The sequence below is a fragment of the Ruegeria sp. F11 genome, assembly GCF_056533855.1.
Window position 1 is genome coordinate 334,436 of record NZ_JBQFOW010000001.1, and the last position, 55,878, is coordinate 390,313.

Here is a 55,878-nt window from a genome sequence, read left to right on the forward strand (position 1 = left end):
GGGTTTTTTGCGTTCAGGGTTTGCGGATTTCCCGCGCGAGCGCGCAAAACGCTTCAAGCGGGACCTGCTCGGCCCGTTCCGTGGGTTTGATCCCTGCGGTGGTCAGCCGGTCTTCGATATCCGGGGCCACGCCTTTCAGCGAGGCGCGCAGCATTTTGCGGCGCTGGTTGAAGGCGGCAGCGACGACGCGTGACAGGGTATCGGCGTCGGCTGGGTAGCGGGGTTCGGGCAGGGCGGTCAGGTGTACGACCGCGCTGGAGACCTTGGGCGGTGGCGTGAAAGCTCCGGGCGGCAAGGACATGGCGATGCTGGCATCTGCGCGCCATTGGGCCAGAATTGCCAGACGCCCATAGGCCTTGCTGCCGGGCTGGGCGACGATGCGTTCAGCGACCTCGCGCTGGAACATCAGAGTCAGGCTTTGCCAGAAGGGCGGCCATTCGGGTGGGGTCAGCCAACGCACCAGCAGCTCGGTCCCCACGTTGTAGGGCAGGTTGGCCGCGATGCGGATCGGTGGGGTCAAGAGCGCCAGCGGGTCGATTTCAAGCGCGTCTCCGTTGATCACCTCGAGCCTGCCTGGGTATGCGGCGGCGATCTCGTTCAGGGCGGCGATGCAGCGGGTGTCTTTTTCCACCGCGACGACCTTGCGTGCGCCCTCGGACAGCAACCCCCGGGTCAGGCCACCGGGGCCGGGGCCGATCTCGAGCACGTCACATTCGGTCAGGTCCCCGGCCTGCCGGGCGATCTTGGCGGTCAAGTTGAGGTCCAGCAGAAAGTTCTGCCCCAGCGATTTGCGGGCAGACAACTGGTGGGCGGCGATGACTTCGCGCAGCGGAGGGAGGGTGTCGATGGCGCTCATGCCGTTATCGTGGCGTGGGTTGGGGGCGGTGCGCCAGAGGTTTTTTGCCTCCGGCGGGGATATTTTCAGACAGGTGAAGCATCAGCGGGTTTGGGCCATGCGGTGGGCGAGTTTCAGGGCCTCGATCAGGCTGGTCGGGTTGGCGATGCCTTGGCCCGCTATGTCGAGCGCGGTACCGTGGTCGGGTGAGGTGCGGATGAAGGGCAGGCCAAGGGTCACGTTCACGCCGCGGTCGAAATCCAGGGTTTTGATCGGGATCAGGGCCTGATCGTGATACATGGCGATGGCCGCGTCATAGCGGGCGCGGGCGGCGGCGTGGAACATGGTGTCGGCGGGATGCGGGCCGGTGACGGTGTAGCCATCGGGCTGCAGGTCGGCCAGCAGCGGGGCGATCCAGTCCAGTTCCTCGGTCCCCATTTTGCCGCCTTCACCGGCGTGCGGGTTCAGCCCGGCCACGGCGAGGCGCGGGTGGGGGATGCCGAACTGGCGGCGCAGGCCGTCGGCGGTGATGGCAATGGTGTCCAGCAGCAGGTCTGGAGTCAATTGGCGGGGCACGTCTGACAGGGCGATGTGGATCGTAGCGGGGACAACGCGCAACTGTTCGCTGGCTAGCATCATCACCACGCGGTTTTGGCCAGCGAGGGCGGCCAGAAACTCGGTATGTCCGGGATAGGAGAACCCGGCCCCGTCGATCAGAACTTTCTTATGGATCGGAGCCGTGCACAGGGCCGATGCAGCCCCAGACTGTACTAGCGCGACGCCGGTTTCGATGGCTTCGATCACTGAGGCCGCGTTTTCCGTGGCGGGTTGGCCCGGTGTGTTCTGCACCGGAAACGCCTTATGCAGAACGGGCAGGGCCGAAGCGCAGGCCGCGATGGCCTGCGAGGCATCGCTGATTTGTTGGGTTGGTGTGCCTGTGGGAAGGTGGGACACGTCTCCGATATAGAAAAACGAGCAGGTGCCGCGCAGGGCCTCCCACGCTTTTGCTGCGATCTCGGGGCCGATACCGGCGGGATCACCGCAGCTTAGCGCGATGGGGGCGGTCATTGCTCGATGATGGTGGCGTCGGCCCGCAGCTGTTCCAGCAGGCTTTCGGAAAACGCCTGCAGCCGCTGCTGGGTCAGGGCATTGGCCACATCCTCGCGCGAGGTTTCCTCGCCCAGATCGCGGGTCCGGTTGCAGAGCATCAGGAACATCAGCGTCTGCCCGTTGTTGCGGGTCAGGGCTGTCGAGACCTCATTCCGGTCCAGTTTGGCCAGTTCAAGCGCCACGTCGCGGGGGATTTCCGAGGGGCTGGCGGTAATCCGCTCCAGTACGTCGGCGGGCTGGTCCTTGGCGATGCCGTAGAGGTCATCGCAGGTGTCGACTTCTTCCCGCAGCCGCGCGGCCGAGGCGAGGCCGTCGGCGCTGCGACCGCCGGGCAGGTAATAGATGGCATAGTCGATTTCAGAGAAACGCGGCGCGCCGGTCGACACTTCACGCAGGCCGCGCATCTGGAACAGCGCCACAGCGTTCGGCAGGCTGAGTGGATCGGTGATCTCTCCGTCCTTCAGGCCCAGGATCACCGGCTGCAGTGCGGGCGGTAGGCTCGAGATGTTCAGCCAGTCCAGCCGACCGCCATCGTTGCGGGTTGCTGCGGCGGAATACTGGGTTGCGGCAGCGGCAAAGGCATCGAACCCTTCCAATTGCGAGATTTCTTCGGCCAGAAGCTCGGTTTGTGCCACCGTCTGCGGGTTCACCGGTATGATGACCTCGGACAGCAGGACCTGCAGCCCGCCGCCGCCGGTTTGCCCAAGTGCGCGGTTGATTTCGTCTTGCGTCGGTCGGGCCTGTGACAGGAAGCGGGCGCTGATATAGTCGCGCCAGGAAAGCTGATCGGCTACAAAATCGCGGACCGTTTCGGGATCGACACCCTGATCGGCCAGAAGTTGCAGGAACTGCTCGGTCGAAAGCTGCCCTCGGGACGCAAATTCATCTATCCCGACCTGCACATCCTCGGCGGCGGTTTGGATACCAGCCTCGCGCATGGCCTGTTTGCGCAGGCGATCGTCGATCAGGGCCTGACGCACCTCGGCCTCGGTCCCGCCGGGTGCGCCCAGAGCGTTCAGGAACTGCTGGCGCTGTTCCAGCTCGTACCATGTGACGATGTCCTGATTTACTCGGATCGCCGGTGAAAATAGGCTTTGTGCTGTCACCTGAGATGTGACACCTGCGACCAGCGCCGTAGCCAGAACCGGCGCGATCACTTTGCGCTGGCGTGAACGAAGAAACCTGAAGATACCTGATATCAACTGCATGTTCTCTTGTATGTCTTACCACCGCCTTCAAGGGCGTATCCTGTTAGCGACAGGGTAAAGCCGAATTCTGTCGAAGGCTCAATAGTCGATGTTGAAGTAAAGCGCCGACTGACAGACATGTTAACCTGAACGCATTCGTTCTGATAGGTCACATCCAGCCCCAGACGAAGGGGTTCGGACTCGCTCAGATCATAACGGGCGAGGCCCCCGGTCCGCCAGTTTTGATCCACCTGATAGCTGCCCAGCAGCAGCAGTTCGGAGATCTCTTCGTTCAGGTTCTCAGCCGGGTCGGGCTCCTGCCAGATATAGCTGCCGACCAATCTGGCTCCTTCCTGTTGCCAACCGCCGCGCAGTTCTGCTTTGGCAAAGCTGAAATCGCCGTTTAGCAGACCGCGGCCTGCCAAAGACCAGCCGTTGGCGGTTTTGATCTGCCCCGCCAGCAGCACATCGGACGACGTGCCCTGCAATCCCGAGGTCAGGTTGAAGTTCGGGTCCGCGTCCGCCCGAAAGACCTGACCGACCGTCGCCAACGCCTGCCAGCCGCCTGCTGCGTACCGGGCCCAGTTCACGCCCAGGACGGCGGTGGTGCCATCCTCGCGCTGGTCCTCTGCCGGGAAGCGGGACAGGGATAGCAGGTTGCCCTGATCGAATTCCTGAAAGGTGCTTTCGTCGTTGGGCACATCGGTGTTCGAGACATGGGTCCACCCGACCTGCGCGATCGGTTCGAGAAACTGGGTCGCCCCGGATTTTTCGCGTCGGGTCATCGGGTAGCGCAGGGTCAGGGCCGCGCGTGGGGTGGATCGGGTGACCTGATCGGGAAACTGGCTGTCGTTGTGGATGTCGAACGTATCTACCGAGGCTCCGAACTGGGCATCCGCCCGCAGACCGGACGCAAAGGTCCAACTGCGCAGCCACTCGGCGTCGAATGTGGCCCGCGCAATGTCGCGGCCAATGATATCGGTATCGCTGGTGCGTTCATGGGCATGACCGATAAAGGCGAGGCGAACTTCGCCGCCCACCGCATTGGGGAAGAAGCGTTTTTCGTAGTTCAGATCGAAGATACGGGACGGTATTTCGTCCTGATCCTCACTGTCGCGCAGGGTCTCGTAGTGGATGAAGCTTGTTCTGAATGCAGTGTCCCGTTTGATCCGTTCCAGCGCGATTTCACTGCGCAAACGGTCAAAATCGGGCAGCCCGTAGTCAGCAAGATACGCGTCATCTGAGGTTGTGCGCAGGTTGAAAGACAGGCGGTAGTCGTTCTTCAGGTTGAAAGAGCCGTTTGCAAACAGATACCCGCGATCCTGATCCGGCTGGATGTCGTCGCGGGTGAATGCGCCCTCGATCTGAATACGACCGTTCACAAAAGCCTGGCGGTAGCGGTAGCCCAGCGTCTTGGTTCTGGATGACACGTAAGGTGTCAGCGTCAGGTCCCTGTGATCGCCAATCTTGAAGAAGTACGGAACCTGAACCCCGGTTCCCAGTTGCGAGGTGCTGCGGATCGACGGAACCAGAAACCCGGTCGCGCGGTCCAGCGTCGGGTCCGGCAGGCGCAGATAAGGGAAGTAGAACACCGGCAGGTCCAGAACCCGCAATTGCGCACCTTCAAAATAAAGCTGGCGTTCCAATTGGTCATGCGTGACTTTGCGCGCCCTGATCTGCCAGAGCGGCGGCCGTCCGTTCTCGCACACATGGCAGGACGTGGCCGAGACCTTGCTGAACTGAGTATACCGTCCCGCCGCCCGTTTCGCCTGGACTGAGGCGATTTGAACCTGCTGATCGAACACCATCCGCGCGCCAATAAGCAAGCCGTTCTGGATGCCGCTGTCCAACTCACCCGAATCCGCCAGCAGGGTCGATTGCCCGCCCTGATCAATTCGGATGGGGCCTTCGAGAACAAGCTCTCCGGTTTCCTGATCGTAGACTACGCGCTGAGCGGACAGTTTGGTGTCGCCCTGAAATGCCTCGACATTGCCTTCGGCCACCAGCTTGCGGTCATTGGTGATGAAAACACGGTCGGCGACCAGCAGGGCGGGCTGGTCCTGTTCCTGCTGGGCCTCAGCCGGGGCCGTCTGGGCACCAAGGCTAGCGGGGACGGACAAGGCCATTGCGCTTGTCAGCAACAGGGGAAGAATGTGCCGCATCAGCCATCCTCCGCATGTAAAAGCAGGCCGAGTGACAGCAGAATTGCGGCAAAGGGCGGGGCCCAGGCTGCGACGTAGATGGGCAATTGTCCGTTTTCCCCAAGGATTTGCGCAAAGTTGCGCACGAAGTAGATGGCGAAGCCCAGCAACACCGCCGTCAGCACCGCGATGCCGGTGCCACCAAAACGCACATGCCGCATGGTGAAGGCGGCCCCGATCAGGACCATCGAAACCAGAAAGATCGGACGGGCAAGCTGAACCTGCAGCCAGACCTCATACTGCTTGGTCGAAAACCCGGCTTCGCGCAGGTCTTTGATCAATTGCGGAAGATCGTAGACCGAGACCGAGTTCTTCTGACCCAACGTGTCCAGAATGCGGTCGCGCGTCAGCGATGTCGGCAGGTCTAGCCGTTCGTGCTGGGCCGAATTGAACTCGGGGTTCTGGCCTTCTTCCAGATTCCAGACCTTGGCATTGGTCAGCACCCATTTGCCGTCGTCAAGCTGGGCCCGGTCGGCGATGATCTGCTGGGTTGGCTTGCCGTCGCGGGCGAAGGTGATGATGGTCACGTCGTCCAGCCCAAGACTGTCCCCGTTCGAGGTCCCTCGTGCGTGGATCACCGCCTGACCGTTTTCGGCGCTTTGCCGCAGCCAGAGCCCCTCGCTGCTGATCGACAGGGCGGAACTGCCGTTGTTGCGATAGGAATCCGAAAGGCGCTGGAACTCTTCCGACGTGGCGGCGGCGATCGGGTTCAGCAGCGCCACGGCAAACGCGCCGATGGCTAAGGCCAACAGCACCGGCGCGACCAGCGCGCGGATGCCCGACCGCCCGATGGCGCGCGTCACCACAAGTTCGGAGCTGCGTGCCAGACCGACGAACAGCGCGATGGTCGCCAGGATCACCAGCAGGGGCAGCATCTCGCTGATCGCGGCGGGGGTGTTAAGCAGGCTCAGTTGCAGCAATTGCCCGAAGGACAGGTCGACATCGTCGAACCGGCGGACCTGTTCAATCAGGTCGATCAGAATCATCAAGGTCAGGAAAATGCCGCCGATGACGAAGAAGCTTTGCAGAAAGCGGCGGGCGAAGTAGCGGTCAAGGATCACGGGAATGCCCCCGTGGGGCTTGGAAAACGGGGGTTCAGGCCAAAATCGTCCCCGCATCTGAATATGCGCGACGGCGCGTGCCTGCCGTTTCGTGCCACGTCTTTTCCCCCGGACCTGCCAGTTATTTTTGCGCGACCTTACTGCAAATACGGACGGGGGAAAACTGCTATCTGGTCAAGCCGCGCGGTGCGGGCTAGGTCTTGGGGAACAGAATTTCAGGAGTTTGCAATGAGCAGTCTGGTATCAATCCGTTTTCAGGCCTTTGACGTTGACGCTATGGCGCAGGCCGCCGGGCGTGTGGCGGTCATCATCCCGTCCGAGGGCAAGATGGGCCCCGCCGCCCGCCGTGCCAATCGTCTGACCAAGGGGGCCGTCGCCCGGCTGGTCGAAAGCGAAAAGTTTGGCAAGGCCAAGACCGGCGACGTGATCTCGCTGGCGTGGCCTGCGGGGATGGAGGCCGAAGCGCTCGACATTCTGGTCCTTCCGCGCCGCCCTGAACCGGCCGAGGCGCGCAAGGCCGGGGCTTCGCTGGCCAAGTTGGCGGGCGGCAAGGACATGCTGGTGATGGCGGGCAATCAGATCCGGACCGAGGATCTGGCGATGGGCGTCGCGCTGCGCAGCTATGACTTCGATGTGCACAAGACCAAGGACAGCGAAGACCCGGGAACGGTCACGATCAGCCATTCGAAACATGACGAGGCCGAAGCCGCCTTTGCCCCGCTCTATGCAGTGGCCGACGGTGTGCGCATGACCCGCGACCTGACCAACGAGCCTGCAAATGTGCTGACCACCACCGAATTCGCCGACCGTCTGGACGAGATGAAATCGCTGGGGCTTGAGGTCGAGGTTCTGGAAGAAGACAAGCTGGCCGAGTTGGGCATGCGGACGCTGCTGAGCGTCGGGCAGGGCTCGGACAGCCCGTCGAAAGTGGTCGTGATGCAGTGGAAGGGCGGCGACAAGGACGATGCGCCACTGGCTTTGATCGGGAAGGGCGTTGTGTTCGATACCGGCGGCATCTCGCTGAAACCGGCGGGTGGCATGGAAGACATGACCATGGATATGGGCGGCGCAGGCGTCGTTGCGGGTACCATGCGTGCGCTGGCTAAACGCAAGGCCAAGGCCAATGTCGTGGGGCTGGTTGGGCTGGTCGAGAACATGCCCTCGGGCAACGCCACCCGTCCCGGCGATGTGGTAAAGTCGATGAAGGGCGACACGGTCGAGATCATCAACACCGACGCCGAGGGCCGCTTGGTTCTGTGCGATGTGATGTGGTACGCGCAGGACCGGTTCGAGCCGGTCGGCATGATCGATCTGGCAACGCTCACCGGCGCGATCATCATTGGTCTGGGCCATGAGAATGCCGGTGTCTTCTCGAACAACGATACCTTCTGCGATGCCTTCCTGAAATCGGCCAAAGCCGAGGATGAAGGCGCGTGGCGAATGCCGTTGGGCGATGCTTACGACAAGCTGCTCAAATCCCGGATTGCGGATATGAAGAACGTGGGCGGACGGCCTGCGGGTTCGATCACGGCGGCGCAGTTCCTGCAGCGGTTCGTGAAAGAGGAAACGCCGTGGATTCACCTCGATATCGCGGGCGTGGCCTCGGTGTCTGCCGAGACCTCCTATGCGCCCAAAGGCGCGACAGGCTGGGGCGTGCGCGCGCTGAGCCGCTTTGTGCAGGACAATTTCGAGTAAACCCATGGGGGCCGTCTATTTCTACCACCTGACCCGTCAGCCGCTGGAGCACACCTTGCCCGTGTTGCTGGACAAGGCCCGTCAGGCCGGGTGGAAAATCGCCGTGCGAGGCACTGATCCGGCGCGGATGGACTGGCTGGACGAAAAGCTGTGGCTGGGGCCCGAGGACGGGTTCCTGCCGCATGGTCGGGCTGGCAGCCCGCATGATGCGGCGCAGCCGATCCTGCTGACCACCGGGCCCGACGCCGCCAATGACCCGGCATGCGTGATGGCCGTTGATGGCGCGCCGGTCGAGCCGGACGAAGTGGCGGCGCTGGAACGGGTCTGCATCCTGTTCGACGGCAATGACGACGAGGCCAAACAGCACGCGCGGGACCAATGGAAGGCGCTGACCGGCGCGGGCTGTTCGGCGCAATACTGGTCCGAGGAATCGGGCCGGTGGGAGAAAAAAGCCGAGGCCTAGGGGACGGTCGGGCAGATCAACAGGAGAGTTCAGGATGGAAATGAAGCCGCTGGGCCGCACGGGTATTTCTGTGTCAGACCTTTGCCTTGGCACCATGACGTTCGGGTCGCAAACGTCCGAGGATGAGGCGCATCGCCAGATGGATTTAGCGCTGGACGCGGGCGTCAATTTCGTCGACGCCGCCGAGATGTACCCGGTGAACCCGGTGGCCAGAGAAACCGTTGGGCGCACCGAAGAGATTCTGGGCACCTGGAACGCGGCCAACCCCTCGCGCCGTGGCGATTATGTGCTGGCCACCAAACATTCCGGCGCAGGGATGAACCATATCCGCGACGGCGCGCCGATAACCGCGCAGACGATTCCCGGCGCGATCGAAGGCTCGTTGCGGCGATTGCAGACCGGCTATATCGACCTCTATCAGTTTCACTGGCCCAATCGTGGCAGTTACATGTTTCGCCAGAACTGGAATTACTCCCCCTCCGGGCACAACACGAACGAGGTTCTGGACAATATGCAGGGCTGTCTGGAGGCTCTGCAGGCGCAGGTGGACAAGGGCAATATTCGTGCCTTCGGCCTGTCGAACGAAAGCGCCTGGGGCACCGCGCAATGGCTGCGTCTGGCCGAGCAGATGGGTACGCCGCGTGTGGCCTCGGTTCAGAACGAGTATTCCCTGCTATGTCGGCATTTCGACACGGATATGGCTGAACTGAGCGTGCACGAGGATGTTGGCCTGATGGCCTTTTCACCGCTTGGAGCAGGGTTTCTGACCGGTAAATATCAGGGTGGGGTCGTGCCCGATGCCTCTCGCATGTCGCTGAACCCCGAGATGGGCGGGCGCAAGTCCGAGCGGGTGTTTGATGCGGTAGCGGCCTATCTTGAGATTGCCGCGCGGCATGGACTGGACCCGGTGCATATGGCGTTGTCGTGGTGTCGGACGCGGCCCTTCATGATGTCGGCGATCTTTGGGGCGACCTCGGTGGCGCAGTTGGAGCATATTCTGGCCGGGCGTGATCTGGAGCTGTCGCCTGAGGTATTGGCCGAGATTGGGCAGGCCCACCGGGCGCATCCGATGCCGTATTAGGGGGCTCTGCCCCCGTCGCGCGTGCCGCGCGCCTCCCCCGGGATATTTTTGGACAGATGAAGAGGGATCCGGTCAGTGATGGGTGGGTTGGGTACGCTCTTGTCTGAGGTCGCGGGCCGAGAGGCCGTGGGCGGTGCGGAAGGCACGGGCGAAGCTGGACTGCGAGGCGAACCCTGTGGCCAGCGCGACATCCCTCAGCGGCAGGTCTGTGTCTGTGACCAGACGTCGGGCCTCGGCCAGTCGGAGTTGCAGGTAGTGGTCCTGCGGTGTGGTGTTCAGGCGCAGGCGGAACTGTTGCTGCAGGGTGCGGGGGCTTGTGCCCAGCGTGTCGGCGATGTCGGCGAGGGTTAGGGGCTCGTCAAGCGAGGCTTCCATCAGCGCATTTGCTTTGGCGGTCAGGGCTGTGTGGCGATGTGGCGCGCCTGTTCTGCTTTGCGGTTTTGATGGTTCGGATGGGCCATCATAGAGGAACAGACCCGAGACGCGGGCGGCGAAGCCCGCACCGTGGCGGGCCGCGATGATCTGTAGCATCATGTCAACTGCGGGGATTGCACCGCCTGAGGTCATGCGATTGCCCGAGATCGTGAACCGGTCGGGGCGCACGTCGATGTTTGGGAAGCGGTCGGCGAAGTTTTCCAGATCCTCCCAGTGGGTGGTGGCGGCGTAGCCGTCGAGCAGGCCCGCCTCAGCCAGCAGCCAAGGGCCACCGTCAATTCCGGCCATTGCGGCCCCGGTGCCCGCAATCCGGCGCAGCCCGGCGAGCAGGCTGGGGGTGGCGTGGCGGGCCAGTTGGAACCCGGCGACCACGATCATCAGATCGCAGGTCTGCAGGCGGGCCAGCGGGATGCCGGGAACGCAGAGCGCGCTGGTCAGCATCGCAGGCTCCGCCGTGGCGGTCACGTAGTCCCAGTCAAACGCGGGGCGGACTGCCAGACGGTTGGCCGCGCGCATCGGATCAACGGCGGAAGCGAAGCAGAGCGTGTTGCAGTCATCCAGGACCAGCACGGCCGTTTTTAGGGCGCGATGTTCGGGTTGGAGAATATTTTTTGCGGATTTCATCAAGTCTGATTCGCATTCTGGCAAGTGTTTCCCCAAGGCTGCGCCAGACTCGGGCGCGAACGCAAATCGATAGCCGGGGAGAAGTCTGGGGAAAACCCTACGAACAAGCCGGTATAAGCTGGGGAAAACGCCATGCCTCTGGAAATGAACCGCGACGTCTTTATCACCTGCGCCGTCACCGGCTCGGGCGGGACGCAGGATCGCAGCCCGCATGTGCCGCGCTCGCCTGCGCAGGTTGCCGAAAGTGCGATTGCCGCCGCCAAGGCGGGGGCGGCGGTGGTGCACTGCCATGTCCGCGACCCCGAGACCGGCGCGCCAAGCCGCCGGTTGGACCTGTACCGCGAGGTGACGGAGCGGATACGCGAGGCGGATGTGGATGTTGTGCTGAACCTGACGGCAGGGATGGGTGGCGACATCGTTTTTGGCGGGGTCGAGAACCCATTCCCGGTGGCTGACGGGACGGACATGATCGGCGCCTCGGAGCGCGTGGCGCATATTGCCGAGTGTTTACCCGAGATTTGCACCCTGGACTGCGGCACAATGAATTTCGCCGAGGCGGATTACGTCATGACCAACACCCCCGGTGCGCTGCGGGCAATGGGGCAGATGATGACCGATATGGGCGTGAAGCCTGAGATTGAGGCGTTTGACACCGGCCATCTGTGGTTTGCCAAGCAGTTGGTGAAGGAAGGGTTTCTGGAACCCAACGCTCTGGTACAACTGTGCATGGGTGTGCCATGGGGCGCGCCGGATGATCTGAATACCTTCATGGCGATGGTGAACAACGTGCCCGATGACTGGACCTTCAGCGCGTTTTCCCTTGGGCGGCACCAGATGGCCTATGTGGCAGCCACCGTTTTGGCAGGGGGCAATGTGCGCGTGGGGCTGGAGGACAACCTGTGGCTGGACAAGGGCGTATTGGCCGAGAACTGGCAGTTGGTGGAACGCGCCGGGACGATCATTGAGAATATGGGGGCACGGGTGATCGGGCCCGAGGCCGTGCGCGAGAAGTTGGGGTTGGTGAAGCGGGCACAGGTGGCGCCGTGAGAGGACGCTGGAAATTGGGGGCCAGCCCCCAAACCCCCGGGATATTTTTGGCCAGATGAAGAGGCGGATTGTGCGTGAGGGGCAACGGGTGAAAACAGCGGCGATCGTTGGGGGTGGCGTTATTGGCGGTGGGTGGGCCGCTCGGTTCCTTCTGAACGGCTGGGATGTGCGGGTGTTTGATCCGGACCCGGAGGCCGAGCGGAAGATTGGGGAGGTTTTGGACAATGCGCGGCGGTCTCTGCCGGGGTTGAGCGATGTGCCTTTGCCGGTCGAGGGGGCGTTGAGTTTTCATGGCGACATGAGTGAAGCCGTTGAGGGGGCGGTCTGGATTCAAGAGAGTGTGCCGGAGCGGCTGGAGCTGAAACAGGAGGTCTACAAGGGGTTGCAGGAAGCGTGCGATCCGGGGGCGATCATTGGGTCTTCGACCAGTGGGTTTAAGCCCTCGGAACTGCAGGAGGGCGCGCTGCGGCCCGAGCAGATCGTGGTGACACATCCGTTCAACCCGGTTTATCTGTTGCCGCTGGTTGAAATGGTGCCGACGGGGAAGAACGCGCCTGAACTGGTTGCGAGGGCGAAAGACCTGCTTGGTTCGGTCGGCTTCTTTCCGCTGCATGTCCGCAAGGAAATTGATGCCCATATCGCCGACCGGTTCCTCGAAGCCGTCTGGCGTGAGGCTTTGTGGCTGGTCAAGGACGGCATTGCCACGACCGAAGAAGTGGATGAGGCGATCCGCATGGGCTTCGGCATCCGCTGGGCCCAGATGGGTCTGTTCGAAACCTACCGCGTGGCCGGGGGCGAGGCCGGGATGCGGCATTTCATGGCGCAGTTCGGGCCCGCTCTGAAATGGCCCTGGACCAAGCTGATGGATGTGCCCGAGTTCACCGATGAGTTGGTCGATATGATTGCCGATCAGTCGGACGCGCAGTCTGGGATGCACTCGATCCGGGACCTGGAGCGCATCCGTGATAACAACCTTGTCGGTATGATGCGGGCGCTCAAGGCGCAGAATTATGGGGCCGGGGCAGTGTTGAACCAGCATGATGCGCTACTGAAACCGGGGGCGCTGCCGACGTTGGATCAGGCGGATCTGAGCCAGCCGATCCTGACCCTGTCGCGTGCGGTGCCGCTGGACTGGACCGACTACAATGGTCACATGAACGAGACCAAGTACCTTGAGGCTTTTGCCGCCGCCACGGATCGGTTCATGGAGATCATCGGGTGTGACGCGGACTATATCGCCTCGGGCGGCAGCTATTTCACGGCTGAGAACCACATTCGCTATGTGGATGAAGCCCATGCAGGTGCAAGGATACAGGTGCGTACCCAGATGCTGCTGGGGCAGGGCAAGAAGCTGCACGTGTTCCACAGCATGTACGAAGGCGACAAGCTGCTCGCTACGGGCGAGAGCTTTCTGCTGCATGTCAGCCTGGAGACCCGACGCCCCAGCCCGCCGTCACCGCAGATCGAGGCGGCGATGGCGCGCATCGCAGAGGCGCAGGCTGATCTGCCATACCCCGAAGGCGCGGGGGCTGCGATCCGGAAGCCGGTTTAACCCTGATTGGGGCCGCGAATTTGGCGGATTGTGCTGCGCACAGCCTGCCAGTTTTTGGCCTCTTCAGTGTTTCCGGCGGCCTCGCATTCGCGCATTTTCTGGGCGGCTTCCGCCTCGGCCCGGTCGCCATGCGCCGTATACAGCGCACGCGCATATTGAGCGGTTTGTAGTGGGTCCATTCCAGTCATCCTCCGTGTTGTCGCGGAATGTCTGATGGTTCGCGCAGGTCAACTATACAGCAGGCGTGTGCATTTCATACCCCAAGTGTCAGGATGAGAGGTCAACCGCCTCGGCCCGCAACCGTTTCAGGTGCTCGGGGAAATGGCGGGCGGTCATGTCAGCCTCGCGGATCAGGGTGTCGAAATGGCGGGCGAACAGCTCGATCCGGTCGCGGTCGCGGAAGGCCATATAGTGGCTGCCTGCGTAGAATACGCAAAGCAGCGGCCCGAAGATCGTGACGGGGGCCGAGTATAGCCGCTTGGCATCGAACAGATAGATGCGCAGCCGGGGGTATAGCTGTTCGCAGATATCCAGCAGGTGGTCGATCTGTTCCAGGCGCACCTCTAACGGCAGGCCGTCATAGTATCCGACCCCATGCGCGAAGCTGCGGATTTCGAACAACGGCATGGCGATTTCGTAGTCCGACTGCGCGCCGCGCATCCAAGCCAGACGGTCGGAGGATGCCCCGATCGCCTGATCTGCGGTCCGGCCTAGATGCGGGGCGTATTCCCATTCCAGAACGGCGCGGGTTTTCAGCATATCGGGCAGGGTCGCTGGCACATAGCGGATCTTGTAGCCCGCAGCCTGCTGGTGCCATTCGAAGATACGTTCATCGACCAATGCGCGGGGGGCCTCGGTCATGGTCAGGGAACTGGCCAGCAATTCGGCGGCGCTTTCAGGGCGGTCCGACAGGCTGAGCAGCCAGTCCGCCGAAACCCCCAGCGACGAGGCGCAACTGCCTACCACATGGGCATTGGGCAGGCGCGCGCCTTCATCGGTCAGAAGCTGCGAAACGGTCGAACGGTCGACGCCGATGTTGCGGGCGAGGGCGCTTTGGCTGACGTTGCGCTCCTCCATCGCGCGGGCAAGGCGCAGACGAAACTGCGCAGCGCGGTCGCGTTTGTCGATTTTGTCATCCATGTGATGATAAATATCATGATTGATTAGTTTTGTTAATCATATTCAGAATGTGCAGCGGCCGGGCCCGTATGTAACGCTTTTGTGAGAACAAGAAGAATGGGGTCGGGAATGGAAACGCGACGAAGATCTGTCGTGAAAGCAATCGTGTGGAATGTGATGGGCCTGGCGGTCATGACGCTGGTCGGCCTGATCGCAACAGGCTCAGCCGCTGTTGGCGGAGCCGTCGCGCTGGTCAACACGGCCATCGGATTGACGATGTATGTCATCTACGAACGCATCTGGGCGGGGATATCGTGGGGGCGGCATGGCTGAACCGACAACGCCCAGATCGCCCGAATGGGGAACCTTTGCGTTGATAGTGGCCTGCTATGGCGCGTGGCTGGCGGTGGTGTTCTGGCTGGCGTCGTGGTCCGTGTGGCTGGCTATTCCTGCCATGGGTCTGGTCGCGGCGCTGCATTCCTCGCTGACGCATGAGGCGCTGCATGGGCATCCGTTTCGGCAAAAGTGGCTGAACGAGGCGCTGATGGCGCTGCCGCTGACCCTGTTCATTCCGTTCAACCGATTCCGGGACCTGCATCTGGCGCATCATCTGGATGCGAACCTGACCGATCCCTACGACGACCCCGAGTCGAACTATCTGGACCCGCAGGTCTGGGCCGGGCTGAGCGCGTGGCAGAGGCAGCTTTACACCGCAAACAACACGCTTCTGGGCCGCATCGTTCTGGGTCCGGCTGTCGGACAGGCGGCTTTCCTGCGGGACGAAGGGCGCGGTGCGATGCGTGGGGACCCTGCCGTTTTGCTGGCATGGGGTTTGCATGTGCCGGGGGTTGCGGTCGTTCTTTGGATCGTCTCTCACTCGGCGATGCCGGTCTGGGCCTACGTCCTGTCCGCCTATATCGGCCTGGGTCTGGTCAAAATCCGCACCTTTCTTGAACACCGCGCGCATGAGAAGTCGCGCGCCCGGACAGTGATTGTCGAAGATCGGGGCCCCTTGGCTTTTCTGTTTCTGAACAACAATCTGCACGTCGTTCACCACATGAACCCGACCGTGCCGTGGTATCGGCTGCCCACACTCTACAAGGCGGGAAAAGACAGGTATCTGGCCTGTAACGAGGCCTATGTGTACCGATCCTACGCCCAGATCTTCCGCGAATACCTTTGGCGGGCGAAAGACCCGGTGGCGCATCCGCTCTGGCCAAAACCGTAAATTGAGGACAGAAGGGAATTCATGAGTTTATGGATTCCCGTCACCATCGCAGCCGCCTCGTTCCAGACGGTGCGGTTCATGCTGCAGAAATCGCTTAGCAGCGTGAAGCTGTCGGCCGCCGGCGCGACTTTTGCGCGTTTTGCCTATTCCATGCCGTTGGCAGTGCTGGGACTGTTGGTGGTGCTGTGGGGGACAGGGGCCGAGTTGCCGCCGCTGACCGTACGGTTCTGGATGTTTGTGGCGATAGGCGGCACGGCGCAGATTCTGGCGACGATCTGCGTTGTTGCCCTGTTCAAGCAGCGCAACTTTGCCGTTGGGATCACGTTCAAGAAAACCGAGGTTATTCAGACGGCTATCGTGGGTTTCCTCATCCTTGGCGATGAGGTTTCCATAGGTGCGCTGGGGGCGATTCTGTTGGGCCTGATGGCCGTGCTGCTGCTGTCGAAAACACCGGGTGGTGACGGGGCTTGGTGGCGGCACCTGACCAATCGGGCGTCTCAATTGGGGTTGGGCTCGGGCGTGCTGTTTGCCTTTTCGGCGGTCAGTTATCGGGGGGCTTCGCTGGAATTTGGCGAAATAAACGCCTGGTTCCGGGCGCTGATCACACTGGCGGCGGTTGTCACGTTTCAGTTCCTCAGCATGTGGCTGTGGCTGCTCTGGCGCGACCGGGCCGAACTGCGCGCGGTGTGGGAGACGCGCGCGACCGGTATATTCGTCGGCCTCACTAGCCTCGGTGGGTCGTTTTGCTGGTTTCTGGCCTTCACCCTGCAGAACGCGGCTTATGTGAAGGCGCTGGGGCAAGTCGAGCTGATCCTGAGCCTCGGCGCCTCGATCCTGTTTTTCCGCGAGACCATCACCCGGCGTGAAATCGCCGGGATGGCCTTGCTTGGACTATCGATTCTGGTACTGGTGCTGGCGATTTAAGGCGTTTTGCGCATTTCGATTCAAATCAAACGCAAAGTGCCCTAGCCAGCGCGCCGTTCGTCAAAGCTGAGCGCGATGAAGCTGGGCATGTGATCCCCCATGCCGACGACGGCCCGGCCGTTGTCGTCTTTACGGCCCCGACCGCGCCCCTTAGGTTCGCGATCCTTCTTGGTGTCCTTTTTGCCCTCGGCCTCTTTGACCTTTTTCTCGGGTTTCGGCTTTTCGGCCTTGGGCTCTTCCTTCACCGGATTGTCGAGGCGCGGGATATTCTTCTGGATCAATTTTTCAATCGCATCCAGCGCCTTTTCGTCGCGACCCGAGCAGATCGTGATCGCCTTACCCTCGCGCCCCGCGCGACCGGTGCGGCCGATGCGGTGTACGTAATCCTCGGGGTGGCCGGGGACGTCGAAATTGAACACATGGCTGACCGAGGGCACGTCCAGCCCGCGCGCGGCTACATCCGAGGCCACCAGCAAGCGCAATGAGCCGTCGCGGAACCCATCCAGCGTTTTCATCCGCTGCGACTGATCCAGATCGCCATGAATGGCGGCGGCGTTATAGCCGTATTTCTTCAGCGACTTGGCGCAGATATCTACATCGGTCTTACGGTTGCAGAAGATGATCGCGTTGGTGCAGGCGTCGCCCTCGGCATCGATCAGCGCGCGCAGGGTCTTGCGCTTGGCGCTGGCCTCACGGTCGCGACGGCCGCCTTTGAACATGACCACACCCTGTTCGATGGTCTCGGACGCGGTGGCCTGACGGGCAACTTCGACGCGCTCGGGGGCGGACAAGAAGGTGTCGGTGATCCGCTCGATTTCTTTGGCCATGGTGGCCGAGAAGAACAGGGTCTGGCGCGTGAATGGCGTCAGCGAGAAGATGCGTTCGATATCGGGGATAAAGCCCATATCCAGCATCCGGTCGGCTTCGTCCACAACCATGATTTGAACGCCGGTCAGCAGCAGCTTGCCGCGTTCGAAATGGTCCAGCAGACGGCCCGGCGTGGCGATCAGCACGTCGACACCCCGGTCGATCAGCGCGTCTTGTTCCTTGAAGCTGACGCCGCCGATCAACAGCGCCTTGGTCAGTTTCAGGTGTTTGGAATAGGTGTCGAAGTTTTCGGCCACCTGTGCAGCCAGTTCCCGCGTCGGGCACAGCACCAGCGACCGTGGCATCCGCGCACGCGCCCGGCCACGGGCCAGCAGCGTGATCATCGGCAGCGTGAAGCTGGCGGTTTTACCCGTCCCGGTCTGGGCGATGCCCAGCACGTCGCGCCCTTCCAGCGCAGGGGGAATCGCGCCTTCCTGAATCGGGGTGGGGGTTTCGTATCCGGCTTCCTCAATGGCTTTGAGGACCTTCGGGTTCAGGTTCAGTTCGTTAAACTTTGTCATGTATGTCCGGTTCATGCGGACACTTTTACCTGGCCCGCGCGTCAGAAAAATGCCGGGCCCGGATGGCCATGCGCCTGATGCGCATTTCGGCTTGAGGGCGGACATAACAAAAACGTGGGGCAGGGTCAAATGAAGAGGGTTTAACCTGTTGCAATCAATCGCCGACCGGGATTTTCTGCAACAATTCAGCAGCTTCCGGGAAAGTGTTTCGCGATCTTTTCGTCCAGATTCAGGGGGCGGTGCCGGATCAGCCCATGCGCTTGCAGCCGGGCGCGAACATCCGGATCAGCACCGCTCATCTCATCGAAAAAGCGGCGCAGGCCTTCGCTGCCGTGTTCGCCCTCGATCCAGCTGTGCAGTTCATGCTTGGTCAGCCCACCCAGTTCGCGCGGAGCGTTGGGCGAGTTTCCGGCCTGATACGAGCCCCGCTCCATCCGGAATCGGTAATTGGCCAGCCAGTGGTCCCAATCCGGTGCGTGGCGATGGCATAGCTCCAGCTCCGGCAGTTCGAACTTGCAGGGCAAAAGCTGTTTGTTCTGGAACAGGTTATGGATGCGAAAGTTCAGGTTCTCCATCCCGGTGCGGACGATCAGCTTGCCCTGCACGTGGCTCAGAAACCCGCCCAGAACGAACCCGCCGTAGTTTGGGTAGATCTCCTGAACCAGCGCCTCGCGGTCGGATCCGGCGGGAATGTGGGCTTTGTAGAGGTCCTCGCCGCCCGCCATCGCCTCCATCGGGCGGACCCGGACGGCGGGGACTTTTTCAGGGACAGAATTCAACAGGTCCGCGATGGGCTCGGTCGACCAGAGGAACTCGTCCACGTCGATATGAGCCAGCCAGTCCAGGCCGGTGTTGCGATAGGCAAACGTGGCGTGAACGGTCTGGCGGATCTGGTGTTTGTCTGGCCGGTTGCGTTTACGTTTCTGCCAGAACGCCTCGTCGCATATACGAACCCTGACGTTCGGATGCTGCCTGAGCGCCCGAAACGCGCGGCGGTTGGGTTCGTCCATGTAGATGTACATAAAGTCCGCGCCCAGATCGAGATGATGCGCCGCGAAGCCCAGAATATCCCGGGTCTCGCCCCGGACCATGGAGACGATACCCCAGGTTGTCATGCGCGCGCTTGCCGGGCGAGGCGTATGTCGCGCATCCGTTTCAGGCGGCGGAACACGCTGCCGGGGTCCTTGTTCAACTCGGTCATGAGGTGATCAACCAGCGGCGCAATCGTCGGGTCGGTCAGTGCCTTGGTCCAGATCGGCGCAATCACGGTGACGGCCAGACCGCCCCGTTCCAGCGAGAAAGACCGCATTTCATAGGGCAGGTCCGCCCCGACTTTGTTGCGAAATCTGAACGGTGTTTCTGGTGCGATCCCAGAGAACAAACGCTCAAATTCATACAGCTTCATCATGCCGAACAAGACCCGCAGGGCGTGCCCGGTCTCGCGTTGCGTCGGCGTTTGACCATGGTCGGCAAAAGTCTGGACCGAGGACACTAGCCAGCGCAGGTCCAGCGCCGATAACAGGTGGTCGGATTGCTCAGCCCAGAGGCGGCAGAACAACTCGGGCGCATGGCGCGGGTAGGACCGTTTGCGCAGGTTCGCGATCAGTTGGGCGTTGAGAAAGGCCAGTTCGGAGTTACCGATGAATTCCTTGGCGATTTGTGCGCGTTTACGGTCCCACGAGGTTCTTTCTTCTACCTCGGGCAATTGGGTTGCGCTGTCCGGAACAAGGTGCTGGGTCAGTGTGGCAAGATCGGCGTCTAACGGGGGCAGCGAGTCGGTGCCGAATTCAAACGGGCTGCGCCGGTTCTCATAGCTGTCCAGCATGTCGGGCAGGCCGCCGGAAAAGGTCAGATCATCCTCGCTCATGCGCGCAGAGTTGCACAGCCGAGTCCGGCTGTGCAATCGACCAGTTGCCTCACGTCATCATCTCTTTCGTGGCGGTGAGGTTCAGCGCCGGATAGTCGCGGATCACTCGGTCAATGTCCCATTGCAGGCGGGTCAAATAGACGATGTCGCCGTCGTGGTCATGGGCGATGTGCTGCTTGTTGGCGTTGACGAATTTGTCGACCTCGGCCTTTTCGCCGCTGACCCAGCGGGCGCTGGTGAATTGCGAGGCCTCGAACCGCACGGGCAGGCCGTATTCCATCTCGATCCGGCTGGCGAGCACCTCGAATTGCAGCGCACCGACAACGCCGACGATAAAGCCCGAGCCGATCGAGGGTTTGAACACTTTGGCCGCGCCTTCCTCGGCAAATTGCATCAGGGCTTTTTCCAGATGCTTGGCCTTCATCGGATCACCAGCCCGCACCCCTTGCAACAATTCCGGCGCGAAGGACGGGATGCCCTTGACCCGGATTGCCTCGCCTTCGGTCAGCGTGTCGCCGATGCGCAGCTGGCCGTGGTTTGGGATGCCGATGATGTCGCCCGCCCAAGCCTCTTCGGCCAATTCTCGGTCGGATGCCAGAAACAGCACCGGGTTCGAGATCGCCATCGGCTTTTTCGTGCGCACATGGGTCAGCTTCATGCCGCGCTTGAAATGGCCCGAGGCCATGCGCACGAAGGCCACCCGGTCGCGGTGCTTGGGGTCCATATTGGCCTGCACCTTGAAGACAAAACCGGCGACCTTCTTTTCATCGGGCGCAATCTGACGGGGTTCGGCGGACTGGACCTGCGGCTGCGGGCCGTATGCGCCAATGCCCTCCATCAGTTCCTTGACGCCGAACGAGTTGATCGCCGAGCCGAACCAGATCGGGGTCATGTGCCCCTCGAGCACCGCTTGTGGGTCCAGCTTGGGCAGCAATTCGCGGGCCATCTCGACCTCTTCCAGCAGCTTGTCCAGCAGGTGTTCGGGGACGTGTTCGGCCAGTTTCGGATCGTCCAAGCCATTGATTTCTATGCTTTCGGCCACCTTGTTGCGGTCAGCGCGATCCATCAGTTCCAGCCGGTCGCGCAGCATGTCATAGCAGCCGATGAAATCGCGCCCCACGCCAATCGGCCACGCGGCGGGCGTGACGTCGATGGCCAACATTTCCTGAATTTCGTCGATGATCTCGAACGTATCGCGGCTTTCGCGGTCCATCTTGTTACAGAAGGTCAGAATGGGCAGATCGCGCAGGCGACAAACCTCGAACAGTTTCTGCGTCTGGCTTTCCACACCCTTCGCGCCGTCAATCACCATCACGGCGGCATCCACGGCGGTCAGCGTGCGATAGGTGTCTTCGGAGAAGTCCGAGTGACCGGGTGTATCCACCAGATTGAACCGGAAGTTCCCATAGTCGAACGACATCGCCGAGGCGGAAACCGAGATGCCCCGATCCTTCTCCATCTGCATGAAGTCCGAGCGCGTGCGCCGTGCCTCACCCTTGGCGCGCACCTGACCGGCCATCTGGATCGCACCGCCATATAGCAGGAACTTTTCCGTCAGCGTCGTCTTGCCCGCATCCGGGTGCGAGATGATGGCGAATGTCCGGCGCCGCGCAATCTCGGGCGGTAGAGAGGGTTGGTTCGAGGTATCAAGCATATTCGCGCGTATAGGCGGGGAAACCCGCCGAGGCAAGACAAAGGGGGTGGTTCGAATCATGTCGATGTGGCTATAAGAACATATAGTGAACAAATAGTGGAGTGGACCGATGAATTTGAAAGAGATTGCAGACGAGCTCGTCGCAGGCTGCCGCGAAGATCGCGCCAAGGAGAACCTCGAGAAACTCTATGCCGCGGATGCTGTTTCGGTCGAGGCGCAGGATTTCGAGGGTATGGGCCGCGAGACGCATGGCCGCGACGCGATCCGGGGCAAACACGAATGGTGGGAAGGCGCGCACGAAGTCTCTGGTGCTTCTGTCAGCGATCCGTTCCCGCATGGTGAAGACCGCTTTGCCGTGATCTTCGAGGTGCAAGGTAAAGTGAAGGAAAGCGGCGAGAGCTTTGATATGAAAGAGGTTGGCGTCTATCACGTTGCCGACGGTAAGATCGTCCGGGAAGAGTTCTTTTACTGACGCAGCCTGAATTCTGGTCTTCCTTGCCGGGCCGGTGCTAGATGTGTGGCAAGGACAGGGAGGATCAGAATGGATTTGGGAATTCGCGGAAAGCGCGCGCTGGTCTGTGCCAGCAGCAAGGGGCTGGGGCTGGGCTGTGCTGAAGCCTTGGCGGCGGTGGGCGTTGATCTGGTGATGAATGCGCGCGGGGCCGAGACGTTGGAGGGTGAGGCCGCGCGCCTGCGCTCGGACCATGGCGTTGATGTGCAGACCGTGGCTTGTGATGTGACCTCGGTTGACGGTCAAGCTCAGGTGATAAGTGCCGCGCAGGGTGTTGATATCCTTGTTACAAATGCGGGCGGACCGCCTCCGGGGATGTGGTCGGACTGGGAGCGGGACGATTTCATCAAGGCGCTGGATGCCAACATGCTGACGCCGATTGCGTTCATGAAGGCGCTGCTGCCGGGGATGATGGATAAGGGTTGGGGCCGGGTGGTCAATATCACCTCGCAATCCGTGCGCGCGCCGATTGCGGTGCTTGGCCTGTCGAATGCCGCGCGGACCGGGCTGACCGGGTATGTGGCCGGGACCTCGCGGCAGGTTGCGCCGCATGGGGTGACGATCAACAACCTGCTGCCGGGTATTCATGCCACCGACCGGGCGGATGCCTTGGACGGGGCCGTCTCGTTGCAGAAAAACATCTCGGTCGAGGATGCGCGGGCGGAACGGGCCGCAACCATTCCAGCGCGGCGCTACGGTACGCGGCAAGAGTTTGGCGCGGCCTGCGCGTTTTTGTGCTCGCTACAGGCCGGGTTTATCGTCGGGCAGAATATCCTGTTGGATGGTGGCGCGACCAATCTGACGATGTAGCGATGGCTCAGGGTTTTTCTCTAAAGGATCAGCTGTTTAACGCGGACAAGACGCGCTATCTGGCTGGTCTGTTTGCAAAGGCCGACCCATCCTTCGACGCGGAAGCGTTTCAGGCACGTGTCATGTCTCGCCTGTTGGACCTTGAGTTGAAAGAGCGGATCGCGTGGATCGCCGAGTGCCTGCAGGAGGTCCTTCCGGGAGAGTTGCCGCAAGTCGCGCCAGTGATGCTTAAGGCTCTGCCGCCTCCCTTGGACCCTGGCAAAACGGATGATGATTTCGGCGATTTCATCTTCGCGCCTTTGGGGGAATGGGTGGCAACGGTTGGCATCGAACAACCCGAACAGGCGCTGGATGCTCTTGAGGAACTAACGCAGCGCTTTTCGATGGAATGGGCAATCCGCCCGTTTCTGAACCGCTGGCCCGATCTGGTGCTGGACCGGATGCAGGCCTGGTGCACCCATGACAGCTACCACGTGCGCCGGCTGGTCAGCGAAGGCACGCGGCCGCGTCTACCATGGGGGCAGGCGGTTGGGTTGGGGGTGTCGGACCCGTTGCCCTTACTGGATCGGTTGCACAGCGACCGGACCCGATATGTGACGCGATCAGTGGCGAACCATCTGAACGATATCACCAAGAAAGACCCTGATCTTGTTTTGAACCGCCTGCAGGCGTGGCACAGCGAGGGGCGACAGACTCCGGATGAGCTGGATTGGATGACCTCCCACACCCTGCGCGGTCTGGTCAAGGCCGGGCATCCGGACGCGATGAAGATGCTGGGCTATGATCCGGACGCTGAGATGGAGGTGGCCGTAAAGATTGCGAGGGATGCCCGCATCGGCGACGCGCTGGAATTTTCGGTCTCACTGCAAGGGGCGGATGCCCAGCCGGTTCTGGTGGATTATATCATTCACTTTCAGCGTCCTGGCGGGAAGACCTCAGCCAAAGTACACAAGCTGAAACAGGCAGTTCTGAAAGGTGGTGCTTTGCAGTTGGACAAGAAGCACAAGCTAAAAGCCAATGCGACCACGTTCAAACTGGTGCCGGGGGCGCATAAGCTGGACATTCAGGTCAACGGCAAGGTGCGGGCCAGCGTCGACTTTGAGTTGCTGGAATAAGCGCCGGGCCGCTCACGCTTTTGTCAAAGTTCCTATCGCCGCATTGCGAAGATGGGCGCTCTGCATTAGCTGCGGTTCAGGATATAGGGAAGGAAGTCTGCGATGAAGCATGAATCGGTGCAGAATTACTATGGCGAAGTCCTGCAAAGCAGCGCGGACCTGCAGACAAATGCGTGCTGTACGCCCGATGACATGCCTGATCATGTCAAGAAAATCCTGTCCAAAATCCATGATGATGTGCTGACCCGCTATTACGGCTGCGGCCTGATTGCGCCGCTGGATCTTGAGGGGATGCATATCCTCGATCTGGGCTGCGGCGCGGGCCGGGATGTTTATGCTCTGTCGGCGATGGTCGGGGAAACGGGCCGCGTTGTCGGGGTGGATATGACGCCCGAACAACTCAATGTCGCCTGCGCGCATCAGGACTATCACGCGCAGGCCTTTGGGCATTCTGCCAGCAATGTTGAATTCCACTACGGCTATATCGAAAAGTTGGACGAGTTGGACCTTGAGCCGGGCAGCTTCGATATCATCGTGTCGAACTGCGTCATAAACCTTGCCACCGACAAAGCCGCCGTTCTGCGCGGGGCGCATCGGCTGTTGAAGGACGGGGGAGAGATGTATTTCTCGGACGTCTACGCAGACCGCCGGGTGCCGAAAGCGATGGCCGAGGATGAGATTTTGTACGGTGAATGCCTGTCCGGTGCGCTCTATTGGAACGATTTCCTGTCCATGTCGCGCGCAGCCGGGTTCGGCGACCCGCGCCGGGTGACGCACCGCCCGCTGACCATTGAAAATCCGGTATTGGAAGAACGCGTCGCGCCGCTGAGCTTCCTGTCGGCAACCTATCGTTTGTTCAAACTGCCCGAACTGGAACCAGCCTGCGAGGATTACGGTCAGGCCGTGATCTACAAAGGCACCGTTCCGAACGCGCCGCACGAATTTGTGTTGGACGATCATCATCTGATCGAAACGGGCAAGGTGTTTCCAGTCTGCGGCAACACTTGGATGATGCTGAACAACACCCGTTTTGCTCGGCATTTCGACTTTATCGGCGATTTCTCGACCCATTACGGTATTTTCGAAGGCTGCGGCGGGGAAAGCCCGTTTGAAGCTACGGGCGTGCCTGCCACGGGCGGATGCTGCTGATCACTTGCGCCTGACGGGCGGGGTTGCTATCCCCGCCCAAGCCCGATGAAATCAATCGGGAAAGGCAATGGGGCCCATCGGTGACAGTAGACGTAACTCCTCCTCGTCTGGAAATTCGCAATATTATCCGCCGGTTCGAGGGGCGGCTTGTGGTGGATGACGTCTCGCTGACGGTTCAGGCGGGGCGGGTAACGTGCCTTTTGGGGCCGTCCGGTTGCGGCAAGTCCACGACCCTGCGCATGATCGCCGGGGTCGAGATGCAGGACTCGGGCGAGATTTACGTCGACGGCAAACTGATCTGCGACACGGTGTTTCGGGTGCCGCCCGAACGGCGCGAGATTGGCCTGATGTTTCAGGACTTTGCTTTGTTCCCGCATCTGAGCGTCGCCAACAACGTGGCCTTCGGGCTGCGGGGCAGCAAGGACGAGAAACGCGCGCGGGTCGAGGAGTTGCTGAGAAAAGTCGACCTGATGCGCTTCATCGACGGCTTCCCGCATCAGTTGTCAGGGGGCGAGCAGCAGCGGGTCGCGCTGGCCCGCGCATTGGCCCCGCGCCCGCGGATCATGCTGATGGATGAGCCGTTCTCGGGCCTCGACAACCGCCTGCGCGATGGCATCCGGGATGAGACGCTGGCGATCCTCAAGGAAGAAGACGCTGCCGTTCTTCTGGTCACGCATGAACCGGAAGAGGCGATGCGCATGGCCGACGAAATCGCCCTGATGCGGCGCGGCAAGATCGTGCAGCAGGGGGCTCCGTACAATGTCTATACCCGCCCGGCGGATAAGGCTGCGGTTGCGTTTTTCAGTGATGTCAATGTGTTGCAGGCGCAAGTGAATGGGGCGTTGGCCCAGACACCTTTTGGCCAGTTTTTGGCGCCGGGCTATCCGGACGGAACGGATGTTGAGATCGTTTTTCGGCCCCAGCACGTCAAGCTGGACTTTGACCGCAACGGCAAGGGGCCTTTGCCAACGCCAACCGACGGGGTGGCGGCACGGGGTGTCGTCGAACGCGCGCGCTTCCTCGGCAATGAAAGCTTGGTCGAGTTCCGCATGGATTATGACGGATCAATCCTGAAAGCGACCGTGCCAAATGTCTTTGTGCCGGGGCCGGGGCGGGTCATGTGGCTGACCATTCGCCGCGATCGCTGCTTTGTCTTCCCTGTCTGAGCGATAATTTCCGCCCGAGTGGTGCGGGAATGCCGCAGATAGCGCTGTTGCGTCGCTTGCCGCAGCGCGGGGGCGGGTCTATCAAGGGCCAAACGTGGGGGTAAAGCGGGCACATGCGTATTCTTCTGACCAATGATGACGGGATCAACGCCCCGGGCTTGATCACGCTTGAGGCGATTGCCGCCGAGCTGGCCGGTCCGGATGGCGAGGTCTGGGTCGTCGCGCCTGCGTTCGAGCAATCCGGTGTCGGGCATTGCATCAGCTACACCCGCCCGATGATGATCGCGAAGCTGGATGAGCGCCGCTTTGCCGCCGAGGGCTCTCCGGCCGATTGCGTGCTGGCTGGCCTGCATGACGTGATGACCGATTGCCCGCCCGATCTTGTGTTATCAGGGGTCAACCGGGGGAATAACTCGGCTGAAAATACGCTCTATTCCGGGACAATTGGCGGCGCGATGGAGGCTGCGTTGCAGGGCATTCCTGCCATAGCCCTGTCGCAGTATTTCGGCCCGCGCAATCTGGGTCTGGAAGACCCGTTCGAATCCGCCGCCCGGTTCGGGGCCGATCTGGTGCGCCGCATTCTGGATGCGACCCCGGCAGAGCAGGGCGATTACCGCCTGTTCTATAACGTGAATTTCCCACCTGTCCCCGCAGATGAAGTCCTGGGCACCCGCGTTGCGCCGCAAGGGTTTCGCAAGGACACGCATTTCTCGGTCGAGCCGCACAGCTCGCCCTCGGGTCGGCGGTTCCTGTGGATCAAGGGCGGCTATCAGCACAACCCGACCGCCCCGGGAACGGATGCGGCGGTGAATCTGGAAGGCTATATCTCGGTCACGCCGATGCGGGCCGATCTGACGGCGCATGATGTGCTGGGGGCGTTGAAGTCAATCGAATGAGCGGGCTCGATCCAGAAATCGTCATGCAGTTCCTGTTCGCCCTGCGCAAGCGCGGCGTCCGGGACGCGCGCGTTCTTGAGGCGATGGAGCAGGTCGATCGCGGCCGCTTCGTCACTGGCCTGTTCGCGGACCGCGCCTATGAGGATATGCCACTGCCGATTGCCTGCGGGCAGACGATCAGCCAGCCTTCCGTCGTTGGATTGATGACACAGGCGCTGGACGTGCGCCCCCGGGACACGGTGTTGGAGGTCGGCACCGGGTCGGGCTATCAGGCGGCGATCCTGTCCAAGCTGGCGCGCCGGGTCTATACGGTCGAACGCCACAGGCGGCTGGTCAACGAAACCGGCAAGCTGTTTCGCGAGTTAGGGCTAACCAATGTCACGGCAATGCTGTCCGATGGCTCGTTCGGTTTGCCGGAGCAAGCGCCGTTTGATCGGATCATTGTGACCGCCGCCGCCGAAGATCCGCCGGGACCGCTCTTGGCGCAGCTTAAAATCGGGGGTATTATGGTCTTACCCGTGGGACAGTCGGATGCGGTGCAGCAGTTGATCAAGGTGACGCGTACCGAGGATGGTCTGGACTACGACGAATTGACGGCAGTTCGTTTCGTGCCTCTGATTGAGGGGCTCGGGAAGGATGAAACGTAACAGGCTTTACGATTTAGTCACCGGAACCCCGGAAAACAGGGGCAGGTGTTGAGGGCAGACGTTATGAAAGCAGTTTCTAAATCAGCGATGCGCCGCTGTGCGACCGGGGTGGCAGCCCTGGCCATATTGGCCGGGTGCGAGGGGCCGTTGGACTATGACCTGCGCGGTCAGGTCGGCGGGTTTTCGACCACCGACGCGGCGCAATCCGCAACCACCAGCCGCCCGACCCCGGACGGGCGTGGGGTGATCTCTTATCCGAGCTATCAGGTGGCCGTAGCCCAGCGGGGCGACAAGGTCAGCGATGTGGCCGCCCGCGTCGGCTTGCCCGAAGGTGAATTGGCAAGGTTCAACGGGCTGCAGCCGACTGACAAGCTACGAGAGGGTGAAATCGTCGCCTTGCCACGTTCGGTTGGTGCTGGCAGTGGTGTCGACATTGCTGCCGTTGCGGGGGCGGCAATTGATCAGGCCCCAGCGTCCGGAGGGGTTCAGACCACGACGCTGGAACCCGCCAGAACTGCGCCCGCACCGGCCCCTGCGCCGGTTGGCCCCGAGCCGGTCCGGCACAAGGTCAAGCGCGGCGAAACGGCCTATACGGTTTCGCGCTTGTATCAGGTGCCGGTGGAATCGCTGGCCGAATGGAACGGGCTGGGTCCGGATTTCGCCATCCGCGAAGGTCAGTTCCTTCTGATCCCGGTCAAGAACCAGTCCGCACCGCGCCAGACGGCAGCCGCCGCTCCGGCTGAGCCGGCGACAAATGTGACGCAACCGGGCCAAGGGTCGCCGACGCCCACGCCGCCAAGTGCGACGCAGCCCTTGCCGGATGAAAATGTGGCACCGCTGGCCGAGCCGCCTGATGTGACGGCTGAGGCACCCAGCAACTCCAGTTCTTCGGCGCTGTCTTTGCCGGTGACGGGGCGTATCATTCGGACCTATGACAAGGGCAAGAACGAAGGGATCGACATCGCAGCCTCGCCCGGAACCGCTGTTCAGGCGGCTGAGGCCGGGACGGTTGCAGCGATCACCGCTGATGCGGATCAAGTGCCGATAATCGTGGTCAAGCACAACAACGATCTGCTGACAGTCTATGCCAATGTCGAAGAGATCACGGTCAAGAAAGGCGACCGGGTCCGGCGCGGCCAGAAGCTTGCGCAACTACGGGGTGGGGATAACGCGTATGTCCACTTTGAGGTGCGTGAGGGGTTTGAATCGGTTGATCCGGAGCCATACCTGAAGTGACCAGAATGGCCCTTTGGGCCATGCCTCCGGCGGGGATATTTTTGGCCAGATGAAGGGCGGATCACGCGTTTGGGTCGTAGTCGCTGAGACGTTTGCCGGGGTCATCTTGGAACAGTTCGGGCAGGGGCGTGACGTCTTCGATCAGGTCGATGCGGAAGACGCGGAAGCCCTGACGTAGTTCGCACCATGCGGTCAGTGTCCAGACGCGGCCCCAATATTCCATGTGCAGGGGGCGGATGGTTCGGTCCGTCAGCACGCCGTCGATCCGGCGATAGGACAGGTGCAGTTTCTGGCGGGACTTTATGGCTGCGCGGATCGGGGCCATGTGAGCCAGCCCGCGGGCGACATCGGCAAAGGGGTAGACGGCGAATTTCCATGTATCAGCCTGAGCCACCACCTGTGTCGGCAGTACTGCGTCGATCTTGTCGGCGAGGCTCTCGGCGGCGGCTTTAAGGTCGGGGTCGGCTGCTTCAGCCACGATGGCCATCCCGAGGTTCAGGGCTTCGAGTTCCTCGGGTGTCAGGTTCAGCGGCGGCAGGGTGATCTGTTCGCGCACCATGTAGCCCACGCCGCGTTCGCCTTCGACCGGGACGCCCGAGGCCACCAGTGTGTCCATGTCGCGATAGATCGTGCGGACCGACACTTCGAGCCGGGCCGCGATGTCCTTCGCGCGGTGCAGTTTGCCGTCGCGCAGGATCTGGATGATATCGAACAGGCGATCCGTGCGGCGCATGTTACACCGCACACGTCGCCATCAGGCGGTCATGTTCCATAGCACAGTCTCATGGCGCATCTGGACGCTGTCTGGGTTGATCACCGCCATCATCGCCGCCGCGCATTCCTGCTGCATGAAGGCAGCAGCCGCATCCTGCGCGGATTTCATATCCGCCCAGACGACATAATCCGTCCAGCGGCCATCAGTGCCCTGACTCAGCTGGCGGTGGGCAAAGCCGGGGGCCGTTCGGACAAAGCCCTCGGACGCTTGGCTCAGTTTCACGAACTCATCTGCGGTTGTGCCTTCGGCGAGGGTGAAGGTGACGATTTCTGCGACATGGGTCATGTGGTTCTCCGTTGAACTTGGTTTCGATATCGTCGTAATAGGCTTCATCAACTGACATAAACCTGTCAGTTGAGAAAAGCCAGCCCGCAAAAAGCGCGCGATTCGTTCACTTTCATGCGCGGATTTGATCTGCCTCACTTTCTCGGACGGTCGTCCGGGCGTAGACACGGGCTCAGATCATAATCCCGGCGCGCTGCGCCGACGCAGAAGGAGATAAGACATGCTTAACAATATCGGCCTTCCCGGCCTGCTGCTGATCGCCGTTGTGGTTCTGGTGCTGTTTGGCCGCGGCAAGATCAGCTCGTTGATGGGCGAAGTGGGCAAGGGCATCACCGCGTTCAAGAAAGGCGTCAAAGACGGTTCGGAAGAGCTGGAGCAAGACGCGTCTGAACTGGCCAAAGACGTCACCCCCGAGACCGAGAAAGATAAGGTCTAAGTCCAGATGTTTGATCTGGGCTGGACCGAGCTTCTGATCATCGGCATCGTCGCCCTGATTGTCGTAGGGCCAAAGGACCTGCCGGTGCTGTTCCGCAATGTCGGGCGCTTTGTTGGCAAGGCGCGCGGTATGGCGCGTGAGTTCACCAATGCGATGAACGAGGCGGCGGATGAAGCCGGGGTGAACGAAATCAAAAAGGGTTTGAACGCGGCAGCGAACCCCGTCGGCAGTGCGATGGATGGCGTGAAACAGGCAGCGCAGGATATGGCCAAAAGCATCGACCCGACCAAGTTCGATCCTGACAGCGAAACCGGAAAATTGGCTGCTGAACGGGCTGAACAGGCCAAGAAGATTCAAGCTACGACTGCTCGCGCCGCAGCCGAGCGCAAGGCAAAGGAAGCTGCTGAAGCGCTGGCCAAAGCGGAAGAGGCCGAAGCCGCGCTGGACACTGAAAGCAAGACATGAGCAAAACCGACGAGATCGAAGATACCTCGGCCCCCTTGATCGAGCATCTGACCGAGCTGCGCACGCGGTTGATTCACAGCGTCGTGGCCTTTCTGATTGGCATGATCATCTGCTTCACGGTGGCCACGCCGATCTTCAACTTCCTGACGCATCCTTTGTGCGCGGTTCTGGCCGATCGCGGGCAGGATTGCGGGTTGATCTTCATCTCGCCGCAGGAGGGGTTCTTTGTCGCCATCAAGGTCTCGCTGCTGGGCGGGTTCATTCTGGCGTTTCCCTATATCGGAATGCAGATGTGGCGCTTCGTGGCGCCCGGGCTTTACAAGTCCGAGAAGAACGCCTTTCTGCCCTTCATGCTGGCCTCACCCTTCATGTTCCTGTTGGGGGCCAGCTTTGCATTCTATGTCGTGACGCCGCTGGCTTATGACTTCTTCCTGGGCTTCCAGCAATTCGGTGCCGAAGGCGAAGCCGTGGTGGATGAGGCCGCGGCCGCTCCGCTAAGCGTGGTGTTTCAGGGCTCGGCGCAGGAATATCTGAACCTGACGATCAAATTCATCGTGGCCTTTGGTCTGTGTTTCCAATTGCCGGTTTTGTTGACCCTGATGGGCAAGGCCGGGCTGGTCAGCGCCGAGGGGCTGGGCTCGGTCCGCAAATACGCTGTTGTTGCCATTCTGGTGCTGGCCGCTTTGGTCACGCCACCTGATGTGATTACGCAGATCATTCTGTTCGTGGTGGTCTACGGCCTCTACGAAGTGTCGATCTTCCTCGTCGCCCGCGTCGAGCGAAAGCGCGAAGAACAGTTGCGCGCCGACGGTTATTATGACGACGAGGCCGAAGCGGATGAGGACCTTATGGCTGAGGCCGAGGACGACAAGTAACAACAACCGCTTAAGTGGAACAGGCGCGCCTTCAGATGGCGCGCCTTTTTCGTTTCCAGCCCTTGTTGCGCGGGTTGGAACGTGATTTGAACGCCAAAACACGAGCCGGAGGCCCCAATGGACGACCAAGCCCTGAACCGTATCGCCGACGCGTTGGAACGTATGGCACCGGCACCTCTGGCAGCACCCGATTTCAATGCGGCCTCTGCCTTTGTCTGGCATGTGGAACCGGACCGTCTTGAGCCGGTCGCGCAGGTCAACCGGGTCGATCTGGACCTGCTGGTCGGCATCAACCGGTCCCGCGATACGCTGCTGGACAACACCCACCGCTTCGCTGCCGGGTTCAAGGCCAATAATGCGCTGCTGTGGGGTGCGCGCGGGATGGGCAAGTCCAGCCTCGTCAAGGCGGTTCACGGCACGCTGCAAGCTGACCATCCCGACCTGAAACTGGTCGAGTTGCAGCGCGAGGATATGGGTTCGGTCGCGCGCCTGCTGAACCACCTGCGCGCCGCGCCGCACAGGTTCATCCTGTTCTGCGATGACCTGTCGTTCAGTCACGATGACCAGCACTACAAATCGCTCAAGGCGGTGCTGGATGGCGGCATCGAAGGTCGCCCCGAAAACGTGGTGTTTTATGCCACCTCGAACCGCCGCCACCTGATGCCGCGGGACATGATCGAAAACGAACGCTCAAGCGCCATCAACCCGTCCGAGGCGGTTGAGGAGAAAGTCTCGCTCTCCGACCGGTTCGGCCTGTGGCTGGGCTTCCACCCCTGCGATCAGGACGAATACCTCGCCATGATCGACCGCTACTGCGCCGCATACGGCGTCAAAACCGATCCCGACACCCTGCGCGCCGAAGCGATCGAATGGCAGGCCACCCGGGGCGCGCGCTCAGGCCGTGTCGCCTGGCAATTCTTCGTCGACCTCGCCGGGCGCAACGGTACCCATATCGCCTGATCCGAACTTCATCTGGCCAAAAATATCCCCGCCAGGGGCATGGCCCAAAGGGCCATTCCTACAACTGCGCCACTATCCGCGCCGCCTCATCCGCAGTATTGGCTAGGCCTTCACGGTCTTCGCCTGGATGAAACCGCGCACGCACGGCGGTTGGCATGGGCGCAGGCTCGACGATGGAAACGCGCGGCCCGGTGCGCTCGGTTTCCGCCTGCCAGCTGCGGGCCAATGCCATCTGCGCGGCCTTGGTCGCGCCGTAGATGCCATAGAATTTCTCACCCGCCTTTGGATCGTCAAAGAACACCGCATGACCCGCCTCGCCCAGCAGAGGGGCGATGTAAGGGATCAGAACGGATGTAGCATTGGCATTGATATTGACCGCCTTGGTCCATTCCTTGGGATCGACAAAATGGACAGGCGTCAGGGCCGAGGTATGGACAGCCGTGTGCAGCCACAGATCGACCTTTCCCCAACGGTCATGGATACCCCGGCACAAGGTCGCCATGGCGTTCGGGTCCGCGATGTCCATCGGGGCCAGTGTGGCAGAACCGCCTTTGGCCTGAATGCGGTCGTCCAACTCCTCAAGCCCGCCGGTGGTACGGGCGACGGCGACGATGTGGTACTCGGGTGCCAGCGCTTCGGCCAGCGCCGCGCCCAACCCGCGAGAGGCCCCGGTGATAAGGGCAATTTTGGTCTGATCGGTCATGAGGGCGGTTTGAACGCCCGCGCGCGACGCGTCAAGGCGTGATTAGCTACCTGGAATGGCGATCCGCAGGGTCTGGCCGCTTTGTCGCAGCATGACGCCCTGTTCATCAATGGCCATGACCTTGCCCGAGGCGACCCGGCTGCCGGTCTTGACCTTTTTCACCCGCCCCGAGGACATACGCATCAGCGCGTGCAGGTCCGCTTTGGGGCCGAAAATCCCTAGAACCGAGACAGAGTTCTTCTTTAGCGCGCCCTTCTGCGTGGCCGCGCTTTTGACGGTGGCGTTTGACATTTTCTGTGGATCGGGCCCGACCCGAACCCCCTTATCGAGTGAGTGGCAGTTGCGCGCCCGATACCAAAGCCCGGAGATGACAGAAAGGCGTCAAGTTGCGCGTGGCATCAGCGCGAAATAGGCGTTTGAGGAAGTCGTTGCAATCGCGGCGGGTTCATCACTGGGTTGTGGCGGAATTCCACCAATCGACGAATATCGCGAGGGATCACTACCCCAAAACACCGCCGATCATCCCCGCCAGACTGGCAACGATTCGCCGCTAAATTGACGATCAGCCGCCCTTAGCCCGAGGCCAGTTTGGCCGCGTTCCACGACCCGCCGACAACCTGCATGTCCTCGCGCTTTTTACTGACCCGGCTGCTGTTTTCCAGACTGTCCAGATAATCTTCGCTGACACTGCCGGTGATGTAGTTGCCGTCAAAACAGGAACAATCGAATGCCTCGATATCCGGATTGCCTTCCTTAGCGGCCCAGATCAGATCGTCGAGATGCTGGTAGAACAGCGCGTCGGCACCCAGTTCCTGCCGGATTTCCTCGATCTCTTTGCCGTTGGCGATCAACTCGTGCTTGGTGGGCATGTCGATGCCGTAGACGTTGGGGTATTTCACGGGCGGCGAAGCGCTGGCGATATAGACCTTCTTGGCACCGGCCTCGCGGCACATCTGGACGATCTTCTTGATCGTGTTGCCCCGCACGATCGAGTCGTCGATCAGCAGAACATTGTGGCCTTTGAACTCCAGCGGAACCGCGTTCAGCTTGCGGCGCACGGATTTTTGCCGCTCTTCCTGACCGGGCATGATGAAGGTGCGCCCGACATAGCGGTTTTTGACCAGACCTTCGCGATAGGGGATGCCGGTGATCTTGGCGGCCTCCAACGCAACAGGGCGGGCGCTGTCGGGCACAGGGATGATCCTGTCGATCTCCAGCCCCGAGTCCTTGATCTGCTTGGCCAGGGTTTGCCCCATGCGCATCTGGGTCTTGTAGACCGACACGCCATCCAGCAGCGAATCCGGACGCGCCAGGTAGACATATTCAAAGATACAGGGGGTCAGCTTACCTTCGACGGCCTGGAACTCGTGCATGTTGCCGTCGAGGTCGATCAGGATCGCTTCACCCGGGTGCAGGTCGCGCAGCTTGTCGAAGCCGTTGATGCCGAACGCCACGTCCTCGGAGGCGAAGGCAAAATCGTCGCCGTCGCCCGGTGCCTCGCGCTTGGCCACCGAAAGGGGGCGAATGCCATAGGGGTCGCGGAAGGCCAGCATGCCGACACCAGCAATCAGGCAGATCGCTGAATAAGCACCTTGAACCCGTTCCATCGTCATCTTCACACCGGCAAAGATATTGCGGATCGGGTCGGCATTGCCGTTTACTTTGATGGCATCGGCGACCTTGTCGGCCAGCACGTTCAGCAAAATCTCGGAATCCGAGGTGGTCCGCAGGTGCCGGCTGTACTTGCCGGTGACTTTTTCCCGCTGCGCCTCGGTGTTGGTGATATTGCCGTTGTGAACCAAATAGATGCCGTAGGGCGCGTTCACAAAAAACGGCTGTGCCTCAGCCGCGCTCAGCGAGCCTGCGGTGGGATAGCGGACATGGCCCATGCCGACCCGACCCAACAGGGTTTCTGCGTCGCCTGCGTTGAAGACATCCTTGACTAAACCGTTGGCTTTTTTCTCGCGGAAGAACTCGCCGTTGTAGGTCACGATGCCCGAGGCATCTTGGCCCCGGTGCTGCAGCATCAGCAGCCCGTCATAGATTTCCGCAAAGACATCATGTGTCCGGCTTGCGATCCCCAAAATCCCACACATGTACGGGCTCCGATTCCGTGACGGTTTGGCCTCCACATAATGCCTATTGGCGCGGCTGTCATCAAAGGATCACATTCACGTTTTGCCGCAGGTGGTATTTCTGCCAGTCCGGTTGTCGGTCGGGGTTGATGACAAGCGTGGCCTTATGTGCTGTCATGTCGTTGGTTCGGTCATCACGACCGGTCGCAGGTGCAGGAAACGGACTGGGATGTGGCAGAATAAGCCGCCGTCAAAGAAGCAAGAGCCGGTCAAACGGCGGTGCCACCGCTGTCGGGGTCAGGGGCGTGCGCCTTGTCAGATCTGCAACGGGGCGGGCGAGGTTATCAAAAGTCGGGACATCTATGGCAAGCCACTGTTCAGCCGGTGTGACGGGTGCGTTGGGCTCAAGACCATCCGCTGTACCGTTTGCGGTGGTGAAGGGTTCGTCTGACCGGAAATGAAAAAGCCCGGATCGCACCGGGCTTTTGCGTATCGAGATGCTGTGGGCGCTTACTGGTTCGCGCCTGCGGTGCAGCTTGCCACCAGTTCCTCGTATTGCGCTGTGACCCAGCCCAGCGCCTCTTCCGGGTTCTGTTCTTCGATCTTGCCGCTGAACTGTTCAAACACCTTGGCCGAGCGGCTTTCGTCCACAATCGTGTAGGACTGGCCGGTCATGACCGTGTCGTAGACGAAGAAAGCAATGGCAACCAGCAGGATACCGCGCGCGATGCCAAAGAAAAAGCCGAGCGCCTGATCCAGCCCACCCAGCGCCGAACGCTGCACAAGGGACGAGAACAGGGGGGTGAAGATGCTGACGACGATCAGCGCAATCGCGAACACGGCAGCAAACCCGGTGATGACCGACAATTCGCAGCTATCGCGCAGGAAATCCCCGACAACCGGGATTTCTTTGACCAACGGAACCGCTTGCGGTGCGAAGATAAAGGCCAGAACGGCGGCGGCGACCCAGCCTGCGATGGCCAGAACCTCGCGCATGAAACCGCGCGAATAGGCCAAAATGCCTGACAGCACGATGATCAGGGCCACAACCCCGTCAATAATTGTAAAACCTTCCATGGCCCTCGCCTGTTCTTTTTGCTGCCCCTCAGGGCGCGACCTTAACCTGCTCCGAAGGTTTCGCCAACAAACCCAACCAAATCAGAGGGTCGGGTGAGTGTCAGACCTGCCACAGTGCCGGTTTTGCCACCTGCCGGAGCAATTGCCGCTGTGAAACCAAGTTTTTGCGCTTCTTTCAACCTGTTTTCGGTCTGCGGGGCCGGTCTAAGTGCCCCGGATAGCGAGATTTCTCCGAAAACGACGGTGTCGGCGGGCAGGGCGGTATCCTCGCGCGCGCTGAGTAATGCGGCGGCCACGGCGAGGTCGGCGGCGGGTTCGCTGACCTTCAGCCCTCCGGCAACATTTAGATAGACATCAAGGCCCGCGAAGGGGATTCCACAGCGTGCTTCCAGCACCGCGAGGATCATCGCGAGCCGCCCGCTGTCCCAGCCAACAACCGTTCGGCGGGGTTGGGAATGGGGGGATGGGGCCACCAGTGCCTGCAATTCGACCAGAACGGGGCGGGTGCCTTCGATGCCTGCAAACACGGCGGAACCGGGGCTGGGCGTGCCGCGTTCCGACAGGAACAGGGCCGAGGGATTGGTGACTTGGGCCAGTCCCTTGCCAGTCATTTCGAAGACGCCGATTTCGTCGGCAGGGCCAAAGCGGTTCTTGACCGCACGCAGTATGCGGAACTGATGCCCGCGCTCGCCCTCGAAATAGAGCACTGTGTCAACCATGTGTTCCACCACGCGCGGCCCTGCGATCTGGCCTTCTTTGGTGACATGGCCGACCATGATAATCGAAACGCCATGTCGTTTCGCAAACGTGGTCAATTCATGCGCAGCGGCCCGGACTTGTGACACCGAGCCCGGCGCGCTGTCTACATTGTCGGCCCACATGGTCTGGATTGAGTCGATAATTGCGAGGCCGGGCTTTTCAGCCTCAAGCGTCGTCAGGATGTCCCGCAGGTTGGTTTCGGCCGCCAGATGCACCGGCGCGTCCTCCAGCCCCAGACGGCGGGCGCGCATGCGGACCTGCGCGCTGGCTTCTTCGCCCGAGACATAGACGGTTTTCACTCCCGCCCGGGCAAAACGCGCAGCGGCCTGCAACAGCAGGGTGGATTTGCCGATGCCGGGATCTCCGCCCACCAAAAGGGCCGATGCGGGGACAAGGCCGCCGCCCAGCACACGATCCAGTTCCTCGACCCCGCACAGGGTGCGGGGCGGGGGCGTTTCCTCGGTCGACAGGTCCGTGAGTGCGATGGGCTGGCCCCGCTTGCCACCGAGGGATTTTTTGGCCGGGCCAGCCGAAAGCGGCACGTCCTGAACAATGGTGTTCCATTCGCCGCAAGCGTCGCAGCGCCCGGACCACCGGGTATGCGTTGCGCCACAAGCCGAGCAGGAGAAAGAAGTCGTCTTTGCCATGGCGCAATTCGTGCCCGAGGACGGGCGGTTCTTCAAGCCCTTGCGGGCGTTCATCTCCGCCGGCGGCGTGCCGCGGCCTCGGGCCCTGCGGGGCCGTCGACCGCGGCAGGCGCTTACGCGCCGGGGCGGGTGGTTATTCGGCCGCGCGCGGCGGGGTCATGGCAACCACGCTCGAGGCAGTGGGATCGCGATCGTCCGAGGGGGATTGCAGTTGCGCCGACAGTTCGGGCAGCAGGTCGAACAGTTCATCCCGTAGGCGCGACAGTTGGGATTTGGCGATGGATTCCTCGATCTCGATATCGCGGGTCCACTGGCGCAGTTCGTGCTGGATGACTTGAGCCTCTTCGATCCGGTGCTGGAATTGTTCAACCTCTTCCTGCCGCTGTTTCAGGAAGGTGCGCGCGCGGTCCACCTTGGCGTCGCCATAAGTGTCAGCTAGTTCCTGACTGATTTGGCTCATCTGCGCGGCCAGTTCCAGCACCTGCGGCTCAAGCCCCTGCAGATCCGGATGATCACGCAGAAACGCCATGCGTTCCTTGACCGCGTCGAATTCAGAAGACAGAGCAAACGCGCCGCTGCGGTCGGCGGCATGGGCAAGCTGATAGGCCCCGGCCACGTCCTGCATGTTTAGCGAGAAGTTCCGGTGAGTCCGTTCCAGCGCCATCATGCGGGCGCTTGACGGCAGGTAGAAGGCCAGCATCAGGATCAGCGCGGTCAGGCCAATCTGGATATAAAGGCCTGCGTCAATGACCTCACCCCCGCCCAATCCGGCTTGCATGGACAGCCAGGGTAGGACGCCGAAAGCCGAGAGCAGAGTGGATGTGACCGCGAATAAAGCCGCGGCGCAGATCAGAAAAAATGTAAGTTTCAAAAAGGCATTCTGGAATTGCAATGTGACTGAGTGAAGGGCGGCCATGATTGTCGATCTCCTTCTTTAACCGATACGAAACCGGGTCAAAGCGGACGATCAAAAAGCACGATACGATCCGCTGAGGACCCGTGAACTACAAACACGTTGCTGCTCGAAATATCTAAATGATACTTAGAAATGCGTTTTCAATCAATCACGTCTGAGGTTTTCGTGATCCGAATGTCATCTCTGTAATATGGCCCACGGCGAGCGAGGCCAGAATGCAGCCTGTGAACAGGTACAGCCCCCATGCGGTTTCAATGGTCGCGTAAGAGATTCCCTTGGCCAGCGTGATGTAGAGCGCGATCAGGAAAATATCGGCCATCGCCAGCTTGCCAAGGATGTTCAGCGCGGGCTGGACGCGCGGGTCCAGCAGGTTCCATTGGATCAGGGCGGTGCCGATGGTTTTGATAAAGGGCGCGACGAGGGCGAAGAGGGTTACGACCAGCGCAAGGAAGATGTCTGATTTCCACAAGGACTGCAGCCCGGTGATGACGCTGATTTCGCTGAGGCCGAAGATCGGCAGAAGGCCGGCGCGCATCAGCGGCGCGAACCATGCGATGGGGTAGAGGATTAGCAGGGAGAGGGTGGCGAGGCGGAGCATTCTTGGATTCGCTATTTCTCCAGTATTAAAGGCCTTTCCGAAGGCGGTTTGGTTAGGCGTATTTTTAACGGCCACTAGTGCAAGTGGGCTTGAAAGAGAATGGTGGCAGGGATCACAAGAGACAAGGCCACAGTCCAAACATCAAAAACGAGCATCGGCCATCGATCAGTTACTTGGCCAAAAGGCGGTAAACGAAGACGAACAAAATCGATTAAAGGATAGGGTAGATCACACTCCTTTTTTAGAAATTCTCTGACTGTAAACCCGAGATAGGCGGGTGCGATTGCAGCAACAGCAGCGAGAATTGGAATTTCGACTGCCGCTGCCAGTACAACTAAACCCAAGCTTGCAAAAAGTAGGTAGCCTTTGGGTAAAAATAAGTTGAGCGTATCTTTCTTATAGCCCGGTCGCTGATGGGCTCCCCCCCAATGCACGTATAATGGGGGAAAGCCGGACATCACTTGCAAAGCTACAATTAGGTAAGACCAAGTTGCAAAGAATAGAAGAAAAGACAGCATCAACTACCGCACCGCCTCAATCGGCCCCTCTGCGCTCCCGCTGATAAACTGCTCCAAATACGGATCGTCCGAGGCATCCATCTGTCCGACCGGTCCGGTCCACTGGATCACCCCGTCATGCAGCATCGCCACGTTGTCGGCAATCGCGCGGACGGAACTCATGTCGTGGGTGATCGTCATCGCGGTGGCACCCATCTCGGTCACGATTTCGCGGATCAGGTCGTTGATGACGCCGGACATGATCGGGTCCAGCCCGGTGGTGGGCTCGTCGAAAAAGATGATCTCGGGCTCGGCGGCGATGGCGCGGGCCAGGCCCACGCGTTTCTGCATCCCGCCCGACAGTTCCGAGGGGAAACGGTCGGCGACGTTGGATTTCAGACCAACGCGGCGTAGTTTCTCGATGGCGATTTCGCGGGCGTATTCCGGCGGGCGTTTCAGCGGGCCGCGCAGCAGGCGGAAGGCCACGTTTTGCCAGACGGGCAGTGAATCAAACAGCGCCGCGCCCTGAAACAGCATCCCGAACCGGGCCAGAAAGGCGTCGCGGTCGCCTTTGGATGCGTCTTTGCCGTCGACATAAATCATGCCACTGTCGGGCTTGATCAGACCAAGGATGCATTTCAGCGCCACCGATTTTCCCGTACCCGAGCCTCCGATGATGACCATCGAGGTACCCTTGGGAATCTCAAGGTTCATACCCTGCAGGACGTGGTTTTCGTCAAAGGCCTTATGTACGTTCTCCATCCGGATCATAGCGAGAAGAACACCCCTGTGAGGACAAAATTGGCGGCTAGGATCAGAACGGCGGCGGCCTCGACCGAGCCTTTGGTGGCGCGGCCTACGCCCTGCGCGCCACGACCCGAGGACATGCCGTAATAGCAGCCCATAATGGCGGCGATCACGCCGAAGGCGGCCCCTTTTACCAGCGACGAGACGATGTCGCGTGTCTCAAGGAAATCGACGGTGTTTTTTAGGTAGGCTGCCGGGTTGAAGCCCAGATTTTGAGTGGCAACCATGTAACCGCCCGCGATGCCTATGATGTCTCCGATGGCGACCAGCGCAGGCACGGTGATCAGGGCGGCCAGCACGCGCGGCGCGGTGAGGTATTTCATTGGGTGCGTGGACAGCGTGACCAGCGCGTCGATCTGCTCGGTTACTTTCATGGTCGCAATCTCGGCGGCGATCGAGGAGGTCACGCGGGCGGCGATCATCAGGCCGACCAGCACTGGGCCAAGCTCTCGCACCATGCCGATGGCGACGATCTGGGGCACCACAGCCTCGGCGTTAAAGCGCGCACCACCGGCATATATCTGCAGCGCCAGCGCGCCGCCGGTGAAGATGGCAGTCAGGCCGACGACGGGTAGGGACAGCCAGCCGATATTCATCAGCGCCACGGCAAATTCACGCGGGTAGTAGGGCGGGCGGAAGATGTGGGAAATCGCGTCCAGCGAGAAAAGGGCTACGCGGCCAAAGGCGGCCATGATGTTCAGAACAGCGCGACCCAGCCCGCCCAGCACGGCCAGGGGGTTCATTCCACGTATCCCCGGGAAAACCGGCTGCCCAGCGAGGTCAGAATTTCGTACCCGATGGTGCCTGCGGCCTCGGCCAGATCATCGACAGTTTGGTGCCCGTTCAGAATGCGCAGGCGTTCAGGGTCGTGGGGCAGGTCGGTCACATCGACCGTGATCAGGTCCATCGAGATGCGGCCAACCACGGGGCAAGGCTTGTTCCCGGCAAAGGCATCAATGCCGCCGCCAATCGCGCGATGCAGCCCGTCCGCGTAGCCCGCAGCCACCGTCGCGATCCGCGAGGGGCGGCGCGCGGTCCAGGTGTTGCCGTAGCCAACGGTCTCACCAACCTCAAGCGCGCGGACCTGAATGACGGGCAGGTCGACCGTAACCACCGGTTTGGCACCTTCGAACGGCATCCCGCCAAAGAGCCCCACGCCAGGGCGGCAGAAGTCAAAATGGAACTCGGGGCCCAGAAGGATGCCGCCGGTTGCAGCCAGAGACCTTGGCGCGGTGACGCCATCGGTCATCTCGCGGAAGGTGTTTAATTGCTGGCGGTTCATCGGATGATCGGGCTCATCCGCGCAGGCCAGGTGCGACATCACGATCACCGGGTTCAGCGCCTCGGCTTTGGGCCGGAGTTCGGCCCAGTCCTGAGGTTCCAGTCCCAGACGGTTCATGCCGCTGTCAAGTTGGATGCCGAAGGCGTGGTCGGGCAGGGCGTCGATGTGGCGCTGGAACTGCTCGGGGGCGTTGATCAGCGGCGTCAGGTCATGCGCGCGCAGCAGGTCGGTGTCGCCCTCCATATGCCCGGAGAAGACACAGATCATCGGGCCGTCGCCAACGGCCTCGCGCACGGCAGCCCCTTCTTCGGCGACGGCGACAAAGAACTTGCGCACGCCTTCTTCGGCCAGTGCGTCCGCCACAGGCCCTGCGCCCAGGCCGTAGCCATCGGCCTTGACCACGGCACCGGTTTCGACATCCGTCTTTGCATCCAGCGCCCGCCAGTTGCTGGCAACGGCCTGAAGATTGATCGTTAAACGTGCAGTACTCATGGGCCTGTTCATGACATCGGATTGCGGCAGGTCAAGAGGGTTTCGGGCAATTCTGCATGAGTTTTGTGCGACATAGGCGGCTTCCGGCTGGATGTGCGCAAAGTTTCGTGCAGACAGGGAAACGGCCGGGTAGATTCTGACGCCGGGTCAACCGTACATGGATTGTCCGGGCCTGAGTATCAAACGGGAAGCGACCCTCGGATCGTTTACCCTCCAGTTCAACGCTCAGCGCTCTAGTTGGCGGCGTTTTGGTCCAGAAAGGGTTTGTTGTTCCGGCTGTGGCGCGCCACAAGCTGTTTCTGACGCCGGCCACTTGGGATGTAACAGGCCGAGTCTACCTGCCCGATTTCCGCCAGTTCGGGGAAAAGCAGCGTTAGCTCCGCCCTTGCCTCAACCGTCATCGCTTGCAGCGCCTGCGGACCGGCAAACAGGCTTTCACTGGGGGCCCCTTCGGCGAACAGGACAACATGCCGGTCAAACACAAGATGGTGGTAGGTGATCGTGGCAACGTCCCGGTCGACATAGATCCCCGGCGGCCCGGTCAGCCGGATCGCCGAGATCAGAACGGACCGCGTGCCGAACATCCGCTGCGCGATGGCCGAACATACCAGCATCCGGTGCTGCCGGGACACCAGCAGGTCACGCCGGGGCAGCCCTTGGCCCAACGCGCCTGAAACCACGCGCACAGGGTACAGTTCTGGCGTCTTGATCAATTCGGACAGCCGCAAGGGGCGGGACAGGATCATCCGGACGGGCTGATACCCGCCATCAAGCGTCAGGACCTTGTCGCCAGGTTTCAGGTGTTCCACCGCAACCTCACCCTTGGCGGTAGTGATGCGCGTGCCCGAGGTAAAGCACGGCGCGCCGGGGTTTGGATTTGGGTTTTCGACAAAATTGACCCCGTCTGTTGAGGTCAGCGACGAGGTGTCATCCGTTCCGTTCGAGCCAACTTGCGTTGACGTAAGACCACTGGCCGGGCCTTGGGTGGCGGTGACCTGCGTGTCGAATGAGACAAAGCTCAGGACCGCGCCATTGTCATCCAGAGAAACTGCACCAAACCGGTTAATCCGGGCCGAAACCACATAGTAATCGAAACCGCCAACAGTGGTCATCGGCGCGCTATCGACCGCCGTTGAACTGCGCAGGGTGCCGTTCTGGTTGTAGACCCCAACGGTCAAGTTGGATACATCCGTACCTGTCGGCACGCGGATTTCAATGAAATCCCCGCTGGGTGAGAAATTCGGACCGTTTCGATACCGTATTTCCGAGATAATTGCCGCCAAATGCCCAGAGCCTCGACCGGGTTGAAACGTACGTTGGCATGTAGCTTACCACAATGAGACGCAGCAGGCCAAAATTACGTTGGATTCCGGTAAATTGGACGCAGTTTGAGGTCAATATCCCTCGATCTCGCCGCCCTGCTGCCAGGGTTTGACCAGATTGCCAAAGCGGGTGAACTGTGCCTCGAACGACAATTCGACCGTGCCGATGGGGCCGTGGCGCTGCTTGCCGACGATGACCTCGGCCTTGCCATGCAGGCGTTCCATGGCCTGCTTCCACTCTTCCATCTTCTCCAGTTCATGATCGCCGGGTTTTTCGCGCTCTTTGTAGTATTCCTCGCGGAACACGAACATCACCACGTCGGCATCCTGTTCGATCGAGCCCGATTCCCGAAGGTCAGACAGTTGCGGGCGCTTGTCGTCGCGGCTTTCGACCTGACGGGAAAGCTGGGACAGGGCGATGACGGGGATGTTCAACTCTTTGGCGATGGCTTTCATGCCCATCGAAATCTCGGCAATCTCGTTGACGCGGTTGTCGGCCATACCGCGGCAGAGCTGCAGATAGTCGATCACCAGCAGGTCCAGCCCATGGGTCCGCTTGAGTCGCCGCGCACGGGCGGCAAGCTGTGAGATCGGCAGGGCAGGCGTGTCGTCGATGAACAGGGGGCAGGCTTCTAGCTCTTTGGCGGCGTCCACGAAACGGCGGAACTCGGACTCGGTCATGTCGCCTTGGCGGATCTTGTGGCTGGAGATTTCCGAGGCTTCGGCCAGCACCCGGCCCGCAAGCTGTTCGGCGCTCATTTCCAGCGAGAAGAACCCGACCACGCCGCCGTCAATCGCGCCTTCCGACCCATCGGGCTTGGTGCCGCGCTTATAGGCCTTGGCCACGTTGAACGCCACGTTGGTCGCAAGCGAGGTTTTCCCCATTGAGGGACGACCCGCTAGGATGATCAGATCGGAAGGGTGCAGGCCCCCAAGCTGTTTGTCCAGGTCGGCCAGACCGGTGGAAATCCCCGCCATGCCGCCACCGCGCTGGTACGCCTCGTTGGTGACGTTGACGGCTTCTGTGACCGCCTTAAGGAAGGATTGAAACCCTTGTTCGGTCTGGCCCTGCTCGGATAACTGATAAAGCTGCTGCTCGGCCTCGACGATCTGTTCCTTGGGCTCGCTTGAGATTTCGACCCTCGCTGCCTTGTCCGAGATATCGCGCCCCAACCGGATCAACTCGCGCCGGATGGCGAGGTCATAGATCATCTGGGCGTAGTCGTGCACCGCAAAGGCACTGATCGAGGCCCCGGCCAATTTCACAAGATAGGCCGGTCCGCCCAATTCCTTCAGGCCATCATCCTCGGCCATGAAGGATTTCAGCGTAACGGGCGAGGCCAGCGCATTCTTGGCGATGCGTGCGGCCGCGACCTCGTAGATACGGGCATGGACCGGGTCATAGAAATGCTCGGCCCCGATGATCGAAGCCACCCGATCATACAGATCGTTATTGGTTAAGATCGCACCCAGAAGCTGCTGCTCGGCTTCAATTGAATGCGGCATTGTTTCGGCATTCTGAATCTGTGCCGCTGCCTGCTCGATACTGCTTATCTCGTTCATTTTGTCCCCGCTGCCCGTCTGGCGGTTCTACACGCGAAACCCCGGCGCAAGCTATCTGCAAATGAGTGGGGGTAACTTGGGATAACCGCCCGCTGCTTTGGGATAACTGCCCACCCGAATGGGGATAACATCTGCCCAGTTTTGCACGAGAGCGACGCTACCGCAACATTTGGTGTGATGGTTGCCATTTCCGACTAAATGCGCGGACAATTGGTCGATTCGAATATCAACAATCCACAACCTGCCCACAGGCCAGAAATCACGATTTATGCGCGTCCTGCCAGCCGCGCGGGTCGTTCAGGAAGGCCTCGACCCCGTCAAGTGTCTCGTGATCAAAGGCTTTCTGCGCCTTGGCTTCCGCCAAAACATCCCACCAGGTGCAAAGCGAATGCAGCTTCACGCCGTGGTCTCCCAGCGCCTTCTCGGTCTCGGGGAAGATGCCGTAGTAGAAGATCACTGCCGTATGCCCGCAGGTTGCGCCGGTTTCGCGGATCGCGTCCACGAAAGAGAATTTCGAGCCGCCATCGGTGGTCAGGTCCTCGACCAGCAGGACGCGTTCGCCTTCGCTCATCGCGCCTTCGATGCGCGCGTTGCGGCCATAGCCCTTGGGTTTCTTGCGCACATAGGTCATCGGCAGCGCCATCCGTTCAGCGACCATGGCGGCAAAGGGGATGCCTGCGGTCTCACCACCGGCAATATTGTCGAACGCCTCGAACCCGGCGTCGCGCATCACAGTGACGGTCAGGAAGTCCATCAGGGTCGACCGGATACGCGGGTACGAGATCAGCTTGCGGCAGTCGATATAGGTCGGGCTGGGCAGGCCCGAGGCCAGCGTGAACGGCTCGCGCGAATTGAAGTGAACGGCCTTGATCTCAAGCAGCATCCGCGCGGTCAGGCGGGCGATTTCGGTGCTGTCGGGGAAGGAACTGGGGATCATGGCGCAAACCTCTGGGCTGAAACACGTTGCGGGCTGATAGCGTGACCCTTGGGGCAGAGTCGAGAGCGCGGTGAAAAGAAAAGCGGACCTCATCCGAGGTCCGCTTTGCCCTTGCGGGCACAACAGCCAAGGTGGGCTCAGCTGCTCATGTCATAGGCGCGTTCCCCGTGTACCGACAGGTCGAGCCCGTTTGTCTCGGTCTCAGCGTCTACGCGAAGCGGGGTGATCAAAGCAACCACCTTGACCAGCACAATCGTGACAACTGACGTAAAGACACCCACGATCACCAGCCCTCCGACCTGCGCGGTCCAGGTGCCAAGGCCGAACAGCGCGATCATCAACGTGCCGAAGATGCCGCCAACGCCATGCACGGCGAAGACGTCCAGCGTGTCGTCGATGTTCAGCTTGTTGCGGATGACATTCACGGCCTCCTGACACAGCACACCGGCCACCGCGCCGATGATCAGCGCCTGCACCGGGCCGACAAAACCCGAGGCCGGGGTGATCGAGGCCAGACCCGCGATCGTACCCGTGACCAGACCGACCATCGACGCCTTGCCGAACCGGATCCTTTCCCACAGCGCCCACGTGAGTGAGGCGGTCGCGGCAGAGATATGCGTGACGGTCATTGCCATCGCGGCCCCTCCGTCAGCGGCCAGTTGCGAGCCGCCGTTGAAGCCGAACCAGCCGACCCACAGCATCGCCGCGCCGACCATGACAAAGCCGGGGTTGTGCGGGGGCGTGGCGCGATTGCGACGAGGGCCGAGGATCACGGCGATGATCAGCGCCGCCAGACCGGCGGTTTCATGGACCACGATGCCACCGGCAAAGTCGCGCACGCCGATCTCACCCAGAATGCCGCCATCGGTCAGGATGCCTCCGCCCCAGATCCAATGCACCACCGGCGCGTAGCAGAGCAGCATCCAAAGGGCCGAGAAGGTCAGGACGAACCCGAAGCCCACCCGCTCCACATAGGCACCGACGATCAGGGCCGGGGTGATGATGGCAAAGGTCATTTGGAAGGCGAAGAACAGAATCTCGGGCAGGGTGCCCGACAGGCTGTCGGCGCCACACCGTTCAGAAAGGCTTTACCCAGACCGCCCCATAGGCCGGACGCTCCCTCGCCGAACGCGATGGAGTACCCGGCGACCAGCCATAGAATGCTCATCAAACAGGCAATCGAAAAGCAATGCATGAACACGCTGAGCACATTTCGGGCACGCACAAGGCCGCCATAGAACAGGGCAAGCCCCGGCAATGTCATGAACAGGACCAGTGCAGTGGCAACGATGATCCAGGCTGTATCGGCTCCGTTCATGGGCCGGTCTCCTCTTCTTCTTACGTTTGCGCCGGATGGGCACGGGTCCCGATCCGGCGCGGTGAGCGCATGGCCCCGGGTTAGAAGCGGAGAGCGGGTGCGGAAAAAAGAGGCAAGGTCCGAATGCGCCGCCTGTTTTGGCAGCTTTTTTTCAAGTGACGCTTAAATTCGCGCCTCAGGGGGTCGTTTGACTAAAAATTAGGCTGAGCGCAAAAGGGCGTCATTCAGCAAGGACAGCGCATGATCCCGCGCCGCACGGCGGACAGAGTCGCGGCCCAGTGCGCCGAATTCCACCGTCTCGGTCTGAGTGGATTGGCCTTCGGCGGCGAGCCCGAAACAGACCCGGCCCTCGGGCTTGAACTCCGACCCGCCCGGTCCCGCGATCCCGGTAACCGAGATCGCCAGTTGCGCATGGGACTGCTGTAGTGCGCCGACGGCCATCTCGCGGGCGACTTCTTCGGACACCGCGCCATGTGCGTCCAGAGTGCCGGCGTGCACGCCCAGCATCTCCTGCTTGGCGGTGTTGGTGTAGGTGACGAAACCGCGCTCGACCACGGCGGAACTGCCGGGGATATCCGTCAGGGCGGCTGCAACCATGCCGCCCGTGCAGCTTTCGGCAGTGGCGATCATCACGCCTTGCGCTTTGGCGCGGTCCAGCAGGGCGGAGACGTTCATAGGCCCATTACTCCATGTGCGATGCCTGCAAGGATCAGGACACCGATGGCGGCGAAGACACCTGCAATGACATCGTCCAGCATCACACCCATTGCATCGTTGCGCCGGTCTGCCCAGCCAACGGGGCCGGGTTTGGTGATGTCGAACAGGCGGAACAGGATGAACCCGGCCAGCCAGCCGGGCCAGAGCGCGGTAATGTCGACCCCATGCGCCCAAGCCGGATACGAGACCGCCCAGATCGCTACAAACTGACCGGCGACCTCGTCTATGACGATCTCGGACGGGTCGTGATCGTCCTTGCCTTCGGTCATCACGCGGGTGGCCCAGAGCCCGCCGAAGAACACGGCAACCGTGGCCAGAACCAGCAGGGGGAACCCGCCCAGCATATGCAAAACCCACGCCAACGGCAGCGCCGCCAGCGAGCCCCATGTGCCGGGGGCGGGGCGCAGATAGCCAACGCCGCAGACGGTGCCGATCAGGCGGGCGGCGCTCATGCCTTCACCAGACAGGCAGTGGCCAGCGCGGCGATCCCTTCGCTGCGCCCGGTAAAGCCAAGCCTTTCCGATGTGGTTGCCTTCACTGAGACCTGATCGTCGCGCAACCCCATCATCCGCGCCATCTCGGCCCGCATGGCTTGCGCGTGCGGCCCGATCTTGGGGTATTCACAGACCAGAGTGCAGTCGGCGTTCGAAATCCGGTACCCCATCTGTCCGGCCAGTTCGACCGCGTGGCGTAGGAAAATCTCGCTGGCCGCGCCTTTCCATTGCGGGTCCGAGGGCGGGAAATGCTGCCCGATATCCCCCTGCGCCAGCGCGCCATAGATCGCATCCGTCACGGCGTGCATGCCCACATCGGCGTCCGAATGCCCTTGCAACCCTCGGGCATGAGGCACCTTCACGCCGCACAGGATCACGTGATCCCCGTCGCCGAAACGGTGCACGTCATATCCATTGCCCAGCCTTACATCCATATCCGTTCCCGTTATGCGTTCCGCCCGGGCGAAATCCTCGGGTCGGGTGATTTTGATGTTGTCCGCGTCGCCCGGTACGATGGCCACGTCCATCCCGACAGCACGCGCGACTTCAACGTCGTCTGCAGCCCCTCCGGCATGGCTGGCATGGGCTGCGACGATAGCGTCATAGTGAAACCCTTGCGGGGTCTGTGCTGCGAAAAGGCCAGTTCGGTCTCGCGTGCCGGTGACACCCTGTTCATCCCCGGTCCAGAGAGCATCCGTCACCGCCAATCCGGGCGCAGCGGCAGGCTGTGTATCAAGCGCGGTCAGAACGTCCTGAATGATGCGCGTGCTGACGCAGGGGCGGGCGACATCGTGGATCAGAACCTTTGTCACGCCGCGGTCCTTCAGCGCATCCAAGCCCTGCCGCACCGACCCGGCCCGGTCGCGGCCTCCAGGCGCAAGGATCAGGTCGGCACCCTGATATTGGGCCCAGGCCTCAGCATCGTCCGAAGACAGCACCAAAGCGATATGATCCACATGATCCCGGAACCGGTCGATGGTCCAGTCCGCCACCCGGCGTCCCCCCAGTGCCCGCCATTGTTTCGGCGTCTCGCCGCCAGCGCGCAATCCGCGTCCGGCGGCGACAATAATGGCGGCGGTTGTCATGGGTTGGTGGCTCCTGTTTGCACGCATTGTTTAGGGTGCGGTGAATGCAGAGGCAATCACCCGCGTAATACTGCTTAAAAATTGTGCGTTTGATGATTTTGCAGGCTTGAAAGTCGCCGTTTTCTTGTTCACATGCCGGGAATTCGATATCTAACGCTCAAATGCCCAAGGATTAAGCACGTTGACCCTGCAACTCGCTGACAAGGACCTGACCACGCCCGTTCTACTGGCTCCGATGGCCGGAATCACCGACCGCCCGTTTCGCGATCTGGTGATGCGCTTCGGCGCGGGCATGGTGGTGAGCGAGATGGTCGCAAGTCAAGAGATGGTGCAGGCCAAGCCCGGCGTGCGCGAACGCGCGGAATTGTCCGCAGATGTGGAAAACACAGCCGTCCAACTGGCGGGTCGCGAGGCGCACTGGATGGCCGAGGCCGCCCGACAGGTCGCGGACCGGGGCGCGCGGGTGATCGACATCAATATGGGTTGCCCGGCCAAGAAGGTGACGAACGGTTATTCCGGCTCGGCACTGCTGAAAACACCAGGCCACGCGCTGACACTGATTGAGGCTGTTGTCGCTGCTGTTGATGTGCCGGTGACGCTGAAAACCCGGCTGGGATGGGATGACAAACTACTCAACGCGCCGGACGTGGCGCGGAGGGCGCAGGATGCGGGTGTGCAAATGGTCACGATCCACGGGCGCACGCGCTGTCAGTTCTACAAGGGCCGCGCCGATTGGGCGGCGATCCGGGCGGTCAAGGATGCAGTCTCGATCCCGGTGATCGCCAATGGCGATATTGTTGACACAAACGCGGCACGGACGGCGTTGGCGCACTCCGGGGCGGATGGGGTCATGGTGGGGCGCGGGGCGCAGGGGAAACCCTGGCTTCTGGCGCAGATTTGCCACGATCTCTACGGCTCGGACGCGCCGCAAATCCCCTCGGGGGCGGCACTGGTCGAGATGGTGCAAGGGCACTATCAGGCGATGCTTGAGTTCTACGGCACCGATCTGGGTCTGCGCGTCGCCCGTAAACATCTGGGTTGGTACATGGACGAGGCCGGCACGCCCGCGCCCCTACGCCGCGCCGTTCTGACCTCGCGCGATACGGACGAGGTGCTGCGCCTGCTGGGCGATGCGCTGAGCGGCACGGCAGAGGTGGCGGCATGAATTCGGATCAGAGCATCTGGAACTCGCTTCCGGTTCCCGCCTTCATCATCGACGAGGATGACCGGATCGCCGACGTCAATTCCTCGGGCGAGGGGTTTTTGAACGCCTCCCGCAAATCGGTCATTGGTCACCCGGTCTGGGACCAGATCGCTGTCGACGCGCCTTTGGAAGAGGCCTTTCTGCGCGCGCGCCAACAGGGTACACCCTTGTTCGTGAACGACGTGGACGCCGGGTCAGGCAACCGCGCGCCGCTGCAATGCGCGTTGCAGATTGCGCCGCTGGTCGGGCATCCCGGTTCGATGATCATGATCATCTCGCCGCGCGAACTTGCCGGTCGGATGACGCGCGGCAATACGGTGAAATCCGCGGCTCAATCGGCCATCGGCATGGCCGAGATGCTGGCCCATGAAATCAAGAACCCGCTGGCCGGGATCACCGGTGCCGCGCAGCTTCTCAGCATGAATATCCCGAAGCAAGATCTTGAACTGACTGATCTTATCGTTGCCGAAAGCCGCCGGATCGTAAAGCTGTTGGAGCAGGTCGAGCAGTTCGGAAACCTGCAGCAGCCCGATTTCAAACCGGTCAATATTCACGACGTTCTTGACCGCGCCCGCCGGTCGGCCCTTTTGGGCTTCGGTGCGGATATGACCATCATCGAGGATTACGACCCCTCGTTGCCGCTGGCCTACGGTGACCCCGACCAGTTCCTGCAAGTGGTGCTGAATCTGCTCAGAAACGCGTCCGAAGCCGCCGGAGCCAAGGGTGGAACGATCCGGCTGCGCACCTATTTCGAGCATTCATTCCGCCTGCGCCGGAGTGACGGGTCGGGTCATTCGCTGCCGTTGCAGATCGAAATCATCGACGACGGGCCGGGATTGCCGGACAATATCCGGAGCGACATTTTTGACCCCTTCGTCTCGGGCAAGGAAAACGGCACCGGGCTTGGGCTGGCGCTGGTCAGCAAGATCGTCTCGGACCATGACGGATGGATTTCGGCAGAATCGGTGCCCGGGCGCACCGTGTTCAAGCTGTCTCTGCGCCGCGCCCCGCGCGAAGACACCAAAGATAAGAAGGAGAGCACCTGATGGATGGCACAGTCCTGGTCGCTGATGACGACCGCACGATCCGCACCGTTCTGACACAGGCCCTGACGCGGGCCGGGTGCAAGGTGCACGCCACGTCTTCGCTGACAACGCTGATGCGCTGGGTGGGCGAAGGCAAGGGCGATGTGGTGATCTCGGACGTGGTCATGCCGGATGGTAACGGTTTGGAAATGCTGCCGAAAATCGCTCAAGACCGACCCGGTTTGCCGGTGATCGTGATCTCGGCGCAGAACACGATCATGACGGCGATTCAGGCGGCTGAGGCCGATGCCTATGATTATCTGCCCAAACCCTTCGATCTGCCGGACCTGATGAAACGCACTGCCCGCGCGCTGGAGCAAAAACAGCGGTCGCAGCCAGAGCCCATGGACGAAAGCGGTGAGCGCCCCGATGAGTTGCCTCTGGTCGGGCGGACCCCGGTGATGCAGGCGCTGTACCGGCTGGTGGCGCGGGTGATGAACACCGATCTGTCGGTGATGATTTCTGGTGAAAGTGGTACCGGCAAGTCCCTGATTGCGCGGGCTATTCACGATTTCTCGGACCGGCGAACCTTGCCCTTTGTCACAGCCACCGCCGCCGATCTGCGAGATCTGGAAGGGCCAGCCCGCATCATGGCGCGGGTTCGGGGCGGCACGCTGCTGATTGATGAAATCGCTGACATCGACGATGAGATTCAGGCCCGTATCGTGCGCATGATGGACACGCCGGGCGACCATGTTCCGCGGTTTATGGCGACCAGCCAGTCCGATCTGACCGAAGGGATGGAGAGCGGTCGTATCCGGCAGGACCTGTATTATCGCCTGTGTGGCGCCACGGTCCATGTTCCGGCGCTGCGCGAGCGGGTGGATGATATCACCCTGCTGGCCGAGCATTTTCTGGTCCGGGAAGAGCGTGAAAGCGGATCAAAACGCTGGCTCAGCCCCGAGGCGGACGAGCTGGTCCGGCGCTATTCCTGGCCGGGCAACGTGCGGCAGTTGGAGAACGCGGTTCGCCGCCTGAGCCTGACCAGCCGCGCCGATGAGATATCGAAGGCCGAGGTCGAGATGGTTCTGGGCAGCCAGCCCGAAGCCGAACCTGTTCTTGGGGGTGGTGAGCGTGAGAAACTCTCAACCTCCGTGGGCCGTCACCTGCGGCGTTATTTCGACCTGCACGGCAATATTCTGCCGCCTCCGGGCCTGTATCAGCGGATTCTGCGCGAAGTTGAGGCCCCCCTGATCGAGATCGCGCTGGACGCAACTGGCGGAAATCAGGCGAAATGTGCGGATTTGCTGGGGATCAACAGAAATACGCTGCGAAAAAAAATCACCGATCTCGATATTCAGGTGACACGCCGACGCAAACTGATGTAATATCGCCACACAAAGCGTGGCATCTGGGTTCGCTCCCGGCAACGACCACGACATATGGCGGTAGGCCGTGCAAGCGGCACATCAGGATGAGGGCAGACGGTGGCAACCCGGGCACAGAGCGGGCCGATTCCAGCGATTAATCGGTGGCGGAAATCCCGAAAACTGCGCAATTTCGGTACCTTGGGACTGGTTCTTCTAGGCCCTGCGCTGGCATTGGCGACCTATCTGGTTATCGGTCCCTTCGACCTTGGGGCGACCGCGCCGACTCTGCGGCTGATTCTTCTTGCCGATCTGGTTTACGTGCTGGTCGTCGCGGCCCTTGTGCTGGGCCAACTTGGCTCTCTGATCGCCGCCCGCCGGGCCAAATCAGCCGGATCGCGCCTGCATTTGCGGCTGATCGGGGCGTTTACGCTGCTGGCACTGGTCCCGACCGTCACGGTTGCGATTTTTGCCGGTCTGACGGTAAATATCGGCCTTGAGGGCTGGTTTTCCGATCGCGTGCGGCAGGTTGTGGGCTCGTCTCTGACCGCCGCCGAGGCCTATGAGACGGAACACCGACAGGGCCTGACGCAAGACGCCGCCGTTCTGGCGCGGTTTCTGGACAATGCCCGCAATCTGGATTTCTACATCTCAGATGCCGAACTGCGCGAGGTTCTGGCCCAAGGCCAGTCACAAATCCAGCGCGGTCTGCGTGAGGCTTATGTGATCGACGGCAGCGGCGAGATTCGGTCGCGTGGGGATCGGTCCTATCTGTTCAACTACGAACCCCCGACCGCTGAACAGATCGCCCAATCCGAAAACGAGGGCCTGCTGATCATTGCCGACTGGGCAAACAGTGAATTCCGGGCTTTGGTACCGTTGCAGGCGTATCTGGACCGCTACCTCTATGTCAGCCGTGAGGTCGATGGCCAGTTGCTGACGCTGCTGGATGACACCAAGGAAACCGCGCAATTCTATCAGCAGCTTGAAAGCGAAAGGGGCAGGGTGCTGTTCGAATTCGGCCTGTTATATCTGGGCTTCGCGCTGATATTGATCCTCGCCGCCATGTCGCTTGGCATGTGGTTCGCTGAACGTCTGTCGCGGCCTGTGGGCCGGTTGACCACGGCGGCGCAGCGGGTTGGCGCAGGCGACCTGAGCGTGCAGGTCATTGAAGAGGCCAGCGACGACGAAATCGCCATGCTGGGCCGGTACTTCAATCAGATGACACGGCAGTTGAAGGGGCAGCGCGACACGCTTCTGCAAAACACCCGCCAGATTGAAATCCGCCGCCGCCTGTTTGATTCCGTGCTCAGTTCGGTGACCTCGGGGGTGGTGGGCGTTGACCCGGATGGCTGCGTGACCTTCGTGAACCGCTCAGCCGAACGGCTGCTGGACTGGTCGCGCGGCGAGGAACAACTGGCCATCGGTATCGCGGTGCCCGAGTTCCTGCAATTGTTCGAAAGCCTCAAGGAAAGCGGGCAAGAGGCGGTTCAGGGCGAGATCAAGGTCGTCCGCAAGGGACGGTTGGAGAACCTGCTGGTCCGCATGGCCACCCGCCGGGGCGAGGATGGCGGGTTGGAAGGCTATGTGGTGGCCTTTGACGATGTGACCGATCTGGTCAGCGCCCAGCGGATGGCCGCTTGGGGCGACGTGGCCCGGCGCATCGCGCATGAGATCAAGAACCCTCTGACCCCGATCCAACTGAGCGCCGAGCGGATCAAGCGCAAATTCTCGCGCAAACTGGATGAGGAAGACTGCGATAGCCTGGAATCCATGACCGACGTAATCGTGCGGCAAACCAATGACTTGCGACGCATTGTTGATGAATTCTCGAAATTCGCGCGGATGCCGGAACCGGACCGGCGGGAGGAGGACATTGTGGCCCTCGTGCGCGAGGCGGTTCTGTTACAGCAGGCCGGTCAGCCAGGGGTGCAGATCGACGCGGATCTGCCGGATCAGCCGATTTCGTTGGATATTGACGCGACGATGCTCAATCAGGCGCTGACGAACCTAATCAAGAACGCAGGCGAAGCCATTGAAACCTTGAAACAAAAGGGAGCACCCGAAAACCTGTCTCCGCAGATCAAGGTCGTGGTGTCCAGTGACGATGCGGGCACCATCATAACAATCGCGGATAACGGCATCGGCTTACCTGAAGACCGGGCGCGGCTGTTTGAGCCATATGTAACTACTCGG

The 55,878-nt window shown here is 61.2% G+C and carries 55 protein-coding genes and 1 pseudogene (1 of these 56 running past the window's edge); 24 read left to right on the forward strand and 32 right to left on the reverse strand.

The window, feature by feature from the left end:
- Positions 1-13: 13 nt before the first annotated feature.
- The 5 genes from rsmA to lptG all read right to left on the reverse strand — a co-directional run bounded on the left by rsmA (position 14) and on the right by lptG (position 6,394).
- Complete coding sequence (gene rsmA / locus ACR0NJ_RS01710; protein ID WP_480815397.1) at positions 14-856, reverse strand: 16S rRNA (adenine(1518)-N(6)/adenine(1519)-N(6))-dimethyltransferase RsmA; 843 nt, start codon at positions 854-856, stop codon at positions 14-16.
- Between the two features lie 81 nt (positions 857-937).
- On the reverse strand, positions 938-1,903 hold the full coding sequence (pdxA, locus tag ACR0NJ_RS01715; protein ID WP_480815398.1) for a 4-hydroxythreonine-4-phosphate dehydrogenase PdxA: 966 nt from the start codon (positions 1,901-1,903) through the stop codon (positions 938-940).
- Positions 1,900-3,153 carry a peptidylprolyl isomerase gene (locus ACR0NJ_RS01720; protein ID WP_480815399.1) on the reverse strand — a complete coding sequence of 418 codons (1,254 nt, stop codon included), beginning with the start codon at positions 3,151-3,153 and terminating at the stop codon, positions 1,900-1,902. The genes pdxA and ACR0NJ_RS01720 overlap by 4 nt, the downstream gene beginning before the upstream one ends.
- Positions 3,144-5,294: an LPS-assembly protein LptD gene (locus tag ACR0NJ_RS01725; protein WP_480815400.1), complete on the reverse strand. Its 2,151-nt coding sequence runs from the start codon at positions 5,292-5,294 to the stop codon at positions 3,144-3,146. The genes ACR0NJ_RS01720 and ACR0NJ_RS01725 overlap by 10 nt, the downstream gene beginning before the upstream one ends.
- Positions 5,294-6,394 carry an LPS export ABC transporter permease LptG gene (lptG, locus tag ACR0NJ_RS01730; RefSeq protein WP_480815401.1) on the reverse strand — a complete coding sequence of 367 codons (1,101 nt, stop codon included), beginning with the start codon at positions 6,392-6,394 and terminating at the stop codon, positions 5,294-5,296. The genes ACR0NJ_RS01725 and lptG overlap by 1 nt, the downstream gene beginning before the upstream one ends.
- A gap of 228 nt (positions 6,395-6,622) precedes the next feature.
- On the opposite strand from lptG, the gene ACR0NJ_RS01735 reads away from it, so the two are divergent.
- The 3 genes from ACR0NJ_RS01735 to ACR0NJ_RS01745 are packed head-to-tail and all read left to right on the forward strand — an operon-like array spanning position 6,623 to position 9,633.
- Positions 6,623-8,089 (forward strand): leucyl aminopeptidase, encoded by a 1,467-nt coding sequence (locus ACR0NJ_RS01735; RefSeq protein ID WP_480815402.1) that lies wholly within the window; start codon positions 6,623-6,625, stop codon positions 8,087-8,089.
- Between the two features lie 4 nt (positions 8,090-8,093).
- Entirely contained in the window at positions 8,094-8,552 is a 459-nt protein-coding gene (locus ACR0NJ_RS01740) for a DNA polymerase III subunit chi (RefSeq protein WP_480815403.1), read from the forward strand.
- A gap of 34 nt (positions 8,553-8,586) precedes the next feature.
- Positions 8,587-9,633: an aldo/keto reductase gene (locus ACR0NJ_RS01745; RefSeq protein WP_480815404.1), complete on the forward strand. Its 1,047-nt coding sequence runs from the start codon at positions 8,587-8,589 to the stop codon at positions 9,631-9,633.
- A gap of 72 nt (positions 9,634-9,705) precedes the next feature.
- Here ACR0NJ_RS01745 and ACR0NJ_RS01750 read toward each other — a convergent pair whose 3' ends face one another.
- Entirely contained in the window at positions 9,706-10,692 is a 987-nt protein-coding gene (locus ACR0NJ_RS01750) for a GlxA family transcriptional regulator (protein WP_480815405.1), read from the reverse strand.
- 132 nt (positions 10,693-10,824) lie between these two features.
- Between ACR0NJ_RS01750 and bcoG the strand changes: the two genes are divergently transcribed.
- Together bcoG and ACR0NJ_RS01760 are read left to right on the forward strand one after the other, a co-directional pair.
- On the forward strand, positions 10,825-11,739 hold the full coding sequence (gene bcoG, locus ACR0NJ_RS01755) for a 3-dehydrocarnitine:acetyl-CoA trimethylamine transferase BcoG (protein ID WP_480815406.1): 915 nt from the start codon (positions 10,825-10,827) through the stop codon (positions 11,737-11,739).
- Positions 11,740-11,794: 55 nt separating this feature from the next.
- On the forward strand, positions 11,795-13,291 hold the full coding sequence (locus ACR0NJ_RS01760) for a carnitine 3-dehydrogenase (RefSeq protein ID WP_480815407.1): 1,497 nt from the start codon (positions 11,795-11,797) through the stop codon (positions 13,289-13,291).
- On the opposite strand, the gene ACR0NJ_RS01765 is transcribed toward ACR0NJ_RS01760, so the two are convergent.
- On the reverse strand, positions 13,288-13,470 hold the full coding sequence (locus ACR0NJ_RS01765; protein WP_480815408.1) for a hypothetical protein: 183 nt from the start codon (positions 13,468-13,470) through the stop codon (positions 13,288-13,290). The two genes, ACR0NJ_RS01760 and ACR0NJ_RS01765, sit on opposite strands and share 4 nt — an antisense overlap.
- Positions 13,471-13,558: 88 nt before the next feature.
- On the reverse strand, positions 13,559-14,431 hold the full coding sequence (locus ACR0NJ_RS01770) for a helix-turn-helix domain-containing protein (protein ID WP_480815409.1): 873 nt from the start codon (positions 14,429-14,431) through the stop codon (positions 13,559-13,561).
- A 108-nt stretch (positions 14,432-14,539) separates the two neighbouring features.
- On the opposite strand from ACR0NJ_RS01770, the gene ACR0NJ_RS01775 reads away from it, so the two are divergent.
- Genes ACR0NJ_RS01775 through ACR0NJ_RS01785 form a run of 3 tightly spaced genes read left to right on the forward strand, consistent with a single transcriptional unit; the run spans position 14,540 to position 16,562 of the window.
- On the forward strand, positions 14,540-14,743 hold the full coding sequence (locus ACR0NJ_RS01775; RefSeq protein ID WP_480815410.1) for a DUF2061 domain-containing protein: 204 nt from the start codon (positions 14,540-14,542) through the stop codon (positions 14,741-14,743).
- A complete protein-coding gene (locus ACR0NJ_RS01780; protein ID WP_480815411.1) occupies positions 14,736-15,638 on the forward strand; it encodes a fatty acid desaturase in 903 nt (300 codons plus the stop codon). The genes ACR0NJ_RS01775 and ACR0NJ_RS01780 overlap by 8 nt, the downstream gene beginning before the upstream one ends.
- A 21-nt stretch (positions 15,639-15,659) precedes the next feature.
- A complete protein-coding gene (locus ACR0NJ_RS01785) occupies positions 15,660-16,562 on the forward strand; it encodes an EamA family transporter (RefSeq protein WP_480815412.1) in 903 nt (300 codons plus the stop codon).
- 41 nt (positions 16,563-16,603) lie between these two features.
- Here ACR0NJ_RS01785 and ACR0NJ_RS01790 read toward each other — a convergent pair whose 3' ends face one another.
- The 4 genes from ACR0NJ_RS01790 to ACR0NJ_RS01805 all read right to left on the reverse strand — a co-directional run bounded on the left by ACR0NJ_RS01790 (position 16,604) and on the right by ACR0NJ_RS01805 (position 21,471).
- The gene (locus ACR0NJ_RS01790; protein ID WP_480815413.1) at positions 16,604-17,950 is read right to left on the reverse strand and encodes a DEAD/DEAH box helicase; all 1,347 of its coding nucleotides are present in this window, start codon (positions 17,948-17,950) and stop codon (positions 16,604-16,606) included.
- Between the two features lie 185 nt (positions 17,951-18,135).
- Positions 18,136-19,065, reverse strand: a complete 930-nt coding sequence (locus ACR0NJ_RS01795; RefSeq protein WP_480815414.1) for a glycosyltransferase family 2 protein — start codon at positions 19,063-19,065, stop codon at positions 18,136-18,138.
- Positions 19,062-19,817, reverse strand: coding sequence for a hypothetical protein (locus tag ACR0NJ_RS01800; protein ID WP_480815415.1), 756 nt, complete (start codon positions 19,815-19,817; stop codon positions 19,062-19,064). The genes ACR0NJ_RS01795 and ACR0NJ_RS01800 overlap by 4 nt, the downstream gene beginning before the upstream one ends.
- Positions 19,818-19,866: 49 nt before the next feature.
- Entirely contained in the window at positions 19,867-21,471 is a 1,605-nt protein-coding gene (locus tag ACR0NJ_RS01805) for a peptide chain release factor 3 (RefSeq protein WP_480815416.1), read from the reverse strand.
- A 109-nt stretch (positions 21,472-21,580) separates the two neighbouring features.
- On the opposite strand from ACR0NJ_RS01805, the gene ACR0NJ_RS01810 reads away from it, so the two are divergent.
- The 8 genes from ACR0NJ_RS01810 to ACR0NJ_RS01845 all read left to right on the forward strand — a co-directional run bounded on the left by ACR0NJ_RS01810 (position 21,581) and on the right by ACR0NJ_RS01845 (position 29,001).
- Positions 21,581-21,943 carry a SnoaL-like domain-containing protein gene (locus tag ACR0NJ_RS01810; protein ID WP_480815417.1) on the forward strand — a complete coding sequence of 121 codons (363 nt, stop codon included), beginning with the start codon at positions 21,581-21,583 and terminating at the stop codon, positions 21,941-21,943.
- 69 nt (positions 21,944-22,012) lie between these two features.
- On the forward strand, positions 22,013-22,792 hold the full coding sequence (locus ACR0NJ_RS01815; RefSeq protein WP_480815418.1) for an SDR family oxidoreductase: 780 nt from the start codon (positions 22,013-22,015) through the stop codon (positions 22,790-22,792).
- Positions 22,793-22,794: 2 nt separating this feature from the next.
- On the forward strand, positions 22,795-23,907 hold the full coding sequence (locus ACR0NJ_RS01820; RefSeq protein WP_480815419.1) for a DNA alkylation repair protein: 1,113 nt from the start codon (positions 22,795-22,797) through the stop codon (positions 23,905-23,907).
- Positions 23,908-24,009: 102 nt separating this feature from the next.
- The gene (locus tag ACR0NJ_RS01825) at positions 24,010-25,056 is read left to right on the forward strand and encodes a methyltransferase domain-containing protein (RefSeq protein WP_480815420.1); all 1,047 of its coding nucleotides are present in this window, start codon (positions 24,010-24,012) and stop codon (positions 25,054-25,056) included.
- An 80-nt stretch (positions 25,057-25,136) separates the two neighbouring features.
- Positions 25,137-26,222, forward strand: a complete 1,086-nt coding sequence (locus ACR0NJ_RS01830) for an ABC transporter ATP-binding protein (protein ID WP_480815421.1) — start codon at positions 25,137-25,139, stop codon at positions 26,220-26,222.
- 113 nt (positions 26,223-26,335) lie between these two features.
- On the forward strand, positions 26,336-27,118 hold the full coding sequence (gene surE / locus ACR0NJ_RS01835; protein ID WP_480815422.1) for a 5'/3'-nucleotidase SurE: 783 nt from the start codon (positions 26,336-26,338) through the stop codon (positions 27,116-27,118).
- Positions 27,115-27,765: a protein-L-isoaspartate(D-aspartate) O-methyltransferase gene (locus ACR0NJ_RS01840; RefSeq protein WP_480614631.1), complete on the forward strand. Its 651-nt coding sequence runs from the start codon at positions 27,115-27,117 to the stop codon at positions 27,763-27,765. Before surE ends, ACR0NJ_RS01840 begins: the two co-directional genes overlap by 4 nt.
- A gap of 63 nt (positions 27,766-27,828) precedes the next feature.
- Positions 27,829-29,001 (forward strand): peptidoglycan DD-metalloendopeptidase family protein, encoded by a 1,173-nt coding sequence (locus ACR0NJ_RS01845; RefSeq protein WP_480815423.1) that lies wholly within the window; start codon positions 27,829-27,831, stop codon positions 28,999-29,001.
- A gap of 61 nt (positions 29,002-29,062) precedes the next feature.
- Here ACR0NJ_RS01845 and ACR0NJ_RS01850 read toward each other — a convergent pair whose 3' ends face one another.
- Together ACR0NJ_RS01850 and ACR0NJ_RS01855 are read right to left on the reverse strand one after the other, a co-directional pair.
- On the reverse strand, positions 29,063-29,734 hold the full coding sequence (locus ACR0NJ_RS01850; protein ID WP_480815424.1) for a helix-turn-helix transcriptional regulator: 672 nt from the start codon (positions 29,732-29,734) through the stop codon (positions 29,063-29,065).
- A 21-nt stretch (positions 29,735-29,755) separates the two neighbouring features.
- On the reverse strand, positions 29,756-30,061 hold the full coding sequence (locus tag ACR0NJ_RS01855) for a hypothetical protein (RefSeq protein WP_480815425.1): 306 nt from the start codon (positions 30,059-30,061) through the stop codon (positions 29,756-29,758).
- Between the two features lie 220 nt (positions 30,062-30,281).
- Here ACR0NJ_RS01855 and ACR0NJ_RS01860 point away from each other — a divergent pair, with 220 nt between their 5' ends.
- From ACR0NJ_RS01860 to ACR0NJ_RS01875, 4 genes are all read left to right on the forward strand, one after another.
- Positions 30,282-30,497, forward strand: a complete 216-nt coding sequence (locus ACR0NJ_RS01860) for a twin-arginine translocase TatA/TatE family subunit (RefSeq protein ID WP_117868756.1) — start codon at positions 30,282-30,284, stop codon at positions 30,495-30,497.
- Positions 30,498-30,503: 6 nt separating this feature from the next.
- Complete coding sequence (gene tatB / locus ACR0NJ_RS01865; RefSeq protein ID WP_480815426.1) at positions 30,504-30,962, forward strand: Sec-independent protein translocase protein TatB; 459 nt, start codon at positions 30,504-30,506, stop codon at positions 30,960-30,962.
- Entirely contained in the window at positions 30,959-31,837 is an 879-nt protein-coding gene (tatC, locus tag ACR0NJ_RS01870) for a twin-arginine translocase subunit TatC (protein WP_480815427.1), read from the forward strand. The genes tatB and tatC overlap by 4 nt, the downstream gene beginning before the upstream one ends.
- Positions 31,838-31,954: 117 nt before the next feature.
- Positions 31,955-32,797, forward strand: a complete 843-nt coding sequence (locus ACR0NJ_RS01875) for an ATP-binding protein (protein ID WP_480815428.1) — start codon at positions 31,955-31,957, stop codon at positions 32,795-32,797.
- A gap of 58 nt (positions 32,798-32,855) precedes the next feature.
- On the opposite strand, the gene ACR0NJ_RS01880 is transcribed toward ACR0NJ_RS01875, so the two are convergent.
- From ACR0NJ_RS01880 to ACR0NJ_RS01965, 18 genes and pseudogenes are all read right to left on the reverse strand, one after another.
- Positions 32,856-33,500, reverse strand: a complete 645-nt coding sequence (locus ACR0NJ_RS01880; protein ID WP_480815429.1) for an SDR family NAD(P)-dependent oxidoreductase — start codon at positions 33,498-33,500, stop codon at positions 32,856-32,858.
- Positions 33,501-33,542: 42 nt separating this feature from the next.
- On the reverse strand, positions 33,543-33,791 hold the full coding sequence (locus ACR0NJ_RS01885) for a hypothetical protein (protein ID WP_480815430.1): 249 nt from the start codon (positions 33,789-33,791) through the stop codon (positions 33,543-33,545).
- A 281-nt stretch (positions 33,792-34,072) separates the two neighbouring features.
- The gene (gene purF, locus ACR0NJ_RS01890; protein ID WP_480815431.1) at positions 34,073-35,596 is read right to left on the reverse strand and encodes an amidophosphoribosyltransferase; all 1,524 of its coding nucleotides are present in this window, start codon (positions 35,594-35,596) and stop codon (positions 34,073-34,075) included.
- 489 nt (positions 35,597-36,085) lie between these two features.
- A complete protein-coding gene (locus tag ACR0NJ_RS01895; protein WP_480815432.1) occupies positions 36,086-36,652 on the reverse strand; it encodes a CvpA family protein in 567 nt (188 codons plus the stop codon).
- A gap of 41 nt (positions 36,653-36,693) precedes the next feature.
- Entirely contained in the window at positions 36,694-38,058 is a 1,365-nt protein-coding gene (gene radA / locus ACR0NJ_RS01900) for a DNA repair protein RadA (protein WP_480815433.1), read from the reverse strand.
- 133 nt (positions 38,059-38,191) lie between these two features.
- On the reverse strand, positions 38,192-38,974 hold the full coding sequence (locus ACR0NJ_RS01905; RefSeq protein ID WP_480815434.1) for a DNA repair protein: 783 nt from the start codon (positions 38,972-38,974) through the stop codon (positions 38,192-38,194).
- A 148-nt stretch (positions 38,975-39,122) separates the two neighbouring features.
- Entirely contained in the window at positions 39,123-39,572 is a 450-nt protein-coding gene (locus tag ACR0NJ_RS01910) for a paraquat-inducible protein A (protein ID WP_480815435.1), read from the reverse strand.
- A gap of 74 nt (positions 39,573-39,646) precedes the next feature.
- Positions 39,647-40,090, reverse strand: coding sequence for a hypothetical protein (locus ACR0NJ_RS01915; protein ID WP_480815436.1), 444 nt, complete (start codon positions 40,088-40,090; stop codon positions 39,647-39,649).
- A 3-nt stretch (positions 40,091-40,093) separates the two neighbouring features.
- Complete coding sequence (locus tag ACR0NJ_RS01920; protein WP_480815437.1) at positions 40,094-40,840, reverse strand: ABC transporter ATP-binding protein; 747 nt, start codon at positions 40,838-40,840, stop codon at positions 40,094-40,096.
- Positions 40,837-41,619 (reverse strand): MlaE family ABC transporter permease, encoded by a 783-nt coding sequence (locus ACR0NJ_RS01925; RefSeq protein ID WP_480815438.1) that lies wholly within the window; start codon positions 41,617-41,619, stop codon positions 40,837-40,839. Before ACR0NJ_RS01925 ends, ACR0NJ_RS01920 begins: the two co-directional genes overlap by 4 nt.
- Complete coding sequence (alr, locus tag ACR0NJ_RS01930; protein WP_480815439.1) at positions 41,616-42,650, reverse strand: alanine racemase; 1,035 nt, start codon at positions 42,648-42,650, stop codon at positions 41,616-41,618. The genes ACR0NJ_RS01925 and alr overlap by 4 nt, the downstream gene beginning before the upstream one ends.
- A 233-nt stretch (positions 42,651-42,883) precedes the next feature.
- Entirely contained in the window at positions 42,884-43,933 is a 1,050-nt protein-coding gene (locus ACR0NJ_RS01935) for a Hint domain-containing protein (RefSeq protein ID WP_480815440.1), read from the reverse strand.
- 111 nt (positions 43,934-44,044) lie between these two features.
- Positions 44,045-45,535, reverse strand: a complete 1,491-nt coding sequence (locus tag ACR0NJ_RS01940) for a replicative DNA helicase (protein ID WP_480815441.1) — start codon at positions 45,533-45,535, stop codon at positions 44,045-44,047.
- Between the two features lie 259 nt (positions 45,536-45,794).
- Positions 45,795-46,472: an orotate phosphoribosyltransferase gene (locus ACR0NJ_RS01945; RefSeq protein ID WP_480815442.1), complete on the reverse strand. Its 678-nt coding sequence runs from the start codon at positions 46,470-46,472 to the stop codon at positions 45,795-45,797.
- A 137-nt stretch (positions 46,473-46,609) separates the two neighbouring features.
- Positions 46,610-47,790: pseudogene (locus tag ACR0NJ_RS01950) on the reverse strand (ammonium transporter).
- A 198-nt stretch (positions 47,791-47,988) separates the two neighbouring features.
- Positions 47,989-48,465 carry a CinA family protein gene (locus ACR0NJ_RS01955; RefSeq protein WP_480815443.1) on the reverse strand — a complete coding sequence of 159 codons (477 nt, stop codon included), beginning with the start codon at positions 48,463-48,465 and terminating at the stop codon, positions 47,989-47,991.
- Entirely contained in the window at positions 48,462-48,959 is a 498-nt protein-coding gene (locus ACR0NJ_RS01960) for a phosphatidylglycerophosphatase A family protein (protein WP_480815444.1), read from the reverse strand. The genes ACR0NJ_RS01955 and ACR0NJ_RS01960 overlap by 4 nt, the downstream gene beginning before the upstream one ends.
- Positions 48,956-50,086: a bifunctional 2-C-methyl-D-erythritol 4-phosphate cytidylyltransferase/2-C-methyl-D-erythritol 2,4-cyclodiphosphate synthase gene (locus ACR0NJ_RS01965; RefSeq protein WP_480815445.1), complete on the reverse strand. Its 1,131-nt coding sequence runs from the start codon at positions 50,084-50,086 to the stop codon at positions 48,956-48,958. Before ACR0NJ_RS01965 ends, ACR0NJ_RS01960 begins: the two co-directional genes overlap by 4 nt.
- Positions 50,087-50,267: 181 nt before the next feature.
- Between ACR0NJ_RS01965 and dusB the strand changes: the two genes are divergently transcribed.
- The 4 genes from dusB to ACR0NJ_RS01985 form a co-directional block, all read left to right on the forward strand.
- Positions 50,268-51,251, forward strand: coding sequence for a tRNA dihydrouridine synthase DusB (gene dusB / locus ACR0NJ_RS01970; protein WP_480815446.1), 984 nt, complete (start codon positions 50,268-50,270; stop codon positions 51,249-51,251).
- Complete coding sequence (locus ACR0NJ_RS01975) at positions 51,248-52,336, forward strand: two-component system sensor histidine kinase NtrB (protein ID WP_480815447.1); 1,089 nt, start codon at positions 51,248-51,250, stop codon at positions 52,334-52,336. Before dusB ends, ACR0NJ_RS01975 begins: the two co-directional genes overlap by 4 nt.
- Positions 52,336-53,703, forward strand: coding sequence for a response regulator (locus ACR0NJ_RS01980; RefSeq protein ID WP_480815448.1), 1,368 nt, complete (start codon positions 52,336-52,338; stop codon positions 53,701-53,703). Before ACR0NJ_RS01975 ends, ACR0NJ_RS01980 begins: the two co-directional genes overlap by 1 nt.
- 99 nt (positions 53,704-53,802) lie before the next feature.
- On the forward strand, positions 53,803-55,878 hold the 5' portion of the coding sequence (locus tag ACR0NJ_RS01985) for a sensor histidine kinase NtrY-like (protein WP_480815449.1). The gene runs 213 nt beyond the window's last position; only the first 2,076 of its 2,289 coding nucleotides appear in the window; the start codon lies at positions 53,803-53,805; its stop codon lies beyond the right edge, outside the window.

Coding starts and splice junctions, on each gene's coding strand:
- rsmA (WP_480815397.1), bottom strand. CDS start 856: ATGAGCGCCATCGACACCCTCCCTCCGCTGCGCGAAGTCATCGCCGCC.
- pdxA (WP_480815398.1), bottom strand. CDS start 1,903: ATGACCGCCCCCATCGCGCTAAGCTGCGGTGATCCCGCCGGTATCGGC.
- ACR0NJ_RS01720 (WP_480815399.1), bottom strand. CDS start 3,153: ATGCAGTTGATATCAGGTATCTTCAGGTTTCTTCGTTCACGCCAGCGC.
- ACR0NJ_RS01725 (WP_480815400.1), bottom strand. CDS start 5,294: ATGCGGCACATTCTTCCCCTGTTGCTGACAAGCGCAATGGCCTTGTCC.
- ACR0NJ_RS01735 (WP_480815402.1), top strand. CDS start 6,623: ATGAGCAGTCTGGTATCAATCCGTTTTCAGGCCTTTGACGTTGACGCT.
- ACR0NJ_RS01740 (WP_480815403.1), top strand. CDS start 8,094: ATGGGGGCCGTCTATTTCTACCACCTGACCCGTCAGCCGCTGGAGCAC.
- ACR0NJ_RS01745 (WP_480815404.1), top strand. CDS start 8,587: ATGGAAATGAAGCCGCTGGGCCGCACGGGTATTTCTGTGTCAGACCTT.
- ACR0NJ_RS01750 (WP_480815405.1), bottom strand. CDS start 10,692: ATGAAATCCGCAAAAAATATTCTCCAACCCGAACATCGCGCCCTAAAA.
- bcoG (WP_480815406.1), top strand. CDS start 10,825: ATGCCTCTGGAAATGAACCGCGACGTCTTTATCACCTGCGCCGTCACC.
- ACR0NJ_RS01760 (WP_480815407.1), top strand. CDS start 11,795: ATGAAGAGGCGGATTGTGCGTGAGGGGCAACGGGTGAAAACAGCGGCG.
- ACR0NJ_RS01765 (WP_480815408.1), bottom strand. CDS start 13,470: ATGGACCCACTACAAACCGCTCAATATGCGCGTGCGCTGTATACGGCG.
- ACR0NJ_RS01770 (WP_480815409.1), bottom strand. CDS start 14,431: ATGGATGACAAAATCGACAAACGCGACCGCGCTGCGCAGTTTCGTCTG.
- ACR0NJ_RS01775 (WP_480815410.1), top strand. CDS start 14,540: ATGGAAACGCGACGAAGATCTGTCGTGAAAGCAATCGTGTGGAATGTG.
- ACR0NJ_RS01780 (WP_480815411.1), top strand. CDS start 14,736: ATGGCTGAACCGACAACGCCCAGATCGCCCGAATGGGGAACCTTTGCG.
- ACR0NJ_RS01785 (WP_480815412.1), top strand. CDS start 15,660: ATGAGTTTATGGATTCCCGTCACCATCGCAGCCGCCTCGTTCCAGACG.
- ACR0NJ_RS01790 (WP_480815413.1), bottom strand. CDS start 17,950: ATGACAAAGTTTAACGAACTGAACCTGAACCCGAAGGTCCTCAAAGCC.
- ACR0NJ_RS01795 (WP_480815414.1), bottom strand. CDS start 19,065: ATGACAACCTGGGGTATCGTCTCCATGGTCCGGGGCGAGACCCGGGAT.
- ACR0NJ_RS01800 (WP_480815415.1), bottom strand. CDS start 19,817: ATGAGCGAGGATGATCTGACCTTTTCCGGCGGCCTGCCCGACATGCTG.
- ACR0NJ_RS01805 (WP_480815416.1), bottom strand. CDS start 21,471: ATGCTTGATACCTCGAACCAACCCTCTCTACCGCCCGAGATTGCGCGG.
- ACR0NJ_RS01810 (WP_480815417.1), top strand. CDS start 21,581: ATGAATTTGAAAGAGATTGCAGACGAGCTCGTCGCAGGCTGCCGCGAA.
- ACR0NJ_RS01815 (WP_480815418.1), top strand. CDS start 22,013: ATGGATTTGGGAATTCGCGGAAAGCGCGCGCTGGTCTGTGCCAGCAGC.
- ACR0NJ_RS01820 (WP_480815419.1), top strand. CDS start 22,795: ATGGCTCAGGGTTTTTCTCTAAAGGATCAGCTGTTTAACGCGGACAAG.
- ACR0NJ_RS01825 (WP_480815420.1), top strand. CDS start 24,010: ATGAAGCATGAATCGGTGCAGAATTACTATGGCGAAGTCCTGCAAAGC.
- surE (WP_480815422.1), top strand. CDS start 26,336: ATGCGTATTCTTCTGACCAATGATGACGGGATCAACGCCCCGGGCTTG.
- ACR0NJ_RS01840 (WP_480614631.1), top strand. CDS start 27,115: ATGAGCGGGCTCGATCCAGAAATCGTCATGCAGTTCCTGTTCGCCCTG.
- ACR0NJ_RS01845 (WP_480815423.1), top strand. CDS start 27,829: ATGAAAGCAGTTTCTAAATCAGCGATGCGCCGCTGTGCGACCGGGGTG.
- ACR0NJ_RS01850 (WP_480815424.1), bottom strand. CDS start 29,734: ATGCGCCGCACGGATCGCCTGTTCGATATCATCCAGATCCTGCGCGAC.
- ACR0NJ_RS01855 (WP_480815425.1), bottom strand. CDS start 30,061: ATGACCCATGTCGCAGAAATCGTCACCTTCACCCTCGCCGAAGGCACA.
- ACR0NJ_RS01860 (WP_117868756.1), top strand. CDS start 30,282: ATGCTTAACAATATCGGCCTTCCCGGCCTGCTGCTGATCGCCGTTGTG.
- tatB (WP_480815426.1), top strand. CDS start 30,504: ATGTTTGATCTGGGCTGGACCGAGCTTCTGATCATCGGCATCGTCGCC.
- tatC (WP_480815427.1), top strand. CDS start 30,959: ATGAGCAAAACCGACGAGATCGAAGATACCTCGGCCCCCTTGATCGAG.
- ACR0NJ_RS01875 (WP_480815428.1), top strand. CDS start 31,955: ATGGACGACCAAGCCCTGAACCGTATCGCCGACGCGTTGGAACGTATG.
- ACR0NJ_RS01880 (WP_480815429.1), bottom strand. CDS start 33,500: ATGACCGATCAGACCAAAATTGCCCTTATCACCGGGGCCTCTCGCGGG.
- ACR0NJ_RS01885 (WP_480815430.1), bottom strand. CDS start 33,791: ATGTCAAACGCCACCGTCAAAAGCGCGGCCACGCAGAAGGGCGCGCTA.
- purF (WP_480815431.1), bottom strand. CDS start 35,596: ATGTGTGGGATTTTGGGGATCGCAAGCCGGACACATGATGTCTTTGCG.
- ACR0NJ_RS01895 (WP_480815432.1), bottom strand. CDS start 36,652: ATGGAAGGTTTTACAATTATTGACGGGGTTGTGGCCCTGATCATCGTG.
- radA (WP_480815433.1), bottom strand. CDS start 38,058: ATGGCAAAGACGACTTCTTTCTCCTGCTCGGCTTGTGGCGCAACGCAT.
- ACR0NJ_RS01905 (WP_480815434.1), bottom strand. CDS start 38,974: ATGGCCGCCCTTCACTCAGTCACATTGCAATTCCAGAATGCCTTTTTG.
- ACR0NJ_RS01910 (WP_480815435.1), bottom strand. CDS start 39,572: ATGCTCCGCCTCGCCACCCTCTCCCTGCTAATCCTCTACCCCATCGCA.
- ACR0NJ_RS01915 (WP_480815436.1), bottom strand. CDS start 40,090: ATGCTGTCTTTTCTTCTATTCTTTGCAACTTGGTCTTACCTAATTGTA.
- ACR0NJ_RS01920 (WP_480815437.1), bottom strand. CDS start 40,840: ATGATCCGGATGGAGAACGTACATAAGGCCTTTGACGAAAACCACGTC.
- ACR0NJ_RS01925 (WP_480815438.1), bottom strand. CDS start 41,619: ATGAACCCCCTGGCCGTGCTGGGCGGGCTGGGTCGCGCTGTTCTGAAC.
- alr (WP_480815439.1), bottom strand. CDS start 42,650: ATGAGTACTGCACGTTTAACGATCAATCTTCAGGCCGTTGCCAGCAAC.
- ACR0NJ_RS01940 (WP_480815441.1), bottom strand. CDS start 45,535: ATGAACGAGATAAGCAGTATCGAGCAGGCAGCGGCACAGATTCAGAAT.
- ACR0NJ_RS01945 (WP_480815442.1), bottom strand. CDS start 46,472: ATGATCCCCAGTTCCTTCCCCGACAGCACCGAAATCGCCCGCCTGACC.
- ACR0NJ_RS01955 (WP_480815443.1), bottom strand. CDS start 48,465: ATGAACGTCTCCGCCCTGCTGGACCGCGCCAAAGCGCAAGGCGTGATG.
- ACR0NJ_RS01960 (WP_480815444.1), bottom strand. CDS start 48,959: ATGAGCGCCGCCCGCCTGATCGGCACCGTCTGCGGCGTTGGCTATCTG.
- ACR0NJ_RS01965 (WP_480815445.1), bottom strand. CDS start 50,086: ATGACAACCGCCGCCATTATTGTCGCCGCCGGACGCGGATTGCGCGCT.
- ACR0NJ_RS01975 (WP_480815447.1), top strand. CDS start 51,248: ATGAATTCGGATCAGAGCATCTGGAACTCGCTTCCGGTTCCCGCCTTC.
- ACR0NJ_RS01980 (WP_480815448.1), top strand. CDS start 52,336: ATGGATGGCACAGTCCTGGTCGCTGATGACGACCGCACGATCCGCACC.